The following is a 57,671-nucleotide window of genomic DNA, read 5'->3' as shown; positions in this document are numbered from 1 at the left end:
TTCGGAAGAATTAAACGATGAATATTTTCATTCCGAATAATATTTGCAATATTTTCAGATATTGTGGCATTTTGATCGGCTTGTAACGCTTCAAGCTCTGCGGCTACACCAATTTTTTTCGCCTTTTCGATCATTTCTTCAAAAAGCAATTTATTTTCAACAAGTAATACCATAAAATCAGCCCTTTCAACATGGATTTAAATGATTATTTAACGGTTACAGCTTCTTCATTCTTAAGTGCTAAAAAGTCAATGACAAGCTGATTAACCAGTTCAGGCTGATCTGTTTGACATTGATGCCCGCAGTTGTCAATGTACTCAAACTTGATGTTTGGTAGTAATTTTTCCAGTTTGTAAGCGATTTCGATTGACGCCACAGCATCATGTTTTCCCCAAATAAATTTGCCAGGAACTTTTAATTTTGGTAGGGAATCTTTAATACAGAATCGATCCCATAATTTTGTGTTCGAATTCATTTTTGCTAAATAATCATCGAATGCTTTGTTTGCTTCTCTTACACCTGGCCGATTTGCAGCATGATGACGTAATTGAATTAATTCTTCTGGCACTATTGTATCTCCAACTGAATTTCGATTCATAAATTTACGAAGCGATTTTTCTGTGAAATCGTAGCCGATAACTTCTAAAAATGATCTTAATTTTCTTTCTGGTATTTCCTGCATTGCTTGATATATCGTGTTACTACCGATATAAACAACTTTTTCCACCTTTTCTGGATGGTCAATCGCATATTTAGCTGCTACATAAGCACCTTGTGAATTACCGACTAAGTACACTTGGTCTAGGCATAATGCTTCTATAAAATCATGTACATGATCCACTAAACTTTGGTGCCCATTAACTGGCCATGCATGAGGGCGTGTATCAGTTAAGCCCATTGATAATTGGTCAGGTGCAAATGCACGATATCCCGCTTCTGCTAAAGCGGGTAACATAAAGCGCCAACCAGCTGCTCCACCAGCACCTGGACCTGCACCATGTAATAAGATGACTGCCGGGCCTTCTGTGCCTGCCCATGAATAATGTGTACGAACTCCATTTGCTAACACCCAGCTATTATGAAAACCATCAAAAATTGTCATATGTTTAACCTCCTTGGTTTGTTTGTATTAGCTTTTCTGAGTTCAGTATAACTGTTTGAATTTTTAAATATCATAGTAGTTTTTATTGAAATAATATTATGAATCTATAAAATTTATTGAAAATTCGTATTCTATTGATTAATATTAGTATCAGAAATCGAAACCGGGGGATTGTTCATGAGTAATATTTCGTTTGATACAGGAGAGGCCAAAAATATCTTAATGTCGGCGAACGCCTTTCTGACACTAAAAAATAATTTGGTTAATAACATCGGGTCGTATAAAACAAAGGGTTTTCTGTTTCGATTCGGAAAAGAATTTGGCATGGAAGCAGCGAAGAACTATCTCCAAAATAAAACTAGGAAAAATAAAACAATTGGTGAAGGGCATGCCAGACTGGGGCACGTAAAAGATGTGGTATTCATGGGGGAAATTGTGAAACATCCAGATGGTACAATTGAATGTATCGACACATGGGGGAAATGGGTTGAGTCGTTCGAAGCGGAGCTACATGATCAAAATTATGGTCTTGCGACAGAATGTGTTTGTCACACATTATGTGGATTTGCCAGTGGCGCGTTATCCTATGAATTTGGGGAATCGATTATTGCTATAGAAACGCAATGTGTTGCGAAGGGGGATCCTTGCTGCGAATTTGAAATTCGTCTTGAAAAAGATTGGTTACCAGACCAGCAGGAGTTAATTAATTTGTATCAAAGTGATAATATTTTGTCGGAATTAGAAATGACGTATGATGCGTTGCTGCATCATAAACATATGCTTGAAAAAATATCGACCTTCCATAGTCAACTCACACAAAACGTGACCGAAAAACAATCGATGGATGAAATACTTCAAACTGCTTACGAACTACTCCATATCCCGATGCTGATAGAAGATATACATGGTCATCAGTTAAGTCAAATTGGACTAACTGAGCAGCAATTAGAAAGCATAAAAAAAGAACAAAAGAATTTAAACTATCTCGAAAAGAAGCATGATGTATCGTACTATGCAGGTCGTTCCCATTTTAAATTAGTAACACCTGTATTAATTAATAAAAAAAATTATGCAACATGCTCATTTTTCTACTTCTCACCTCAGAAAATAGAGGATAATGATTATTTATTTTTAGAAAGAATATCGAATGTGATGGCATTGTGCATTTTATACGAGGAGGCGCAATTTGAGGAACAGCAACGAATGAGAAGTTCCATTTTAGACCGGTTAATTCATAATCAAAACATTAAAGACATTGAATCATATTTCAAGTTTTTGCCGTTTAAATTTGAGCCTCCCTTTTCTACAGCTGTTATCCATATTCAAAAACTAAAGTCGAATAATGAAATCATTGATTTACATGATCAACTTATTCAAATGTCAAGATTGTTTAAAAAATGGGAGCTACCTAGTATTTTTGCTGTCGTTGGGGAAGAAATTGTCTTATTAAACGCACAATTTAAGGATAAACAAGCTTTCATGAAAAAATTCAATAAGATTTTTCAGGAGATAGCAAAGCAAAATGTCAACTATAATTATGTTTTAGGTATGAGTGGAGCCTTTACAGAATTTAAAGATTTCGAAAGATCCATAAAAGAGGCAAGGGTTGCTCAACGATTCCCAAATAAAAAGCTTATGACAGACTATGAAGATTTAGGTATGTTAGGGGATATCGTCACGAATATGAGTTTAGAGCAATTGTATGAAATGGCGAAAAAAACATTAAAAGACTTGTATAATTTCCATGATCCACGAAAAAGAGAATTGCTGCATACACTTTATGTGTATTTATTAAATGGACAGCGCTTAAAAGAAACAATGGAAGAGCTAACATTATCAATCGGTGGAATACAATATCGAATTAAACAAATTGAAGAGATGTTGCAGGTCACAGTTAAAAATGCTTCTACGACCGCCTATATATTATTAGTTATACAGGCACTTATTTTGTCAGGGGAATTACAATTTGATTAAGACAAGTAGTAGCTGATAATTTGACTTAATCAACTTAAATGTCTGATCAATAAAGAGCCGAGTATTCATAATTTATAAACGTTGTCATAAGCAATAAAAAAACTCATCGGAAATGGACATGGCCATCTTCGATGAGTTTTTATTTATATTTATTCAATAACCACAGGTGCTGTAATAGCTTCCACTTTTTTCGTGAAATCAGATTTGCGTTTGAGCGTCATTAGCAAGAAAATCGCACTGATGACATATAACGCAACAACGATCAATACGCCTGAGTTGAAACCAGAGCGAATATCGTCTCCTCCTAACATAATTAAATAACCTGTGATATATGGTCCGATAATTCCTGCCATACTCGAAATGGACAGTGAAATTCCTGAAACACTACCGATTAAGTTCTTCGGAACGATTAATGTTTTAACCGTCGTACCAAGTGGAAGTAGACATGTATTCATAATTAAGCCAATCGCAAGGAAAATAACTGCTAAAATTGGCGATTCAACGATCGTTGTCACACCATAAGCAATAGCACCTATAATCAATACCGTTGTTAACACTTTATCGTATGATTTAATAAGGCTTTTGTTTTTGCGGAATAAAATGTCCGTAAATTTTCCTACGAAGATGGCAAAAATTGTCCCTGCAATCCCCATGCCGGCAAACACGATACTCATTACTTGTGTGTCAAGTCCAACAATTTTTGTTAAATATGTTGGCGCCCATGTAATGACCCACGTATTGGCCCACATCGATACAAATCCTACGACCATTACTGAAAGTACGTAAGGATTCAACATAACTTTAATAATATCTTTGAATTGAGCTTCTTGTGTAGAGGGAAGCACTACAATCGTTTCTTGAATCGGCTCTTTCGGTTGACTTTTCATGAAGAGGAAGGCAACTGCCCAAATTAGACTGACTATACCCAATGTTGCAAATGTATGTTGCCACCCCACTGAGCCAATTAAAAATACTATAATCGGTGCAGCTAAATACGTCCCGACGGTTGTCCCAGACGTCATAATCGCATAAGCAGATCCACGCGTTTCACTTGTAAACCATTTTGCAACATGGGCCACACATAATCCATATGTACCACCTTCGAAGAAACCTAAAGTAACACGAATGATGATTAATCCAGCTAAGCTATCAATGAAATAGGCACTAGATAGAGAAACCGTCCAACCTAAAGCAATCAGTATCAGTAAATGCTTTGTATTGAAGCGATAAGTTAAAGTACCAAGTAGAATACTACCTATCGCATAAGCCGCAAAGAAACTACTACCGACCAAACCGAATTGTTCATAATTCATATTCAGCTCATTCATAATCGGTTCTGCAGCAAAGCCAAGCACTGATTTATCCGTGTAATTCATAATAGACAATAAGAAAAGCATTGCTAATACTGTCCACTTCATCATAACATCCCCCCTAAGATTAGATTAGTTTCTAGACCTCTACCACCCCCCAATCAAATAAGAAATTTATGCTAGCGCTTACAATTAATTCAAATCGAAACGCTCTCTCTTATGTGAACTTGATTTAAGTTTTTAGACATCTTGTCAGTTGTTAAGAAAAATAACAAAATATCAAGTGATTTTTCGGAATATTCCGATGAGACACATTCTATAAGATTGTAAATAGTTTTACAACTATAAATTTTCAAATTGATCATTACCCGGATACATTATAGCTAGAAAATATTCATATTCAAAATGATAGAAAAGAAGACAAACATTGCATGAGTATATATTGATAAATAACACTTGTCATTGATTTTTATTGTTTTTCTCCGGATTTTCAATAAAAGTAGCAATTATAATGTTTTTTTGATTATTTTATGATGGTAACATCCACTAACGATAAGGAGGAATTAGAATGGATGATCGTTTATTTCGAGATGCAATGGGGAAATTTGCTACAGGTATAACGGTGTTATTAACAGAAAATGATGGAGTGCCACATGGTATGACTGCAAATGGCTTCATGTCTGTATCTCTTGACCCGAAGTTAGTCGTCATTTCCATTGGTCATAAAGCGAAATTTTTAGAGAAAGTAAAACAATCGAAAAAATTCTCGGTCAATATTTTAAGTGAAGATCAAGAACATTATTCGCGTCATTTCGCGGGCCAACTGGGTGAGGATGTGCAATTTGCTCAATTAAGAGGCCTACCTGTATTAAAAGATACGATTGCACAAATAGCATGTGAAGTTGTATCAGAACATGTAGAAGGTGATCACACATTATTTATTGGCAAAATAATAGATTTACATTTAGAAGATAAAAACCCACTCCTATTTTTTGGTGGGAAATATCGACAATTAGCAGAATTAGCCATCGTTTAATCAAAGGAGAGGACCTATGAATATTCAGTTAGCAGGCGAGCTATTGCTTGAAGCAGAACGCTCAAAACAAACAATTTTACCATTCACATCGATAACGGAAAACATTTCTGATTCAGTTGCTTACGGTATTCAGCTTTATCAAATTCGAAAAAGAGTTGAAGCAGGGGCAACAGTAAAGGGACTCAAAATCGGTTTAACAAGTAAAGCCATGCAAGAAATGTTAAAAGTGTATAAACCAGATTACGGCTTTATTTTAGATGAAATGATCTATAAGGAACAACAAGGGATTTCGTTGGAATCGTTTATTCAGCCTAAGGTAGAATTTGAAATTGCCTTTGTGCTTGATAAACAATTAAAGGGGCCAAATGTAACTGTACAAGATGTTATCAATTCAACCGCATATGTTGTGCCTGCAGTTGAAATTATTGATAGCCGCATTGAAAACTGGAAAATTCAATATGCAGATACCGTTGCTGATAATGGCTCGTCAGCCGGTGCTATTTTAGGTGAAAAACGTACTCAATTAACTGACATTGAAGATATTACGAATATAGAGATGACCTTGTATAAAAACAGTGAGCTGTTAGATCGAGCTACGAGTGCAGCTGTATTAGGGAACCCATTAAATGCCGTAGTTTGGCTTGCGAATGAAGTAAGCCATTATGGGGTTACAATTGAACCAGGTATGTTTGTATTATCTGGTGCTTTATCGAAAGCAGTTGAGTTTAAAGCTGGCGATGCTTTTGAGGCGGATTTTGGTGTGCTTGGGAAAGTAATCGTTACCTTTACGGAGGAAGTGGTGAAGAAGTAAGAGGATAAAGAAGGGAGGAATCGCAGATGGAAGTGATTTATGTGAATGAAGTTAATTTACGCGATTTACAGGAAGAAGCAAGAGATGTTTCGATGGCTTTAGGGTACTTTGATGGAGTTCATCTTGGACATCAAAAAGTTGTGGAGACTGCAAAGCGGAAAGCAATGAAATATCAGCTTTCATTGGCGGTCCTTTCCTTTTTTCCACATCCGAAAAGTGTCCTAATTCCAGGCTTTGAGGTGAATTATTTAGAGCCAATCGAGCAAAAAATTGAAAAGCTTGAACAATTAGGTGTCGATGTATTTTATGTCGTTGAATTTACAAAGAAATTAGCAAAAGTTGAAGCGGCCGCATTTATGCAGAAGTATGTTATTGGGCTGGGCGCAAAGGAAATCATTTGCGGCTTTGACTATACATATGGTGCAAAAGCCAGTGGTAATGCCGAAACAATTCAACACCATGTGCCATCGCATATTGGTGTAACCATTGTTGATGAGCTAAAGTGGCATGGGCAAAAAATTAGTTCGACACTTATTCGAAAATATTTAAGTGAATGTCGATTGCAAGAAATTCCAAGTTTACTAGGAGACTACTATAAAACAAAGTATTGCTGTAAAAATGGCATTTTACCAAATTATTCACTCCCAAATATAGGGGAGTATAAAATATTAATCGAAAAAGATGATACTATCTCAGAGGCAATCGCAAAAGTGAAGTCGAAAAAGAAAATTCTTCTACAATATGAACCTCCTAGTTTTAATAGTGTCCTGACGATTAAATGGTTGGAAAAAATAGAAAGCGAACAATATTGAGTCATAATAGAAAATACAACAAGAAAAAGAGGTGAAATTACCTCTTTTTTTTTATCTCAAAAACTATGGTTTTGAGATATAGAAAGTTCTATCAAAACATCTCCATAAATCGCTGGGCAACTTTCGATAGAGGGCGCTTTTGGTCCCAAATGAGAGAGGTTTTATTATACAGAGGACAATCCTCAATTTCGACAATTTTAATATCGTTTGACTGGTGAATGGAAAGCGTTGATTTTGGCAGAACAGCCGCTCCCATCCCGGCTGCGACAAAGGATAATATTATAGCAGCGTCATGACATTCGCTGACGATGTTCAATTTGATCCCTTGTTTTAAACAGGTATCATGGAAGGCGCTATATGTCCCATACTTGTTTTCTCGTACGACCATGACGAGTGGAATGTCTTCAAGATCTTTCATAAGAATAGATGTTCTAGATGATTCCCACTCCCATTTACTTGGAACGAATAATACATAAGGCTCTATTTGTAAAGTCCTTGAGCCATAATCTAAATGTAGGTCTGAAACAAAACGAACTACTGCTAGTTCTACTAGCCTCTCTTCTACCAACTTAACGACTTGATAGGGATGGCCGTCCAGTACACGAAACGTAACGAGTGGATATTTACTGCGGAAAGTTTGAATTCTTTCCGGCAAATATGTCACGGCGCATGTCTTCGCAGTACCGATCGAGAGCTGTCCCCGTAATCCATCTCCCGTTTCTTTCACTTCGATTAAAGTGTCATCGATTTGATGAAGGATACTAACCGCACGTTGGTAGAGTAACAATCCAGCCTCCGTTAACTCGACGCTTCTACTGTTCCGGAAAAACAAAGCGGTCCCTACTTGTTCCTCGATTATCTTTAACTGTTGGCTTAAGGGTGGTTGAGCCATATTCAATTTTTTTGCCGCACGTGTAATTTGACCTTCATTTGCTACTGTCACAAAGTAACGTAGTTGGCGTATATCCATTTGGTAACCACCTATCCATATTTTAATCGTATAGCAAATCTACTAAATAGATATTTGAAGTATAGTATAACGGATGCTACTATAAACGTAAAGATATAGAATTTTTCGAATAATCAAAAACGGAAGGTGTTTCCTAACAACAATGGTTGGAGATATTCCAGCAAAAGACCGTGCGCATGGTTGCAAATGCAAGAATTATGAGTTAAGGAAACAATGCCCCATTCAATCCTAAGTGTAAAGAATACGGTTGGTGGAAGCATCAGAGAGAGTAAGGAAAGGGAGTGCATTGGTGCTAGTATATTTGAATTTTGCAGCTGTTCTAGCGGTGACAGGATATGCGTTGTATTTATTTTTCCAAATCGTATACAGTCGGTATTTGTTTGTGAAGCTCGGTAAGAAACCTACTTTTGAACTGAACCTCAAAGAACGATTGAATAGCGTGTTAGTCAATGGGTTTGGTCAAAGGAAATTGTTTAAAGACAAGAAAAGCGGTTTGATGCATTTTATCTTGTTCTATGGTTTTTTCATCATCCAAATAGGGCTCATTGAAATCATTATCAAGGGATTTATCATAGGGTTCGAATTCCCTTTCGGTGCCGCGCACAAATATTTCAGTCTCATGCAGGAGTGGACAACCTTCCTCATGCTCTGCGGTGTGGCATATGCTTTTTACCGTCGTTATATAGAAAAATTAAAGCGCTTGCAAATCAGGAGAGATGTCAAAGCGGCTGTGGTCATCATTGCTCTAACCACGTTGACTGTGTCCATCCTGCTGACGCTGGGGTTTGAAACCGTGATGCTCGGGCATGAACCGGATTTCGTCTATGCCCCATTTTCCGGAGTGGTTGCGACAGTGTTCTCTGGGATGGGCACGACGGCAGGAACAGTATTCTTCTACGTATTTTGGTGGGTGCACTTGCTGACAGTGTTGTCCTTCATGGTGTTTGTCCCGCAGTCGAAGCAGGCGCATGAGCTATTCGCGTTGTTCAACTTGTTTTTCAAGAAAGTCGGGCCTGTTGGAAAATTGAGGAAGATCGATTTTGAGGATGAAGAGGCTGAGGAATTCGGCGTTGGAAAAATCGAGAATTTTACCCAACAGCAGCTAATCGATCTGTACGCCTGCGCAGAATGCGGACGATGTACAAATATGTGTCCTGCTTCCGGCACAGGTAAGACCCTTTCACCAATGGAACTCATTTTGAAAATGCGAAACCACCTGACGGAAAAGGGAGCTTCAATCACATCGCGTACACCTTGGGTGCCGGCCTTTGCTTTTAAGGATGCGAAAGCCAATCAATTTGCTCTACTAGCGAGAATGGATGTAAATTCCGAGGTGGCGGCTACTGTAGAAATGCCAAACCTGATTGGGGATGTCATCACGGAAGAAGAATTGTGGGCCTGTACGACATGCCGCAATTGTGAAGATCAATGTCCGGTGATGAATGAGCATGTGGATAAAATTATAGATATGCGAAGATTTTTGGTCATGACACAAGGGGAGATGCCGACTGAGGCTTCACGCTACTTCAATAATATCGAGAGGCAAGGAAATCCTTGGGGCACGAACCGCAATCAACGCATCAAATGGCGGGAAGGTATGGAGGATATCATCAAAACCGTTGATGAGACTAGTGAATTCGATGTTTTATTCTGGGTTGGTTCGATGGGCTCGTTCGACATCCGCAGCCAAAGGATTGCCCGATCCTTTGCCCGTTTGATGCACAAAGCCGGTGTGAAATTTGCGATTCTCGGCAATGAAGAGAAGAACTCCGGGGACACGTCACGCCGGATGGGGAATGAGTACTTATTCCAGGACTTATGCACTCAAAATATTGAGACGTTCCAGACGTACGGTGTTCGCAAAATTGTGACGACCGATCCTCATGCATTTAACACCTTTAAAAATGAGTACCCGGAATTTGGGCTGGAAGCGGAAGTTGTCCACCATACCCAACTTCTGGCTGATTTATTGAAGGAAGGCAAACTCAAGCCAACTAAGAGGGTTGAAGAGAAAGTGGTCTATCATGATTCTTGTTACATCGGACGCTACAATGATATCTATGGTTCGCCAAGGGATATCCTGCGTGCGATTCCGGGAATGGAGCTGCTCGAAATGGAGCGAAATCGGGAAAATGCACTCTGCTGCGGTGCTGGCGGAGGCAGGATGTGGATGGAAGAGCGCGAAGGGGCGAGGGTGAATATAGCCCGGACAGAAATGGCGCTTCAAGTGAATCCGACGGTCATCGGCAGCAATTGCCCTTATTGTTTAACGATGCTTTCCGATGGCACAAAGGCCAAGGAAGTTGAAGAACGGGTGCAGACGCTTGATATTGCTGAAATCTTAGAAAAATCAGTTGAATTATAAAAAAAGGAGACGAATTCATGAACGATGAACACAAAATCGATCGTTACGCTGCTGCGGACGCTTTGATGGAAGCGCTGCAAGAAGTCGGAATTTCCTACCTATTTTGCAATCTAGGCAGTGATCATCCTTCGATGATTGAGGCCTTAGCGAAGGCCAAGGTGGAAGGGAAGGAACTTCCTAAGGCCATCATTTGTCCGCATGAGAGTGTGGCTTTATCCGCAGCTCAAGGGTATACGATGCTGTCTGGCCAAGCTCAAGGCGTGATTATTCATACGGATGTGGGAACGCAAAATCTGGGAGGAGCTGTTCATAATGCATTCCGGGCTCGTGTTCCGGTGTTCATTTTCGCTGGAGAAACACCGTTCACCATGGACGGAGAGCTTCCAGGCAGCCGCAATTCTTATGTTAATTACCTGCAAAATGTATACGATCAGCGTGGAATCCTCAGGTCCTATGTCAAATGGGAATCAGATATCAGAACGGGAAAGAACGTTAAACAGCTCATTTACAGGGCGATGCAGATGGCCCAAAGCGATCCGGCCGGACCCGTTTATTTGACCGGAGCGAGAGAAGTTCTAGAGGAAAATGTGGAAAAGCTGCCGGATTCTTGGGGAGAATGGGCGCCAATCGAACCATCCTCCATCCCTAACTGGGGTCTAGACGAAATTGTAAGGGCTTTATTAGAAGCCCGAAACCCACTGGTGATTACTTCCTATTTAGGCAGAATGACAAAAGCGGTCCCGCAATTGGTTGAGTTTTGCGAAAAACTAGCGATACCTGTGGTGGAGCAAATTCCTACTTACGTAAATTTCCCGAGGGACCATTCTCTGCATCTGGGGTACGATCCGAACCCATTTATACCTGGAGCGGACGTCATTATCGCCATTGATACAGATGTCCCTTGGGTCACTACACAAGTTCAGCCAAAGAATGATTGCAAAGTCTACTATATTGATTTAGATCCAATCAAGGAAGAAATCCCACTATGGCACATTCCCGCGATGAAAAATTATCGAGCGGATGCTTATGCCTCCTTACTTCAATTAAATGACGCTTTAGCCAAGAGCGATATTAATGAGGAGCAAGTACAAGAACGGTATCTCCGTTTAGCGAAGCACCATGTTAAGCAACGTGAAGCCTGGAAGCAGGAAGCCCAGGTAAATGGAAATACGATTTCGCCAGAATGGCTAACGGCTTGTTTAAGGAAAGTGGTGGACGATGAGACCATCATATTAGATGAGACGATTACGAATACCATGACGGTAGCCAAACATTTGCCGCGCTCCAAAGAGGGCACCATGTTTACAAGCGGCGGTACATCCTTGGGATGGAATGGCGGAGCAGCCATTGGAATGAAGCTTGCAGATCCAACGAAAACGGTAGTGACCTTAACCGGTGACGGTTCATATTTATTCAGCGTTCCGTCATCCGTTCATTGGATGTCACGCAGATATCAAGCTCCATTCTTAACCGTCATTTACAACAATGAAGGTTGGAATGCAACGAAGCTGAATCTATTAAAGCGGTATCCGGAAGGTATGGCCAAACAAACGGACAGTTACTGGGTGAATTTTGATCAATCTGCCGATCTTGCAAAAATAGCTGAAGCGGCAGGTGGGGCATACGCCAGGATGGTGACAGATCCAAGGGAGTTACCTGAAATATTACAGCAGGCCATGAATGAAGTGAAAAACGGGAAATCAGCTGTGGTGGATGTCCGCCTGGCCAAAATATCGAATCAGAAAGATTATTAATCTACGTTTTTCTGAGAGTTTGATTTCATTGGGAGGTGATGAACGGTTAAATAAGTGTGTTTTTTAAACTGTGAAAGCTGTGAAATTTTTTAAGTAGGGGGAAGGTTGAAGAATGAAAAAATTCGTTATGCTTTTTTTGTCAGCTTTACTTATTGTACTGGCAGGTTGTTCTGACTCTTCAAAATCAACGGGTTCGAATGCAGCTACGGCAGCCAATAATGAAAAACAGACCAAAATCGAGTATCCTAAAAGACCGATTGAAGTACTCGTGCCATTTGCTGCGGGCGGCTCTACAGACATTGGTGCCCGAATCCTGGAAAAATACCTACCAAAATATTTGCCAGATGCCCAGCTAGTGATTGTGAATAAACCAGGTGGCAGCGGCTCAATTGCGATCACGGATTTGTTTAACGCCAAGCCTGATGGATACACCCTTGCAATGTCTACACACCGTGCTATTTCCATGCAGCCTTTGTATGGGAATGTGAAATACTCATATGACAGTTTTCAACCCATCGCAAAAGTATTCGGCAACCAGCAAATCATGATTGTGAAAGCAGATGCTCCTTGGAAAACGTTTGAAGAATGGCTTGATTATGTGAAGAAGAATCCTGGTAAATTTTCATATGGTGTAGCTGGGGGGATTGGATCAGGGGCTCATCTACCAATGGCAGAATTGGAAAAGATGGCAGACCTTGAAGCAAAGGCGGTGTCATTTGAAGGCACGCCTCCAGCAATCACAGCAGTTCTAGGCGGTCATGTTCAAGGGGCTATGGTACAGCCGAGCGATGCCAAGGCGCTTATTGAATCTGGAGAGCTCCGTGCAATATTTAATGCCGCAAGTGTACCTGTTCCATATTTTCCAGATATTCCTTTGTTGAAAGATAAAGGCTTCGATATTGCGATCGATAGCAATACCTCGCTTTTCGCACCGAAGGGTGTGCCAAAGGAAATCGTTAAGATGCTAGAAGAAGCGGTTAAGAAAACAATGGAAGACCCTGATGTGTTAAAAGAATTCGAGAAGGCCTCTTTACAGACTCAATATGGTAGTCCTGAGGTTGTCCAAAAAGAGGTAGATGGAGAGAATGTAAGATTTGGCAAAATGTTAAAAGAACTCGGTCTAATCAAATAAAACTGCGTTATTGAAGCATCAGTGGGTTTTCAGGTTGATTCCTGAATGCCCACCATTTTCAATTTGTTCATGGAAGGGGATAAAATTCAATCATGAGTAATTACAGGTCAGGAATATGGGCTGGTGCAGTCATTTTCCTTCTAGCTCTTTTCTTGTTTGTACTGTCCTTGCAGTATTCCTATTCTAGTGCTCTTGGACCGGGACCGGGCTTCTTTCCTACTTGGTTAAGCGGTATCCTGATGCTCCTCGCGATTTGGTATATTTATGACAGCGTGAAAGGGAAAAATGCAAGCAGTGAATCGTGGCCAACTGGACGTTCTCTAAAACATATTTTGTTTATCATTATCAGTTTGGTCCTTTTCGTAATACTCTTTTCATTATTCGGATTCCTACTTGCGGGTGTTATTTTTTTGGCCATGTTGTTCTATAAAGAGTATAAATGGTACACCACCTTATTGATGTCTGTCGGAATAACAGTATTCATTTACTGGATGTTTAATACCATCTTAAAGGTGTACTTACCTTTAGGCGGGATACTATTTTAGGGGGACAGTTAAATGGATTCATTGTTATTGCTTTTGCATGGATTTGAAACGGCTATGAGCTGGTCAAATCTTCTTTACTGCCTAATTGGTGTAATGCTTGGGATGGTCATCGGTGTACTCCCTGGTCTTGGTCCGGTATCTGGAACTACTTTACTTATTCCTCTTACTTTCGGGATGGAACCAGTCTCTGCTATTATTATGCTTTCCGGAATCTTTTATGGTTCGATGTATGGAGGAACGATTACCTCTGTATTAGTGAACGTGCCAGGTGAGGCGGCATCGGTCATTACATGTATCGACGGGTATGAGATGACAAAGAAGGGGCGTGCGGGTGTAGCTCTTGGAGTGTCTGCAATTGGTTCGTTTATCGGCGGGATTGTTGCTGTAACAGCACTTACATTTGTGGGTCCTGCTCTGTCTAAATTTGCGTTGAAGTTTGGTCCTCCGGAGTTCTTTGCAATTATGCTGCTTGGCATGCTGATGATTGTGGCATTGATGGGGAAGTCTTTGGTCAGGGGATTAATTGCTGCATTCCTCGGTTTATTGCTGGCCATGGTAGGACAAGACATGGTCACTGGAGAATTCCGTTTCACATTTGGCTCCATAGAGTTGATGGATGGAATTGATTTTGCAGTCATGGCCATGGGTCTGTTTGGAATTTCCGAAATTTTGCTGAATGCAGAAAACCCAGCAAAAGTTACCAAACCAGAAAAGGTCAAAGGTCTTCTTCCTAGGCGGGATGAATGGGGAGCAACTCTAAAATCTATCGGAAGGGGAACTGGCATAGGAATGCTTCTCGGAGTCATTCCAGGTGCAAATTCCATTATCGCGTCAACCTTTTCCTACATTGTAGAAAAAAAGGCAGCGAAGGATCCATCTCGCTTTGGAAAGGGAGCAATCGAGGGGGTAGCCGGCCCTGAAACGGCGAATAACGCTCACAGCGGTGCGGCTTTAATTCCATTATTTTCACTAGGGCTGCCAAGCTCGCCGACCATGGCGGTTATTTTAGGAGCATTCATTATGCACGGATTAACGCCAGGGCCAGCCCTGTTTACGAAAAATCCGGACTTTGTTTGGGGTCTGATTGCCAGTATGTTTATTGGGAATGTTTTATTACTAATCATGAACATGCCATTAGTAGGTATGTGGGCCAAAATTGCGATGATACCGTATAAATTATTGTTTCCGATTATCCTGATGGTCATCTTGGTTGGGACCTACAGTCTAAATGGCAGCCTTTGGGATGTTGGGATGATGCTGATTTTTGGGGTTATTGGTTATATCATGAAAAAATTGGATATCCCGATGTCCGCGATGATTGTAACTTTTATATTGGGATCACAATTGGAGACATCCATGCTGCAATCCTTATCTATTTCAACTGAAGGTTTTCTTATCTTTTTTACGCAGCCAATTTCAGCCGTTATCATGGGCATTGCCCTCATTATATTTGCCATTAGCGTCTATAGCGGAGTAAAAAATAAGCGTGGGAATCTGGCAGACGATGTTGAAATGTAATATTGGAGCGAATGAAATTGAAATGGACATAGCGAGGTGAATCACATGAAGGTGAACTTGTTTATCAACAATGAAGATGTGACAACAGAGCATTATGATGAAGTGAGGAATCCAGGCAGATTAAGTGAAGTAGTTGGCTATATCGCCAGAGGAGATGCAAGCCATATTGATGGAGCTGTGCAGTCTGCGCATCGAGCCTTCCATTCCTGGAGCCAAACTTCACTTGAAGAAAGAATGTCAATCTTATTGAAATCTGCTGAAGAAATTGAGAGAAATGCGTCTTTCATCGCCTGTGTGACGGCTAAAGAAAACGGCATTCTGCTTGGCAGAACGGTTGATGAGGTCAAATTAGGCTTGATGGATATGAGAAATATGATAGAATTGGCGCCTTCTGCCTTTCAAAATCGGATTATAGAGGATGAAAGCGGTTGGGTCAGCGTAGTGAAGAGGCCGATTGGGGTGATTGCTTGTATCGTTCCTTGGAACGCCCCTATCATTCTGACCTTACAAAAAATAACGCCCATCCTTCTTGCGGGCAATACAATTGTAGTAAAACCGTCTCCAACTGCTTCAATGGGCGTAGTAACGTTATTAAGAACTATGGCAGAATTTTTCCCTCCAGGTGTGATTAATTTTGTTCTTGGCGGAGGCGATGTAGGAAGTGCTTTAACCTCGCATCCGCTTGTTCGTAAAATTTCATTTACTGGCGGAGGTAATACTGCAGTGGCGATCATGAAATCGGCAGCTGAAACACTCAAAGGGGTTCACTTTGAGTTAGGGGGGAACGATCCAGCGATTGTACTAGACGACGCCGATCTGAATGAAGTCGCTCCTAAAATTGTCGAAGGAGCATTCCGAAGAACGGGGCAATTCTGCTTTGCGATTAAGCGAGTTTACGTCCCTTATAGTATGTATGAAGAGTTCTATGAAAAAGTTTGTGAATTAGCAGACTCCTATCAAATTGGGTATCAATTGAATGAAGAGACCACAATGGGTCCTATTAACAACCAACTTCAATATCAAAGGATAAGTGAACTGATCGAAAGACTTGAACATAGCGGGGCAAATTTAGTCAAGTTAGGAAAGCAACTGGAACCTGAAAATTGGGATAATGGATACTATCTTCAGCCAGTTATCGTACGGGATGTCGATCCTACCGCTGAGATTGTGACCTGTGAACAATTTGGTCCAGTGCTCCCACTGATTCCATATCATACGGAAGAAGAGGTTATTCATATGGCCAACAATTCAGAATTCGGTTTGGGTTCTTCCGTATGGTCTTCTGATTTTGAACGTGCATTAGATGTTGCGAACCAAATAGAAGCGGGAATGACATTCATTAATGGTCATGGACAAACACCATTAGGTTCAAAATACATCCCGTTTGGTGGAATCAAGCAAAGTGGTATTGGTAGAGAAAAGTCCATCGAGGTTTTTGATGAATTTATTGAATATCATGGGATTAATTTCCATAAAAAAATTAATGTTTGCTAGTTTAAAAAAAGCTCTCCAGATTTGGGGAGTCCTTTTTTATTTACCATTCTTTTTGGCTTTATACCTCTATCTTGGCGGTGAATCTATTGAATTATTACATTATTATTCTGATGAATACGATCCTTATCACGACGATTACGGGAATCAAGCCTGTTGTTTCTTTATACGCCTACTCCTTAGGTCTTTCACCTCAAGAAATCAGCATGATTATTGCTAGTTCTGCTATCTGTCCGGCCCTTTTGGCCTTGCATATTGGCAAATGGGTTGATCATATAGGAACACGTCCCATGGTAATCATCGGGAATGTCATGTATTTGATTTCCTTATTGTTGACTGTCATGTTCCCATCCTTTTTCATTTTTTTAATTCAGCTAGCTATGGTTGGTATTGCTTCTACCTGCCTGATGCTCGCCTTGCAGAAGAGAATTGGCAGCTTAGGAGGTGACATCGATCGGACGGTGGCCAACTATAGTCTGTTTGGCTCAGTTGGCGCAATGATTGGCCCAGTTATTAGTTCCTTTTTGTATGATCACTACGGGTACCATATTTGTATCTTTTTTAATATGTTGCTCATTGCCATCGCATTGAGCAGCGAGATGGGTATGAGGAATTTAGATGGAGAGAACATTCAAAAAACGGATGAGAAACAACAAGCAAATTTGCAGGGAAGAGAATCGATTTGGGCCCTCATGCGAAACCGTGACATGCGGAATGCGATTCTTATAGGAGGGTTGATCTTTTCCTATAGAGAGCTGTTTAGCGTGTACTTTCCTTTGCTTGCCGACAATATGGGCATCACCCCAACCTTGACAGGACTTCTCCTCTCATTCCTCGGTCTGGCCATGCTCGTTATTCGATTTACCCAAACGTCTCTCGTTGGCTCTTTTGGGCGTATGAGAATACTTACGTGGTCTCTTTTCGTTACTGGTGTCATTTATCTAGTTACTCCGTTTTCCCCTTGGATCGTGGTACTGTTTGTGTGGGTTGGTATTTTAGGAGCTGGTCTTGGCCTTGCTCAGCCGCTTAGCACTGCAGCTCTTTTGGAGGAATCCTCATCCGAACGCCGTGGAGAAGTATTAGGAGTCCAGATGATGATTAATCGCGTTTCCCAATTTGCCATTCCGGTCATCTTTGGCGGAATAGGCGGTTTGATTGGGGTTTCAGCTATATTTTGGGGCAGCGGTCTCGTTCTTATGGCCTTTGGATATGTAACACGCCCCTTACCTGTTTATGGTGAAAAGACGAAGAATCAGCGAAAGCATTTGTAGTTTATTTATCTTCGAAAGAATTTCTTTGTTCCCATATTTATATCATATGGGAAGTCTATTTAATAGATATTAGTAATATGTTAAATCTTATGTTAAATTTTAAATATACAGATTATTCAAAAATAATTTTTGAAACGAAAAATGATAATTTTACTTTCAGGAGGTTTACATGAAAATTTTGGTATTGCTCAAGCAAACATTTGACACAGAAGAGAAAATTGTACTTAAGAATGGGAAAGTAAGCGAGGAAGGAGTCAAATTCGTCATTAATCCTTACGATGAGTACGCTGTCGAAGAGGCGGTGGCGATTAAGGAAAAACACGGTGGAGAAGTAACGGTTGTGACGGTTGGCCCGCCACGTGCTGAGGCTGCACTCCGTACGGCTTTGGCAATGGGAGCTGATAAGGCGATCATCGTGGATGATGAATCTGTTTTCGGTGATGAATATATGATTTCCAAAGTATTAGCTATTGTTGCGAAAAGAGATAGTTATGATTTGATTTTAGGCGGATATATGGCGGTTGATGACGGAGCAGCTCAGGTGGGACCACGCTTAGCGGAAGAGTTAGGAATCGTTCATATCTCTACAATTACGAATCTTGAAGTCGAAGACGGTAAAGTAAGAGTGGAAAAAGACGTTGAAGGAGATACCGAAATCATTGAAGCGGCTACACCTGTACTGCTCACTGCACAACAGGGTTTAAATGAACCACGTTATCCCTCACTTCCAGGAATCATGAAGGCAAAGAAAAAACCGATTGAACGGATTATAGCTGCTGACCTAGGTCTGAATATTGAGGAGATCCTTTCGAAAACAGAAGTATCAGAACAATATTTGCCGCTCGAAAAAACAGCTGGAAAAATTCTTCAAGGGGATTTGCCCGAACAGGTCTCTGAGCTCGTAGAATCGCTGCGCTTTGAAGCGAAGGTAGTGCAATAATCTCATTAGATATTAAACATTTTGGAATCTTAAACATTTAAGGAGGAAAGGCATCAATGAGTAAAGATGTGTTAATTGTTGCTGAAAAACGCAATGGTAATTTGAGAAATGTTTCTTTTGAAGCGCTTGCTGCTGCCAAAAAAATAGCTGACGGGGGAAAAGTCACGGCGGTATTGTTTGGGCAAGGGGATAACGGAGATGCGGAGCAGCTGGCGCAATATGGTGCGGATCAAGTCTACTTGGTTACCAACGAGGAATTGAATGATTTTTCAATTGATGCTTATGCGCAAGCGTTCACAGAAGTATTTAATATCGTAAAGCCTGACGCCGTTTTACTCGGTCACACTGCTATGGGGCGTGATTTGGCACCACGGGTAGCAGCTCGTCTGGGATTTGGATTAGTATCTGATTGTACCGAGGTTGAAGTTCAAGGGGATGAAGTGGTCTTTGTTCGCCCGATTTACGCAGGGAAAGCGTTTCAAAAGAAGAAAATCACTAATGGAATTCATTTTGCCACCATTCGTTCTAATAATATCGACAAAGGCGTACCGGATGTGGGGCGTACGGCAGAAACAATCGAACATAAAGCATCCATTACCGATATTCGCACAGTCATTAAAGATGTCGTAAGAAAGACAGCAGGCACCATTGATTTGACAGAGGCTAAAATTATTGTTTCGGGTGGCCGAGGAGTGAAAAGTGCAGAAGGATTCAACCCAATTCATGAATTAGCAAAAGCACTGGGAGCGGCTGTTGGTGCATCCCGTGCAGCTTGTGATGCAGGATACTGTGATTACTCAATGCAAGTAGGTCAAACCGGCAAAGTGGTAACACCGGATTTATATATTGCATGCGGCATTTCAGGTGCGGTTCAGCATTTGGCTGGGATGTCTAATTCCAAAATTATCGTAGCGATCAATAAGGATCCGGAAGCGCCAATTTTCAAAGTGGCTGATTATGGCATTGTAGGGGACCTATTTGAAGTGGTTCCAATGTTGACTGAAGAGTTCCAAAAAGTTCCAGTATAAAGAAAAGAGAGAGGGGAAACGAACATGGCTAATATTCTTTCGGGTCTTACAGTCATTGATGTAACGCAAAACGTTGCGGGCCCGTTTTGTTCACAAATGTTAGGCGATTTAGGAGCGACGGTCATCAAGATTGAACGTCCGGGACATGGAGATGATACAAGGCATTGGCATCCGCCATTATGGGGAGGGGAATCTTCCACCTTCCTGGCGTTAAATCGTAATAAGAAAAGCCTTTGTGTCGATCTAAATCATCCAGATGGGCAGAAAATTGTCCATCAATTATGCGAGACTGCAGACATCTTTATCCATAGCCTGAAGCCTGGAAGCGAAGAATCTCGCGGACTCGGCTATGAGCAATTATCCGAAATCAATCCTTCATTAATATATGCGGCGATTAGTGCGTTCGGAGATAAGGGGAAAATGAAAAACAAGCCGGGCTATGACCCACTTATTCAGGCTTACAGCGGCATTATGAGTTTGACAGGAAATGAGGGTGACGACCCAGCCCGCGTCGGCGTATCCATTGTGGATATGGCAACAGGCATGTGGTCTTTGATTGGTATACTAAGTGCCCTTCACCAACGCAACCAAACCGGCAAAGGCTGCAAAGTAGCAAACAGTCTGTTAGAAACGGGAATTGCATGGGTTACATTACAGCTTTCTACGTACATGGCATCCGGAAATCTTCCGAAGAAGATGGGAACGGGAATGGCGACGACAGCACCTTATGAAGCTTTTAAAACCAAAGGGGACCAATGGGCGATTATCGCTGCGGGAAACAATCGACTGTTTAAAAATTTATGTGCGGCGCTTGAAATGCCAGGGCTAGTCGAGGATCCTCGATTTGAATCCAATTCGACCAGGGTCCAAAACCGTAAAGAGCTTCATCGAATTATAGAAGAAGTCACCTTAGGATATGAAGTGGACGACCTCGTAAACTTAATGGCGGAATACAATGTACCAAGTTGTCCAATCAATACATTGGATCGGGTGCTCCGCGATGAACAAGTGAATGCGCTTGCAATGATTAAACCAGTTGAAGATTTTAGGGTTTCTGATTTCCGAATGGTCGATCTTCCATTCCGAATCAATGAAGAACGAGGCAATCTTCAATCATTACCTCCACTGCTAGGGGAGCATACGGATGAAATTCTTAACTCATTAAATTATTCAAAAGAAATATTGGAGCAGCTCAAGAGTAAGAGCATTGTTGGTTAGGAGGTAGACCATGACATTACCCCAACACGTTGAATTATATGAGGTAGGGCCAAGGGAAGGCTTTCAATCAGAAGCAAGCAAGATTCCCACAGAGGATAAGATTGCCTTCGTTAACTCATTGAGCCAGACTGGACTCAAAAACATTGAGGTTACATCTTTTGTCAGTCCGAAGTGGGTACCGCAGATGGCAGATGCGGAAATGGTGTTAGCAAAGATTGAGAGAATGCAAGGAGTGGCTTATCGAGCAGCATATCTGAATTTGAAAGGGTTGGAGCGAGCGCTAGCCAATAAAGTTACATTGGACGGAAGTCTTGTTCTATCTGCAAGTGATGCCTTTTCGAGGCGGAATATGAATAAATCGACCAGTGAAATGCTGAAAGCGTTGCCAGAATGGATTGAGGCCTATCAGGCAGCAGGAATTCCTGTGAAACAAATGGGATTTATGGCATCCTTTGGCTGCAACTTTGAAGGCTACATATATTTGGATCAATTGCTGAACATCATGGGCAAGGTCATTTCCTTGGCAGAAAGCTATGGAGAACGGATTCAGAAAGTCAAATTAGCTGATACGATGGGGTGGGCCAACCCGGAACAGATTAAGCGAACGGTTCGTGCCATTCAGGATAAATGGCCGGAAATTAATATACATTTGCATCTGCATGATACACGCGGACAGGGTCTCGCTAACGTATACGCTGCGCTACAGGAAGGCCTGTGGGAATTCGATACAGCGGTTGCAGGACTCGGAGGATGTCCATTTGCTGCAGTGAAAGGGGCACCAGGAAACATTTCTACAGAGGATGTCGCATTTCTGTGCGAAGAAATGGGCATTGATACCGGACTTAACCTGGAAGCTTTAGTCGAATGTTCCAAGATGGCTGAACAAATTGTAGGGCGGGAGCTCCCTGGGCATTTGTCCAAGGGCGGGGTTCTTTCAGGAATTAGACCACAAACCTGGATGCAGGTACAAGGATCATAAATTAATAGAAAAAAATAATCATAGAACATGGAGGAATTAAAGATGGATTTTGAATTTTCTGACCTACAAAATGATATTCGCGCCGGTGTGAGAGAGGTTTGTTCCCGGTTTGATTTAGATTATTGGAGACAATCCCATGAGGATCATACCTATCCGACAGAATTTGTAAAAGCAATGAGTAATGCAGGCTGGTTAGGCGCATTGATACCGGAAGAGTATGGTGGCTCAGGGTTAGGTTTTACAGAGGGAGCCATTATCTTAGAAGAAGTCAACCGATCTGGCGGAAACTCTAACCAGGTTCACGCTCAAATGTATACGATGGGTGCACTTCTTAGACACGGCAGTGAGGAACAAAAGCGCAAATACTTGCCGCAAATTGCAAACGGTTCCTTAAGACTGCAAACCTTTGCTGTAACAGAGCCGGATGCTGGTACGGACACAACTAAAATTAAAACATTTGCTGAGAAAAAGGGAGACCGTTACATTATTAACGGCCAAAAAATCTTCATTTCCCGCTTCAATAACACAGATTTGATGCTGCTTCTTGCTCGTACAACACCGCTTGACAAAGTAGAAAAGAGAACACATGGCATCAGCTTGTTCCTGATTGACACCCGTGAAGTTGGAAACGGCATTGAATCAACGAAAATTTCTACGATGCTAGGCGGAGACACGAATCAATTGTTCTTCAACGACCTTGAAGTACCTGAGGAATGCTTAATTGGTGAAGAAGGAAGAGGACTTTACTGCGTGATGGATGGAATGGTCGCAGAAAGGATTCTTGTATCTGGTTCCGCGCTTGGTAATGGTAAGTGGTTTATTGACCAGGCTGTCAAGTATGCGAACGAGCGTGTTGTATTTAACCGTCCAATCGGGCAAAACCAAGGCATCCAATTCCCGATTGCGCAGGCGTATATGGAGCTTCAAGCTGCGGAGGCGCTTATGTATAAAGCAGCAACTAAATTCGATAACAATCTTCAGGCTGGTGCAGAAGCAAATATGGCGAAGTACCTGTGCTCTGAGGCTGCTTATCATGCGGCTGAAGCGTGTATGCAAACGCATGGCGGCTATGCTGCAGCAAACGAGTACCACATCAACCGCAAGTGGATGCAAGCAAGAATGATGAAGATTGCTCCAATCTCTTCGAATCTGATTTTAAGCTATGTAGGTCAGCACGTATTGAAAATGCCAAGATCATATTAAGTAGAAGTCAGGAAAGGAGGGCAAATGCTGTGAGTATAGTGCAAGAATCCTATGAAATGTTGAAGGTTGAATATAAGGGTGAAAATAACGAAATTCTGGTTGTCACGCTAAATAGACCTGAAGTAATGAATGCGATGAATACGAAAATGCTCGAGGAAAGGCTAAGACTTTTCCGCGAACAGGCGTATAACGAAGATTTAAGATGCGTTGTTATTACCGGAGCAGGAGAGAGAGCGTTCAGCACCGGAGGCGATTTAAAGGAACGCAACGGAATGAGCGACGGCACGTGGAAACGACAGCATCATATCATTGAAGACTTGGTTCTGTTGACTCGGGATTTCCCGGTACCTGTCATAGCCGCAGTGGAAGGCTATGCGCTTGCCGGAGGATGTGAATTGGCACTTTCGACTGATTTTATCATTGCTTCGGAAACAGCTGTTTTCGGCTTGTCGGAAGCATTAAGAGGAATTTTACCTGGTGGCGGAGGGCTGCAAAATCTGGCTCGAGCCATTGGGGTACGCCGTGCCAAGGAGCTTATCTATACAGGACGAAAAATTGATGCAGCATTAGCATACGAATGGGGTATGGTCAACCGAGTCGTTTCCAAAGGAAAAGCGCTGGAAACTGCACTGGAATTGGCCGGAATGATAGCAAACACCGCCCCAATGGCAGTAAGAGCGGCAAAAGTCTCGATTAACCAAGGATCTGAAACAGACTACCATACTGCCTACGCTCTGGATATTGCAGCATACAACCAGTTGGTGACATCGGAAGACCGGTTAGAGGGAGTGGCAGCATTTAATGAAAAACGTAGACCAAGATGGAAAAATCAATAATTTCATGACAAGGCTCGCTACCTTTATTACGGAAACATCCTATCATCAGCTTCCAGAAGAAATGGTGGATTTAGCAAAGAGGGCAATTATTGATACGATAGGAGTAGCTTTAGCAGGATGGAATGAACCTGCCGTAGAAAGGGCTAAAAAGGTATATGTCCCGCAGGAGAGCGGGCAGAGCGGTGTCTCCTCTCTTTGGGGGGAGCCTGTGAAGGTTGATTGTGATAAAGCGGCCATCATTAATGGGACAGCCTCCCATGTGTTGGATTATGACGATGCCTCGGTTGGTGTCGTCATCCATCCCAGCGCTCCGATTCTGTCTGCGATAACGCCTCTTGCTGAGAAGCTTAAGAGCTCGGGTAAGGAGGTCATTACGGCCTATAGCATCGGCACGGAAGTCATGATCCGCATTGGGCAGATCATGGGGATACGGCATTACAATCTCGGCTGGCATGCCACCGATACGTTGGGTACGATTGGAGCGGCTGCTGCTTCCTCCTATCTGCTTCATCTCAATGCGGAGCAATGCTCCCATGCCATTGCTATCGCTGCATCGATGACAGGTGGGCTACAGAAGAATTTTGGTTCCATGACCAAGTCGCTGCACGTTGGATTGTCGGCATCACACGGCATTCAGGCGGTAATGCTTGCTGAACAGGGCTTTACTGGGAATCATGATATTTTTGGAAAACGCGGCTTTTTCATGGCCTTTAGCGGCGGGGCCGATGAAGTGGAGCTACTGAACGCGATGAACTCCATCAGATTCGGCGAGCCTTACGATATGTTAGAGGGATTATCCGTCAAGAAGTTCCCTTGCTGCTTTGGTACACACCGCTTTATCCAAGGTGCGCTTGATCTCAAAGAGGAACATCAGTTGAGCTTAGATGCTGTACAGGCAATTGTGCTTCGGGCACAGCCGAGAAGTCTCTTGCCTTTGGTACACTCACGTCCTGTGACAGGATTACAGGGAAAGTTTAGTGCCGAATATACCGTACTTGCAGCGATAGCCGATGGACATGTTAGGTTGAGCAGTTTTGAGGATGAGCAAGTGCAGCGTATCGACATTCAGAATTTGCTACCTACGGTCAAGGTGTTAGATCTGCAGGAATTGGAGGAAGACAAGCGACTCAATCGAAGATTGCCAGTAGAAATAGAAATTAAGACAAAGAATGGTCAAATGTATGAAAAAACGCTTCAACACGCACCTGGTTCCAAAGAATATCCACTAAGCGAAAAAGAGCACCGAGAGAAGTGGATCAGTTGTTTGAGTCATTATGCCCAGTCCTTTCTTGATCATGGCAGCATGGAGCCAATCGCCCATGAACTATATGATCAGGGTTTACGAATCGACACATTCACATGCTTCAGTGATTGGATAAACGAGATACACAACCAATTGAATGATTATAAACAAAAACAAATGATTTGATTTCAATGTAGGAATCAAATGGAAGGAGTATATTAATGAAAATTGCATTGTTCAACGAAAATCGCGTTGGTGTTGTCGATGGCAGCAGTGTGATCGATATTACTGAATTAACATCTTGGAACAACGAGGAACCGCAAGCCTCCCTAGTCAAGCTGATGGGAGAATTCGAAGCTTTGAAACCAAAAATTGAAACTGGCCTAGGGTCTTGTCCTATTAATCAAGTATCGGACGTGTCGCTTCGTGCCCCTGTCCCAAATCCGAGTAAAATAGTAGCAGCTCCTATCAATTATATCCTGCACAAACAAGAGATGAACACCGCTTCAACGGTGGACGGTCTCGGATTTTTCCTCAAATCGCCTTCTTCGATTATTGGACCTGATGAAACGGTGCTGCTGCCGTTCAGAGACCGAAGAGTGGATCATGAAGCGGAAATTGCTTTCGTAGTCGGTAAGGAGGCAAAGGATGTAAAGGCGGAGGATGCGTCTAAGTACATCTTCGGATACCTTGCTTTAATGGACATTACGGTCCGCGGTAAGGAAGATCGGCCATGGCGTAAATCCTTTGATACCTTTACTCCAATCGGTCCATGGATTGTGACGGGTGATGAAGTGGAAAACCCGAATCAGCTGCAAATGAATCTGTGGGTTAATGATGAAATCAGACAATCAGCCAACACGAGTGATCTTATATACGATTGCTATAGATTTTTTGAGGCAGCTTCCAGTGTAATGACTCTTCTTCCTGGGGATATTGTCACGACAGGTACTCCGGAGGGAGTGGCTCCGATTACGAAAGGTGATACTGTTCGCATTCACATCGAAAGAATCGGTGAATTTTCTGTACAAGTGGACTATAAGCCCGGAATTTAATCTTTATATTTGTATACAGACAGCTAGGAGAATTCATATGGTTTATACAGAACTAGATAAATTAGAACACAGGATCAAGAAACTGAGAAATGAAATGATCCAGTCTGCGGCAGCAACTGGTATAAATAGTCATAGGACAATTTACTATAGTCAGAAATTAGATAAACTCATCATGATTTATCAAAATGAAACGAGAGAAATGGCGTTTAATAGAAATGGAATTATTTGAATATTAGCACTTTATTTTTTTATCCTTATTTTTACATCTACTTTTTGTTTAAATTAATACGATATGATTCGAGTATGAGACTACTTAATGACTTTATTGTTACTGTACGATATTACGAAAGAGGGGAAGTAATATGTCGGAACATAAATTAAAACAACAATGGACAACAGAATTGTTGGATTTCCACCAGGAGCTTAATGATAAGAATATGGGCCCTTTATGGGCTTCCGTATTCAGCTCACATCAGCCAAAGCCGCGAGCGGTTCCATATTTGTGGAAAAAGAAGCAAATCCTCGAAGCTCTAGATAAAGCCAAGGAGCTACTCGAGGTAGGGACGGGATCCATTGATCGGCGAGCCGTGTATTTAATCAATCCGGGTATGAAGCATTTGGAGCCACACGGATGGGGCGGGGCAACGCAAACGCTTTATGCTGCCGTTCAAGCGCTTAATCCAGGGGAAATCGCTCCATCTCACAGGCATATGACTTCAGCACTGCGGTTTATTATGGAAGGCCAGGGTGCATCCGGCATTGTGAACGGTGTAAAATATCATTTCGAACCGGGGGACTACGTGATTACGCCGGAGTGGTGCTGGCACGACCATTTAAATGAAGGAAACGAAACGGTACTGTGGATGGACTGTTTAGATATCCCATTCACTTCGGCACTGACAAGTTCATTCTTCGAACTGTATCCGCAGGAACAGCAGCCGGTTGAGTTTCCTGATGATTACGGCACAAAGCGTTATGCGGGTGGGATGGTAAGGCCGATTTCGGATCGCAAGCCATCACCTGCACCGCTCGGTCGATATACATGGGATTTAACGAAACAAGCATTGGATGGACAGAGTGAATTACCTCCAGATCCATGCGACGGATTCGCCGTGGAATATATCAATCCATCCACCGGCAAGGACGCAAATGGAAGAGTCGGCGCCAGAATGCAGAAGCTGCCGATTCAATATAGGGGAAAAGCGCATCGCCATATGCACAGCTCGGTATATCATGTGCACAAGGGAAGCGGGTATACGGTGATGAACGGTGTTCGTTTTGACTGGGAAGCAGGCGACTTCTTCGCACTGCCGGCCTGGACATGGCATGAGCATGTGAATACATCTGAAACAGAAGAGGCATTTTTGTTTTCTACGAACGATCTGCCAATTTTGGAGCCTTTTGGCTTTGAACGAGAAGAAGCTTATCCAGAAAATGGCGGTTACCAGGAGATTCTATCAGTTTTTGAGCCTGAACTCTCAGATGTAATAGCAATAGATTAGTAGAAATAATCTAATTTAATATATGGGGTGATTATGGTGGGAGAAGTTAAAGAGGTTATCGTTGTAGGTGGTGGAATAGGGGGTTTAGCTGCTGCTTACGGAATTGCTAAATTAGGAAAAAAAGTAACACTGCTCGAGCAGGCGCCACAGTTTGGTGAGGTTGGCGCCGGATTGCAGGTAGGTCCGAACGGCCTACGGGCGCTTGATGCTTTGGGAGTACTGGATGAAGTCTATAAACTGGCGGTGTTTCCTCGCCGTCATGTGTTCATGGACGCGTTAAGCGGCAAGGAGCTGTCGGCCGTTCAATTTGGAGATTCATTCCGTGAGCGTTTCGGATATCCGTACATTGTTATCCATCGTTCTGATTTGCATAGTGTTTTGCTGAAGGCTTGTCAATCTTTAGATAATGTTTCATTTTTTACCAATCATAAATTGGAATCCGTTGAAGAATTCGCTGATTATGTAGAATTACGTTGTGAAAACGGAGCGGTACTGCAAGCGGAAACAGTCATCGGTGCGGATGGTATCCGTTCGATGGCACGTAAACTAGTAAGTCAGGCAGATCCAGTTATCTCTCAGTATGTGGCATATCGCTTTACTGTTCCGATGTCGGAAATGACGATTGATATCGATTGGGACGAGAAATTAACGTGGATTGGACCTGGCATTCACTTGGTACAGTATCCGGTGCGTCATAAGAGTGTTATAAACCAAGTAGCGGTATTCAAAAGCTACAAATTTAATGAGAACTCCGATGATTGGGGGACTGTGGAGGAACTCCATCAGATGTTTAGCGATAGTTGTTCGACCATTAATGAATCACTGAAGTTTGCAGAACGCGGTTTGGTCACAAAGCTGTTTGATATCGAACCACTGGAAAAATGGTCAACCAATCGCGTAACGCTGCTAGGAGATAGCGCTCATGCGATGCTGCAATATCTTGCACAAGGGGCTTGTCAAGCGCTTGAAGATGCAGTTTGTTTAACAGAAAAAATGCGTGCGAACGGTTCAAATATAGCGAAAGCATTGGACGAATACCAACAAGAACGCATTCCAAGAACGGCACAGGTGCAGCGTGGAGCACGGACTTGGGGAGAAATCAAGCATGCAGAAGATTCGGTTACAAGACTTCTGCGTAATACAATCATGCTGAACCGTTCAGCAGACGATTACAACTATTTAGATTGGCTATACAAAGAGAGAGTGCTTACCACTGTTTAAAAATAAATTGGTAGGTTCTAACTCAAGTATTTCAAAGGCTATATTCCTTTATGCATTTGGATATAGCCTTTACGTATACCTTTTTTGAAGAGAAATCATTTGATTTTATATAAATTCAAGGGCGTGATCATACATGAAATTCAATAAATCGAAAGGTCCCTTAGAGGGTATCCGTATTCTCGATTTGTCAACCGTTATTGCGGCTCCCTATGGTGCTACACTTCTTGGTGATTTTGGTGCAGAAGTCATTAAAATAGAAATGCCCGATGTCGGTGACCCACTGCGTAATCTAGGACCCTATTATAAAGGAGAAGGATTAAGATGGCCTGGTATGGCTCGTAATAAGAAATCAATTACGTTGGATTTGCACCAGGAAGAGGGCAAGGAAATACTAAGAAAACTGGTTAGCAAATCTGATATGGTCATTGAAAACTTCAGAACCGGAACATTGGAAAAATGGGGGATTGGCTATGAGGATCTGAGAAAAATCAATCCTGATTTAGTTATGATCAGGGTAACAGGTTATGGACAGACCGGCCCTTATTCACACAAAGCAGGTTTCGGCACACCAGCCACAGCCTTCAGTGGTTTTACGTATTTGCATGGATACCCTGATCGCCCGCCGATCAGCCCTTCTTTTTCCTTAACTGATTATGTTACGGGGATTTATGTTGCTTTTGCTGCGGTTACAGCCTTGTATCACAGGGATTGTCAGGAGCAAGGGTCAGGTCAATATGTAGATGTCAGCTTATATGAATCGATGTTCAGAATGATGGAATTTTTGGTGACGGACTATGATCAGACTGGAACCATTAAAGAGAGATCACCGGGATTGAGTGGTCATTCAGCACCTGCAGGGAATTTTCTGACCAAGGATGGACAGTGGGTGATTTTGGTTACGAGCTCCGACAAGACCTTTGAGCGTTTGGCAAAAGCCATGAAACGGGAAGATATGCTGACGGATGAACGCTATCATACCAACTCGGTCCGTTTGACGCGATTTGATGAAGTCAATGGGATTGTCTCCGATTGGGTGAAATCGAAAACAAAGGATGAACTGCAGCATCTCCTAGACGAATGCGGCGTACCGATGAGTCAAATCTACAGCATCAAGGATATTTTTGAAAATCCTCAGTATCAGGCGAGAGAAAATATTGTTGAAGTCGACCATCCGCGTCTGGGTAAAGTCAAGATCCCAGGCGTTGTTCCAAAATTTTCTGAAACACCGGGTTCCATCAGGCAAATTGCTCCGGATTTAGGCGAGCATAATGATGAAATTCTAACAAAACTCTTGGAGTTGGACGAAGGAACCATTGCTAGTTTAAAAGAGAAAAAAGTGATATAAAGGAGTGTTCGAACTTGGCGAGTAATAGAGAGATTATAATTACTGAGGTTTGTCCAAGGGACGGGTTTCAAAGCGTCAGTGAATGGATTCCAACGGAAGAAAAAGTCAGAATTATTAATCAACTGATTGATTGCAGCCACAAACAGATTGAGGTTACTTCTTTTGTTCATCCCAAAGCGATTCCGCAATTGAAAGATGCGGATGAAGTGTTGAAAAGAATCAAACGCTCGGAACATGTGAAGCTGAGGGCGCTGGTTCCAAATACCCGCGGTTTGGAAAGAGCCATTGAAGCTGGCGTAGACAAGGTGAAGCTGATGCTGTCTGCTTCCGATTCCCATAGCATAAGCAATGCAAACTGCAAGACGCTAGAGGCTTTTCAGAAGTTTGAACCGCTAGTTGATCTAGCAGAAAAAAACGGCATGAAGGTATCGGGGTCGATCTCTGTTGCGTTTGGATGCCCCTATGAAGGTGAAATTCCAGTTGAACGTCTTGTGATGATATGTGATTGGTATCGTACCTTAGGAATTAAGGAAGTTTCACTTGCGGATACAACGGGTATGGCAAATCCATTGCGAATTAAAAACAATGTTCGTGAATTAATAAGGAGATTTCCGGACTTCACTTTTTCCCTTCATCTTCATAATACAAGAGGCATGGCATTTGCCAATGCCGTGGCCGGATGGGAGGAAGGCATTGTTCATTTTGACAGCTCCACTGGCGGATTGGGAGGCTGTCCTTATGCACCCGGAGCGAGCGGCAATATAGCTTCTGAGGATTTGATTCACGGATTTGAGGAAATGGGAATTCATACCGGTGTTTCATTAAATAGCGTACTGGAGGCGGCAAAGGATATTCAGCAGAGTCTTCCGCAATATGTAGACAGCTTTGTTTTGAAAGCAGGCAAATGTTCGGACTTATCTGCAAGTCCAAAGGCTCAGCAAAAAGTGAAGTTATAGTTAGGGAGAAATGGGGGATTACGAGTGTATCAGCAAATGTTAAGTACTGCCAATGGATCGATTACCATTAACAGTCTGCAGTCGTTGGGACAAAGTGGTATTGTGAATGTGGATGACTTGCCATATACGACGATGATTCTGCTTGAATCGCTCATGCGAAATCAAAGCAGACTCGGGCTTACAGAACTGGATTTGATCCGAGTGGCTTCAAGAAGCTCCGATGAATCGGTTGAAATTCCGCTTGTGCCCACACGAGTTATTATGCAAGATGCATCGGGTGTTCCGGCTTTAGTCGACTTGGTGTCGCTTCGTCAACGACTGATGGAGGAAGGAATCGATCCAAGTCACGTTAATCCCGTCATTCCCGTTGATTTGGTTATCGATCATTCGGTTCAAGTTGATTACTATGGATCGGCATCTGCTTTTTCAAACAATCTTCATATAGAATATGAACGAAATCAGGAAAGATACAGGTTTTTAAAATGGGCGCAGCAATCCTTCGAAGACTTTCGCGTTATCCCCCCGGCTAATGGCATCATCCATCAAGTTAATTTGGAATGCTTGACCAAAGTCGTACAATTAACGAATCAAAATGATGAGAGCATCGCTTATCCTGAAATGGTAATAGGTACGGATTCCCATACCACAATGGTGAATGCGTTAGGAGTGCTGGGGTGGGGGGTTGGAGGAATCGAAGCGGAGGCAGCCATGCTAGGTATCCCAGTTAGTATGTCAGTACCTGATGTGGTAGGGGTAGAAATTACTGGGCAGCTGAACGAGGGAGTTACGGCGACAGATATTGCCTTAACGATAACGGAGCTCCTAAGAAAGCACAATGTCGTGGGTAAATTTGTCGAATTTTTTGGTCCCAGCTTGAAGAGGCTCTCCCTCCCCGATCGGGCGACCATTTCCAATATGGCGCCAGAATATGGGGCAACTTGCGGCTTCTTTCCGGTTGATGAAGAGACGTTAAAATTTTTACGTATGACGGGCAAACAAGATGAGGAAGTAGATCTTGTGGAGCGATATTGTAAAGAACAAGGATTATTTCATATACCCGATTCCAGTGGAAATGGGAAAGCTTATTCTGATTTCATAAGGTTTGATATACAGACGGTGGAAGCAAGTGTTTCGGGTCCAAGTCGACCGCAAGACAGAATGCCGATTTCTGCGGTAAGACAATCGTTTCCCAAGTCCCTTTCACGTAGGTCTAACGGGATGAATACCCGGAGGACGCAATTGAAGGATGGCTCTATCGTGATTGCTGCCATAACAAGCTGTACGAATACATCAAACCCCTTCAATATGATAGGGGCAGGGCTTTTGGCAAAGAAGGCGGTGGAGTACGGCTTAACCGTACCTAATACCATTCAGACTTCTTTGGCACCTGGATCAAAGGCGGTTACGGCATATTTGCAAAAAGCAGGATTACTTCCATATTTGGAAAAGCTGGGATTTTATCATACTGGTTACGGATGTGCAGTATGCGTTGGCAACAGTGGCAAACTGGCTGAAGAAGTAGAAAATGCGATTCAGGAGCAGGGTTTGACGGTTGCTGCTGTATTAAGTGGAAACCGTAATTTTGAAGGACGCATTCACGCCTTAGTAAAAGCAAACTATTTGGTCTCTCCTCCTTTAGTTATCGCCTTTGCTATCGCAGGCACCATGGATATTGATTTGGCGAGAGAACCATTGGGCAGATCTGCATTGGGAAAAGAGGTTTATTTGAAGGATATTTGGCCGAGTTCCGGGGAAATTGCCAGCCTAGTGGATTCTACAATTTCATCCGATTTATATCGAGAAGCCTATGAAAATGTATTTGTAGGGGACGAGAAATGGCAGGGTCTAGAATATGATGATCATCCGATTTTTAGGTGGGATGACCAGTCCACCTACTTTAAAGCATCCCCTTTCTTCAAAGCGGAGATAAAAGAATACCAGCCAGGAGATATTCACCAAGCGAGAGTCCTGTTAATGCTCGGTGATTCCGTTACAACAGACCATATTTCTCCGGTCGGCCACATTCCTTATGAGAGTACTGCCGGACAATACCTTGTTGAGCAAGAAGTCGAACCCGCCAACTTCAATTCTTACGGTTCGCGCCGAGGAAATCATGAGGTACTTGTCAGGGGGACTTTTGCCCATCCAAGGCTAAAGAATAAATTACTAGAAAAAACAGGAGGTTCAACCCTCTATGTACCGAGCGGGGAAGAAATGGATGTCTATTCCGCATCCATGATCTACCAAGAGGAAAATACGCCTTTGATCATTTTAGCCGGCAAAGACTATGGAATGGGAAGTGCAAGGGATTGGGCCGCTAAGGGTACCTACCTACTTGGCGTCAAAGTAGTCATCGCGGAAAGTTTTGAACGAATTCACCGCAGTAACTTGGCTATGATGGGGATTGTGCCGCTTCAATTCATGCCTGGAGAAAATTATGAATCGATGAATCTGAATGGTCTAGAGACGTATTCCATTATAGGTTTGAACGAGCCGCTCAGTCCGTTCCAAAGGGTGAGGGTTGAGGCCATTAAACCGGATGGCTCAAGGACCCTGTTCCAGACAGTATTGCGTTTGGATACCCGCATGGAGATTGAGCTTTATTCGAAAAAGGGTGTTTTTCAAAGTATCCTAGACCAATGGGTAGAGAGATAAGTAGTTTAGCGCGGCGTAAAATCCAAAATCAAACACTGCACCTAACCTTCAAAACTTACTCTACAGACAGCCAAAAATAAATATCCAATATTAATAAGCTCCCCAATTAAAATGGAGAGCTTACTTCGTTTTCTTTACTTATTTGTCTGGATGATTGTTTATTAGCTATTATGAGTTTGCTTACACAAAGCATTAGTTCAAACATATAAAGATAGCTTTATTAAAGCCATAATAGTCTTAGTATTTAATAGTATACCATTTATATATCCGTTGGTTTGCACGTTTGCTCAGACTTAATTTTGATTGAGTGTTAAAAGTTGCAATTGGAGCAAATCCAAATAGGGACATTTGTAGTGGAAGTGGAAAGTTCCTGATTTTTTATTTATCAGGAAAATCTAATGATAAAAATCCTTTTTTCCTATAAGAATTTCCAGTATGATGAAAATAAGTTTAATGCCCATAAAATCAATTAAGGTCAGATAGGTGATTGTGATTGAAACATAATGTAACAGTATATGATATTGCAAAAGAGGCGGAAGTATCGGTATCGACGGTTTCTCGCGTTTTGAATGGGACAGCACCTGTTAAAGAAAGTACACGAGAAAAAATCATGGCTCTGATTAATAAATACCAATTTCAGCCCAATGCGTTAGCCCGAAGCCTTACAAAAAAGGAAACAAAAATGATTGGTGTTATTCTCCCTGATATTACCAACCCCTTTTTCCCCGAAGTTTTTTGGGGGGTGGAAAATGAGGCGAATAGTAAAGGATACACATTTTTCTTATGTAACACTTCTGGACAACCTGAATTAGAATCTCAAAGTCTAACTATTCTTAGAGAAAAACAAGTTGATGGTATTATTTTTATGGGTGGACGAATCAACCTGTCCCATTGCTCACAAGAACTGGCAAAAGAAGTGGAAGATATCGCCAAAAAAATTCCAATCGTACTGGTCAATGGAAATCTTCCTGATAGCTCCTTACACCGAGTAATCATAAATGAGGGCAAAGGTGCCGAAATGCTGACGCAGCATTTAATTGATTTAGGTCATAATGAAATAGCGTTTTTTGGTGGATATGATTATGTGTCAACCACTACACACAAGGTCAAAACGTTTAAAAAAACGATGAAAGCCAATGGATTTAAAGTACCAAATGAATGGGTTTTATATGGAGATTTTTCTATGGATGCGGGAAAAAAGATGATGGCTGAAATTTTAAAAAGAGAGAATAGACCAACTGCCATATTTTGTGTAAATGATGTAACGGCCGTTGGTGCCGTCAAAGTAGCAGTAGAGGCTGGTTTAAGAATTCCTGAAGATATGGCTATCGTTGGCTTTGATGATACGATTCTTGCCAGTACAGTCATTCCCGAACTAACGACGGTCTCACAAAAGAGCTTAGAACTTGGAAAAAACGCGGTGAATATCCTGCATAAACTAATCAATAATGAAAAAGTAAAAAAGGTAACCGTGATCGAACCTGAACTTGTAATTAGGGATAGTACTATACCAAAGTCGCTAAAAAAAACCAAGTTGGATAAATGATATTGACACATCAAAAATCAGCATGTACTATTTACTTATCATTTATTTGAAAATTATGTATATTTAAAAAGCGTGCTTGATTTTTTTTGTTCATTAATGAAACCGATTTCATGAAATGGGTTTCATAAATAAAAGAACTCTAACTTGAAAGGGGTGATTATTCTATAAAGTTGGTCCTAAGAAATTGAAAACTGGATAAAACATTCCAATGTTGTGGTCCTCTTAGAATATACATCTATGAAACTATCGGTCTATCGAGGTTTATTGAGAATTGTAAGGAGGGGTACTGTTGTTAAAGATAAACAAAATAATTTTAACTCTTTTGGCTTTGATCCTCATAGTTTTACCCGCGTTTTCTACTAGTAGTCCTGTTTTTGCGGAGACTGTGAATACGGATTCGGACATTCTGTATTTTGTAAATGCAGGTGATGGTACACCTAACACCGTTGAAGGAACTGACAAAATGGGTCTATATTCTAGTAAAACGGAGCAGATGTACGGTAAAGATGAAGTTACAGGGAAAAAGTGGGGATTGGTAACCACTACTAGTGGTACTAGTGGTTCTAGCAGCAGTGATAAATTAGGATCACTTCGATATTATAATGGTCCGCAAGTCCGTGATAAGGCATTAGTTTATAAATTCGAATTACCGAATGGTGACTATGACCTTACTCTAGGATTCAAAAATCCATGGAGTGGGCGAAGTGTCAATATTATCAGTGAGGGCCAAAATCTATCAAATGGCGATTATGATATTGGAAGCTATTCCACGGTAAAAGAGGTCGAATATCAACAAATAACTGTTAACGAGGGAGAATTAGAAGTTAAGATCCAAGGACCTTCAACAGGAAGCTTATCAAACTATAATGATCCACTTGTTAATTACATTATCGTCAAGAAGTACCAAGCGGTTCCTCTTTTTGATTTGGAAGCAAAATTAGCCTCTGCAAAAGAAGAAGCGCAAAAAACAGAAACTTACACTAAATATAGTTTAGTGGAGCTTAATAAAGCTATTGAACAGGCAGATAATTTGGTTGAAAATATCAATGAAAATGGGTTAGATATTAACACGAAAACAGTTCAGGCACAAATACGGGCAAGTTTGAAGAACTTAGATACAGCATTAGCAGGACTTATCGTATTCGCTCCAAACGATTCTTTTCGACCTGGACAGGTTTGGACAGATACATATGGTGCTCCAATCCAAGCACATGGCGGCGGTATCATGTATGACGAGGAAACGAAGAAATATTATTGGTACGGTGAAGATAAAACCAACGGATACCTTCCAGCTAGAGGTGTTAGGGTTTATTCATCAACAGATCTTTATAACTGGAAAGATGAAGGTCTCGCTCTAACAGCCATTGAATCGATGGACCAATTTGAAACAGATCCACTTATCTCCAAACTTTATGAAGACAGAGAAGATAAAGCCGACATAAAAAATGATATAGGTACAGACAGGATTATTGAAAGACCAAAAGTAATCTATAATGAGAAAACAAAGAAATATGTGATGTGGATGCATACCGATGGTCCTTCTGCTACGTCAAATGCAAATTATGCTAAGGCGGAAGCAGGCTATGCATTAAGTGATTCTCCTACCGGGCCTTTCGTCTATCAAGAAAGTAACCGTATGGACCGAGTTCCTGAAGGTGCGGAATATAATGGACAGCCAGACCAGCCTGGTATGGCACGTGATATGAACTTGTTCAAGGATGACGACGGGACAGCCTACTTAATCTATTCAAGTGAAGAAAACATGACAATTTATATTTCGAAATTGAATGATTCATATACGGATATTGTAGGCTGGCATAAGGACGGCAAGGTAGAACGCGATACCGCATACAAATCTGTCTATGGTGAGGATTATGTAAGAGTATTTCCGGGTGCACAGCGTGAGGCTCCTGCGATGTTCAAATATAATGGAAAGTACTATTTAATAACTTCAGGTGCGACAGGATGGGCGCCGAATTCAGCAAGATATACGGTTGCTGATGACATATTCGGAGAATGGAAACCTATGCGCGATCCTGCAATCGGTGAGAAAGCTTCCACAACATTTGATTCACAAAGCACCAATGTTATTACAATTGATGCTAAAAAAGGAAAATTTATATTTATGGGTGACAGATGGAAGGAAAGCGATTTAAAGGATTCTCGATATATTTGGCTCCCAATCGAATTTGGCCAAGGTGATGAAATTAGTTTGCAATGGCTTGACGAATGGAAACTGGATACTCTAGACAGAATGGGGAAAGTCACAGTTAATACGGAGCTGCCAGCCAAAGTATCTGTTGATCAAGTACCTAATTTACCGAAAAAGATTAATGTGACCAATTCAGAAGGGATCCAAATGGACACGCCAGTAACATGGGACGTCAATGTGGAAGCATTCTCGAAGCCTGGAACTGTTGTGGTTGAAGGGACTCTCTCTGAATTAGCTAATAAAGTGATTAGAACAAAGATATTAGTTTTGCCGGACCATGTAAGATATTTTGTTCATGGCGGCGGGGCGAAAACGAATGATTATGAAACATGGTCGTCTTATATGCAAGGTACACTCCTTAATAAAGATGTCATCGATCAAAAGTATGACCCAGCAAATGGACAAACATGGGGATATATCGGGGATCGTACAAAACCGTCGGGCAGTAACAGTGGTGATTTATTTTCTTCATTACGTTACCTTTTAAGTAATTCCGGTGATGATCTCTCTTATAAGTTTGACTTAAAAAATGGTAAATACACTGTATATACCGGACTCTACGATCCGTGGTACAGTTCAACTAAGGGAAGCAGAAAAGCAGACATATTAATTAACGGTGAGACCAAAACAAAGGGCTATGTATTTACGAGTTCTTACGATGTCAAAGGCTATAAACATGTGAACGTAACGGATGGGAAACTTGACCTCACTGTTCGCAGGGTAGCTGGTTCACCTGATCCTCAAATCAGCTGGATTATGATTGTGGAAGAAGATACAACATCTCCTGTAATCACAGTAACTGGTAATAAGGAAAGTTATACTGTTGATTCAAATATATCTATCACTTGCAGTGCAACTGATGATTTGGCTGGAATTGCTTCTGTCGAATGCCCGTCTATAGAAGGGCCGGCATATGAATATAGTATAGGAGTAAATAAATTCACAGCCAAAGCTATTGATCATGCAGGTAATGCAACAGAAATAGAATTTCAATTTACGGTAACTGTGGACTTTGATAGTTTAAGCCGATTAACCGAATCTTTTGTAACGCGGACGGGGGTTGCTCATTCGCTGACTACCAAACTTAATGGAGCAAAAGAAGCAGCAGCGAAAGGTAATCAGACTGCCGCAGAAGGTAAACTTAGAGCGTATGTTAATGAGTTATCTGCTCAAAGTGATAAGTCACTTACGAAAGAAAAGGCAAATCTATTAATTTCTTTGTCGGGAAATTTGTGAAATGAAGTAAATGTTACTTGAACATAAAAAGTGTCAGGCACTATCAAATCTAGATGGCTGCCTGACACTTTTTAGTTGTGAGTTTTTAAACACAAACCCTGCTAACTTTGCATGGACGTGTTATTAAATATGCTGCTTTATTTCCTAACCTTCGGTAAATAGGCAGCCCAGTAACCCTATCGCCACTAATAGGAACGCTTATGAATGAATTAATTCTGGATAATGAAACATCCATACTAATTGATCGATATTCCATTAGCAGGTTTGAATTGGCTATTTAGATAAATTAGTGTCATTATGGATTTTGTTATATATTTTAAAATTTATCACACGGTACGGGAGCGATTTGTATGCCACATTTAATCCTTAGAGGAGTTTCAGTTGATCAGGTAAAAACGATTAGTACTTCATTAGTACAAGAATTGGCAGATTTATGTGCATGTGGAACGGACAATTTCACCTTAGAAATAGTCCAAGCAACTTATGTATTTGATGGAAATGAAGTGCTTGGATACCCATTAATTGAAGTAAAATGGTTCCAACGCGGTCAGGAAATTCAAGACCAGTTTGCCAACCTTGTAACAAAACATATTCAAGCACTCGGAATCCCAGAGGTAGAAGTCGCTTTCAGTACATTCCTGGAGTCCGCTTATTATCTGAACGGAAAGAGTTTTGCCTCTTCGTGAGGCTAAAGTTTTATCACAAAATAAATTAACATAATATTATTATGTTAACTGATTTATATTTGTTGATGTTGGTATATTTTTTAGAAAATTTCAATTAGTGCCTGCCCTCCAAGCTTAACTTTGTAGTGTGCTAGGGGACAGGCACTAATTCAGAGGGCAAGGCACTCGGGCTTTAGTCTATCAAATACATACCTTCCAGTTAGGAATCTACCTACCCATTAACGACTTTTCCACCATTTACGTGCAGAATTTGTCCAGAAACATAGGATGAATCTGCATTTGATGCAAGGTATACATATGCAGGTGCAACTTCTTCCGGCTGTCCTGGGCGCTTCATCGGTGTATCCTGTCCAAATTGACTTACTTCTTCTGCCGTAAAAGTAGAAGGGATAAGTGGTGTCCAAATAGGTCCTGGAGCGACTCCATTTACTCTGATACCTTTTTCGGCCAGTTGAGAGGCAAGAGACCGTGTAAATGTTGTAATCGCACCTTTTGTAGAAGAATAATCAAGCAGCTTTGGATGTCCCTGATAGGCAGTGATAGACGTGGTATTAATAATCGCACTTCCTCGCTTTAGATGAGGCAATGCAGCACGTGTTAAATGAAACATAGACAGGATATTTGTCCGGAATGTCTTTTCCAGCTGTTCTGTTTCTATGTCCATAATGCTTTCTTGGGGATGCTGTTCAGCCGCATTATTCACTAGGATATCAATTCCGCCTAGTTCATCCACTGTTTGCTGTACAGCTTCTTTGCAGAATGATTCATCCCCGATGTCTCCAGCAATTAATAGGCATCTTCCACCTTCCTCCTCAACCAGCTGTTTGGTTTCTTCGGCATCATTGCTTTCGTTTAAATATATAATCGCAACATTTGCGCCTTCCTTCGCGTAAGCTATAGATACAGAACGCCCAATTCCACTGTCACCACCGGTAATAATGGCATTCTGTCCTTGCAGCTTGTTACTTTCTTTGTAGTTCGTATTTTCCGTATCTGGAAGTGGCCTCATATCCTTTTCAATTCCCGGTTGCTGGTTTTGTTCTTGTGAGGGTAATTTGCTTGGGTACTGTCCATTGTTCATTTGATATTACCTCCTATAAAATTGGGATAATAATTCAGTACCCATTCAACAAAAAGGATAAACTATAAATCTGCAAACTATGTTGTAAATGAAAAAAATGTAGAAAATTCAAATAAAATGGAAAACGAAAAAAGTTAAAAAGCTCGAGTGAACGGGAATGATAAAAGTAGTAAAAAAATTAAATGCATCTCAGATGAATATTGTTACAAAATAAGTTGTTTAAAAACTTCTTGAAACCGAACAATACTCTAATGGGGGAATGAAAAATGAAAATCCATAAACCTGAATGGCTTTCATTAAGTAAAGAAATAAAAGTGAAACTTATTCGTTTAGCGATATTGGAAAACCAGAGTAGATACTCATCACGGTAATTAGCAAAAGTAAAATAGGAGACGTTCTTTAGCAAGCCAGTAATGGATATTAATAGGGGCTATAGTGGAATTTTTATTTTTGAGTTATTTTTTGTTGACATTATAAACTGTAAATAATAAAATTACATTAATCTTCTTGAGGAGGAAGCATTCAAGTGAATAGTGATTTTACGATAGCCGTCCATAGTTTAGTCTATCTAGCATATTTACCAGATCATATGGCTAGCAGTGAGTCAATCGCTACTAATGTTTGTACAAATGCGGCACGGATTCGCAAGATCATGAGCTGTTTGCGCAATCATGGATTTGTTAGGACAAAAGAAGGTATTGGTGGAGGCTATATTCTCGACTGTAATTCTCAAGAGGTATCATTGGCAGATATTTATCGGACCGTTTCACGCGGAAGCCTAAAACCAAACTGGTGCACAGGTGATCCTGAGCAAAAATGTGTGATATCGTCAAATACCCAGGTGGTTATGGATCAGATTTTCAATGATGCTGAATTGTATTTTGAAAAATATTTAGAGAATATTACCCTTAGTACTGTTTTAGAAAAAATTAAACATTGTCCATGATTTAGTTTTTTCTTTTATACTTACTGTATATTATTTTATTACAGTATAATGCGATGGTGGTAATAAACTTTTTTTAAAAACTAAACTGTAACTTTTTTTATAACATTTAAGGGGTGTAGATGAAAATGGCCAACAATTATCAATTTGAAAATGGGGATTGGATACAGGGTATGTCCAGAGATGGAGAACTGATTCATGGGTATGTTGAAACCGTAGACACTCACAAAGGAATGTTACAAGTAAATGTGGTTGATAGTGACAATGAGAAAGCGATTGGAAAATCGATTTGGATCGTAAATAAACGGGCTGAAAAGCTACCCGAGACAACTGGTAGAAATGAAAGTGAGCTTTTAGCTTTAATAGATTTGGCTTTACTATTTAAAGATGAGCAGTGGTTTAAGGAATTATCGGCGAAATTAGTATCTATTAAAAAAAATCATGAAGTGCCTATCAAAAAATCTGAATTTCTAATCACTGGAAACAGAATGAGGAATTTTGATATAAAAATGTAATTTTCATATATTTGTCAGAGTGAACAAATAAGTTTTTTAAAAATAAAAAAATTAAAATGGAGGAAAAATAATGGCAATTTCACACGTAACAGATCAAACTTTTGCTGCAGAAATGAAAGAGGGATTGGTGTTAGTGGATTTTTGGGCTCCATGGTGCGGGCCTTGTAAAATGATTGCACCGGTGTTGGAGGAAATCGATTTTGAAATTGGTGATAAAGTTGGGATTCTCAAACTTAATGTGGATGAGAACCCAGAAACAACAAAATCATTTGGTGTAATGAGCATTCCAACGTTGATTCTTTTCAAAGACGGTGTTGAAGTAGATAAGGTGATCGGCTTCCAACCAAAAGAAGCATTAACAGAATTAATTTTAAAACACTCTTAATTTAAATAGATTTTATCAACACGCTAAACTATAAGGTGAAGTTATAGAGAGGGTAACGTAATTTTTTGCCTATATAACATAAAGGAACACACAGGAGGAGTAAAGACATGAAGAATGTAAAATATGCACCATTATTTGAGTCATTTACGATAGGAAAGGGGATTCACTTAAAAAACCGAATTGTCATGGCACCGATGACCAATTTCTCATCAAATCCTGACGACACTGTCTCAGATGCGGAGGTCAAGTATTATCAACGACGTGCAAAAGGAGTGGGAATGGTCATTACAGCATGTACCTATGTGACCAGGAATGGTAAAGGATTTCATGGTGAATTTGGTGGAGACCGAGATGAAATGATACCAAGTTTGGGACGTCTAGCATCGGCCATTAAAGAGCAGGGGGCCAAAGCAATTTTACAAATCTTCCATGGCGGCCGCCAGGTCCCACCTGAATTAGTGAATGGTGACGTGGTAAGTGCTAGTGCAGTTCCATCAGAAGGTGAAGGAAAACCCGTTCCCCGCGCATTGACTGAAACAGAGGTCGAATCTATTATTCGCGATTTTGGAGAAACCACTCGACGAGCCATTGAAGCAGGGTATGACGGAGTTGAATTACATGGTGCAAATGGATACCTGATTCAGCAATTCTTTTCTCCTCATTCTAATCGTCGGGATGACCGATGGGGTGGCACTCTTGAAAAACGACTATCATTTCCTTTGGCGGTTGTGGATGAAGTAAAGAGAGTTGTTGCTGATTATGCGAAGGAGCCTTTCATGGTTGGCTATCGTTTTTCCCCTGAGGAATCTGAAACACCTGGAATCACAATGGCGGACACACTAGCACTAATAGATGCACTTGCAGAAAAAGACCTTGATTATCTTCATGTTTCATTGTTGGATTTCAGGTCAACACCTAGACGAGGAGTGGAAGATACACGTTCACGAGTTGAAATCATTCAAGACCGTATCGGTGACAGAGTTCCAGTAATCGGTGTCGGTTCCATTTATACAGCGGATGATGCCTTAAACGCATTGGAAACGGGAGTCCCATTAATTGCATTGGGACGTGAACTGATTATTGATCCTGAGTGGGTGCAAAAAGTGGAACAAGGTAGAGAATCTGAAATTGTCACCAAAATAAACAAGAATCATCAGCACGAGCTGGAAGTACCAGATCCTTTGTGGCAGGCAATTATTCATTCGCCAGGATGGTTTCCGGGAGTAGAATAGATTAGTTAAATACTTTAACAAGAAGGAAACTCCCACCGATCCAAGAAGGGAGTTTCCTTTTTGTTTTGATTTAAAATCACTAAAAAAGGAATCCCTTGAATACAACGATATGAAGCCATGAGTTCTTGATCTCAGTGGCTTTTCACATTGTCTTGTAATATAAAATTCATAGTGGTGGTCAAAAATGGGGGGCCGAACAGGCAGGCTGTGTTGATGGGGGAAAATTGATTTCTCCTTTTTAGTTTTCTCCTATTTAAACTCTATCCTCCTAATAGTAACAGGGGTGTCTTTGTATGCCTGTAAGATACCGTGCTCCTCTATTTGGTCTTTTCTTACAGCCCGATAAGGCAGTTTTACTTCACATTCACTTTTTAAAGGGGAGAAGGAGAGCGAAACCGTTTCTTGGTTTTTCCAATGAGCAACGATGGGTTTGTCCGTAACAAAAGGAAATAACTGTGGAAATCCATTTCGGAAAAAGGGATGTATCCTATTATTATTTCCAGGTTCATTTAAACAAATATACAGGGATAGATAATCGCAAAATTTTAACAGATCTAAGTGGTACATTAAAGTTTCATTCTTTTTCTCGTCTCCCACTATGTGCATTTCCTTTAAAAGTTGCTCCTGTCTTTGCTTTTCTTCATTCCAAAATTCCCTGACTGTCGGTTCTGTAGCATCCTGAATGAATGATGAATAGTGTAAACTGCATAACAGTCCAGCATACTTGCTCATTTTTTCAACTTCATTCAACCCTTTTTTATAAAAAGATATTTTCAGAGTTATCGGGTAGTCGATAAAAGAGTACGGCTTTTCCGTTTTATCATTCCAAACAGGAGACTTGTCCAGGTCTATCCAGCCTCTGTCATGTTCTTGGATGGCCAGTTGCACTTCTTGGGTTCGTGTAAGATCAAAAAAATAATCATCTTTACAGTTTCGGGCGATTTCCCCTGCAATTTTGGCGTGATCATTCTGAGTTACCATAAAATAGCTTTGTTCCCTATCCATAATAATCATTTTCGATAATCCTTTCTTTGCAAAACTTCACCAGTTTGTATTTCTCTTGTTTTATATTTACCACTTTTCCGGCAAATTTAATAAATTGATCTTAGTATTGACTGATATTAGCCCGACAAAATATATAGTGTACCAACCGCAAAACAAACAGCCATCGCAAGTTTGATGGCAGTTTGTTTTGATTCTTTTTTACATTAAAATGGCTTGATTTGACTGCTAATCTCCCAAAAAGCATTTTTGTGTTGTGTACTTCATTCACTTGTTGGTTTTTGTTGATGATATGGAAGGGTTTTCTCTACTTCTGCTACTTGTTTATAGATTCCTTCCATATCCTTTAGATTTTTCTTATAATCATATGTCTTAAGTTTTTTGTTTTCTACAATCAATTTCCCATTAACGATTACATCTCTTACATTTTGTGGTCCTGCTGCATATGTTAACGTTGCGTAAGGATCATAGGTTGGAAATGTGTTAGGCGCATGGATATCAACAATAATAATATCCGCGTATTTCCCGACCTCTAGTGAGCCGATTTTTTTATCCAATCCAAGTGCTTTGGCTCCGCCGATTGTGGCAAGTTCGACCACCTTACTTGGTGGCATTACACTTTGATCTTTGTTTACCAATTTGTGGACTCTTGCAGCATATCCCGCTGTTCCGAATACATCCATGGTGTTTGAGCTCATAGGCCCATCTGTACCCAATCCCATTTTAATCCCTGCTTTATCAATCTTAATCGCAGGTGCAACACCAGTTGCTCCTTTTGTATTCGCTATTGGATTATGAGCAATTGTAGCGCCTCTTTGTTTAATGATGTTTATGTCCTCATCATCAATATGGATGGCATGTGCAAGCATTGTATTCTCATCTAAAATTCCTAAAGAATCCAGGTATTTGATAACGGTAGGAAACTTCTTACCAAATTTGGTTTCTACTCTTTGGGCTTCATCAGCAAATTCTGCAGCATGCATCGCAAAGGGTACCTGATATTTATTGGCTAAATCCTTCGATGCCTTAATCATCTCAGGGCTAACTGTGTATGGAGCATGTGCCACCACCGAAGGAGTAATTAGTTCATGATTCTTATATTGTTTAATAAAGTTCTCTGCATATTTTAGCCCGCCATATGGTTCCGGAGCATCGACAGTTGGAAAACTAATAACTGTTTCTCCTAGAACTCCTCTAATGCCAATCTTTTCTGTCGCCTTTGCTACTTCATCTTCATGGTAATACATATCTGCATAGGTCGTAACTCCTCCCATTGCCATTTCTATGACGCCATGAATAGATGCTTTATAAATAAGGTCTCTTGAAAGTAGTTTTCCTTCTAATGGAAAAAACACATCAAACAATCGATTACCTACTCCCTCTTCACCAATACTTCTAAACGCAACCATTGGAACATGATTATGAGTATTGATCATTCCCGGCATCACGATATTACCATTGGCATTTATGACTTTCCCTGCTTTATATTGTTTTTCTAACTTTTCATCGCCAATTGCGATGATTTTTTTATCCTTAATGACTACTGTTCCTTTGGCAAAGCGGTCCTTTTTCGTATTCATTGTTAAAATAAGCCCATTCTTAATCACAAGATCGGCCTTTTGATTATTCCCTGGAATTCTCGCTGCTTCCACACTCATCGCTTTCGTATTAGGATAAATGGATCCTATTAAAATAGATGCTGTAACCAAAACGACCACCGACAACTTAAATAGTATTCTGAGTCTCATATCTTTCCTCCTTTAAATGTACCATAATACCCACGGACTTTAATAAATTACCCATTATCAACCAAAATAATTATAGACGCCTGATTTAGTTGTAAAGAACTTTGTCATTAAACATACACAGAGCCAAGTGCCTGTCGTTTATTTAAGTGGGCTTACAGATAAAGAGACCATATAAAAATATTTAAAATAGTTTGAATTGTTAGTCATTTTTGATTATGATTAAATCAAAAATGACTAGGTGATGAAAATGTATAAAAGCATGGATAATTCGATCCTTTTAAACCATATTTTAGAACATTCTTTCGATGAAATCTTTATTGCGGATGTAACGGGAATGGTTTTATATGCCAGTCAATCTACTGAAACTGTCTTTGGTATTCCTTGTGAGCAAATCGTAAATAATAATATTTTTGAACTTGAACAACAAGGGCTGTTTTCTCCCTCTGTCATTGCAAGCGTGCTAAGAACTAACAAGGAAGTAACGCTTATTCAAGAAACAAATCATAGTAGAAAACTAATTATCTCCGGATATCCGGTTTATGATCAATCTGGAATATTAATAGGTGCAACGAGTTTTTCAAGGGATATAACCGAATTTGAGTCCTTAAGAAAAGAAAATGAGCAGGTAGCTAAAGCATTACTAAAATTTCAAGAAGAAAATGAAAAATTACGAAAACAGGCGACTCAACAATTCCTTATTAGTAATGGAAAAATGGAAAAAGTATTTGAAGTTGTGTCAAAGGTAGCCGATATAAACATTACTGTATTACTCGAGGGTGAGTCGGGCGTTGGTAAAAACCATATTGCTTATAAAATTCATCAAATGTCATCAAGAAAGGCTGAACCTTTCATTGAAGTAAACTGTGGTGCAATCCCTGAATCTTTATTTGAATCAGAGCTTTTCGGGTATGAGGACGGAGCTTTTACCGGGTCTAAAAAAGGAGGTAAAAAGGGGTATTTTGAAGCAGCAGGAAATGGAACTCTTTTTCTAGATGAAATTGGTGAACTGCCATTGAATCTTCAAGTAAAACTATTATCGGTTTTGCAAAATCAAACCTTAATGAGAATTGGCGGAACAAAAAAAATTGAGGTGAATTGCAGAATCATTTGTGCTACTAATCAGAACTTAGAAAAGATGATCAAAGAAAGGAAATTTAGAGAAGATCTTTATTACCGAATCAATGTCGTAAAAGTAGAGATTCCACCGCTAAGGGAACGGAAGGAAGAAATCATTCCACTAATTTACGAGATTACTAAACAATTGAATCGTAAATATCAATTGAATACATACTTTACCCCAACAATGGCTGCTTGGCTAAGCCAACAAAATTGGCCGGGAAATGTCAGAGAATTACGAAATTATATTGAAAAGAAGATGATCACATCTAGTGGGAGCGTAATAGACCTTGATTGGCGTGAAGAGGAAACAAAAAGGGATTCCTACACCCAATCTACGAACGAAATTCCGTTAAATGATTATATAGAAACACTAGAAAAGGAGTATATTGTGCGAATGTATCAGAAATATCCCAGTAGCATTAAACTTGCAGAAATATTAGGAATCAGCCAATCTACTGCAAATCGGAAAATACTAAAATATGTGGAGCAAAGGTAGTCGTTTTTGACTATAACGTTCTCTTAAACGCTGTCTTTAGTAGTTGGCATGTAAATTGCATTCTTTAATGTTAGAAAACTAAAGGAGGCTATTTTATGTCAAATCAAGATGAAAAGCAATTTTTGAATTTACCTTTTACTGGAATCTGCACTTTTGGAAAATATCCTGTTTGTTCAGATATGAATCAACTAGATGCGGATGTAGCTGTTATTGGGGTTCCAAATGATATGGGTACTCAATGGAAATCTGGAGCAAGAATGGGTCCAAGGGGGATTCGCGAAGGATCTACACTTTACAGTTTTGGATTAAATGGTGCTTATGATATTGAAAAAGATATTACATATTTGGGGCCAAGATGGAAAGTAGTCGATTGCGGCGATGTGGACATGGTTCACGGAGATATGATGCAATGTCATGAAAATACAGAAGAAGCGATTATAAAGATTGTTTCAAAAGGAGCCATGCCGGTTGTATTAGGCGGAGATCATTCTATTACCATTCCAGTCGGAAAAGCATTAGAAGAGTTAGGACCTTTTCATGTCATTCAAATCGATGCACATTTGGATTGGGCGGATCATCGTTCCGGGCAAAGGTATGGGCATGGAAGCTGTATCCGTCGTTTATCTGAAATGGATCATGTTCAGAAAATTTTCCAATTTGGAATTCGAGGAATTTCCAGCAGTTTGAAGGAAGATGTGGATGCAGCACGAGAATATGGAAGTGTTATCTTATCACCGCGCCAAATTAGGAAAATGGGAATTGAAAGTGTGATAGAACTACTTCCGGAAGGAGAAAAATACTATATTACTCTAGATATTGATGGTTTGGATCCTTCCGTAGCACCTGGAACAGGTACCCCTTCACCAGGAGGATTTAATTACGATGAAGTAAATGAATTACTGGAAGGAATAGCTAAAAGAGGAAAAGTAATTGGCTTTGATTTGGTCGAAGTAGCACCGCCATATGACCCAGCTGGAATGACCGGTCAAGTTGGTGCACGACTTGCATTGGATTTACTTAGCTTCGTTTTAAAGGAAAAAGAGAACATTGATGATCGTAAGTTGAATATGGAAGAAGTTCACTCCTAAGATAAGTCACCAAAATAATATATTTCAGGGGGCAGATCTATGAAAATTGAGACAAGAAGTATTGAGTACATTCCAGCCAATGAACGTCATGGAAAACCAAGAGGATTGTTTTCAGTTTGGTTTGCTGCAAATATGCACATTACCACACTTGTGACAGGATCATTATGTGTCACTTTTGGCTTAAATCTTTTTTGGAGTGTTGTAGCTATTATCCTTGGTAATTTAATAGGAGCCATTTTTATGGCTTCACATTCTGCTCAAGGACCTAAACTCGGTATCCCCCAAATGATTCAAAGCCGTGCACAATTCGGAGTTATTGGTGCCGTGATTCCCTTAATTCTAGTTATTTTCATGTACTTGGGGTTTTTTGCAAGCAGTGGTTTGTTAGGGGCACAAGTATTGAGCAGTGCCTTAGACCTTAATTTAACTTTAAGTATCATTGTCCTTAATATCATCACCTTTATCGTGACAATAATTGGACATGATCTTATTCATAAAATGCAAAAGTATTTGACATGGGTGTTCTTTCTTGTTTTCATAGCTGCTACGTTTATTGTCTTCCAATTACCCGTTCCACCAGGAAGCTGGTCTCCAGCTGAGTTCAATCTACCCGTCTTTATGTTAAGTGTTAGTGTGGTAGCAACTTGGCAGATCTCTTATGCACCATATGTTGCTGACTATTCAAGATATTTGCCAATTGATACCAATTACTCAAAAACCTATTGGTATACGTATGCCGGGACGGTTTTAGGCACTGTTTGGATGATGGTTTTAGGAGTCTTATTGACTACTGCCATTCCGAATTTCCTAAGTAATGCCGGCACGAATCTCGCTAATCAGTTTGGAAGTTTTTCGTTTCTTTTAATCGCAGTTATCATCCTAGGTCAGTTCTCTATCAATGTTTTTAATTTATATGGCGCCTTTATGTCAACCATATCTACTGTTGAGCCTTTTTCAAAAATAAAAGTAACCCCAAAAGTAAGGATGTCTTTTATCTTAGGAATTGGAACAGTTGGAACTTTTCTGGCTATTTTGGGTCAGGGAAATTTCTTGTCCAATTTTGTCAACTTTATCTTATTTATTAGTTACTTTTTAATTCCATGGACAGCCATTAACCTCATTGATTTTTACGTCCTGCGTCACGGGGAGTATAGTATTAAAGATATTTTTGATTTAAATGGAAAGTACGGAAAAGTAAATAAAATCACTGCTGTATCGTTTCTCATTTCTATTATTGCCGAAGTGCCATTTATGAACACCTCATTCTATGTAGGAGCTGGTGCGAAAGCAATGGGGGGCGCCGATATAGCCTGGATATTAGGATTGGTAGTTCCATCCGTACTCTATTATGTAATGATGAAAAGAAAATTGAGGGATGCGGACCAGGTATCAATCCCGTATGAAGAAAGTAAAATTAGTTTAGTAAGGAAGTAGAAAATAGATTTATTTTAAAGGGATAGGGAGGAGGAATACGTGTCCTTTCCTTTCCTTTTTTTCACTAGAGTTCAGAATTACCGAAATGACCTTAATTAAATTCTTTGGATCTGCACCCCAAAAAAAGGGGAAATCTTTTTTGGAATATATTTTTTATAAGAAAAGAGGGAATTACTTTGAGTAAGAAATTTGAAATTCCTAACCCCAATTCGATGCCCAGATTTTCGGGAATCCGCAGTTTTATGAGATTACCTTACCAGCAGGAAATAGATCAAAAAGATTTTGTCATACTGGGTGCTCCGTTTGATACTTCGGCGAGCTATCGTTCTGGAGCGCGTTTTGGCCCTGAGGCCATTCGCCGTAGTTCTGTCCTTCTGAGGCCTGCTAATGTTTACCATCAAATTCGTCCGTTTGATTTTTTGGAAGGTGTAGACGGTGGGGATGTAATGGTTATTCCCGGGAACACATTGCAAAGCCATCTATACATTACTGAACATGTGAAAGTATGGGCAAAAAAAGGGGCCGTTCCCATAGTACTTGGAGGCGATCACTCCATTTCATTGCCTGAATTACGGGCCCTTGCCAGTGTACACGGCCCATTATCACTTATCCATTTTGATGCTCACGGAGATACATGGGATGAATATTGGGGTGAAAAGTATACACATGGTACTCCATTTCGCCGTGCCTTGGAAGAAGGTATCATAAATCCATCCCGTTCGATTCAGTTAGGGATGCGCGGTACTGTCTATGATCCAAATGATATCAATGAGGCACGAGAACTGGGTTTTGAAGTCATAACCTCAGATGAAATGCGGATTATCGGGTTAAGCGAAACGATTAGTCGCGTTCGTGAAAGAGTTGGAAACGATAAGGTTTTTCTCACGTTTGATATTGATTTTCTCGACCCAGTATATGCACCTGGAACTGGCACTCCAGAAATTGCAGGGTTCACGAGTGCTGAGGCACAGCACATGCTCCGCCAGCTCACCGGATTAAACTTTATCGGTTTTGACTTGGTAGAAGTGCTTCCGGCTCTAGATCCTTCCGAAGTGACGGCATTAACTGCAGCAAGCATAGTCTTTGAATTTTTAAGTTTATTAGCTGTGGCAAAACGAGATTCACATAATTGATTATTTTTAGCAAATGTAAGGATCAGCGAGGATATTGCTTGTATAGAAAAATGAGCAAAACTAACATCACTATGTCTAAACGAGCACCAAAAGCGAATGGTAGTAGTCCAGTGTGCAGTAGGGGAATCTTTGTTAAAAGAAGGGCTGCGATAATAATACCAATTAAAGGTACCACTGCATTTTTAACAGCTTTATTAACCAATAATAGAATTCCGCAAACCATTTCAATTAAAATAACAAGCTTTAACATCATGTGGGGATAGGGCAGTCCTAATCCTAGAAAATGATTCGCTAATTCAGTACCCATTAATTTCATCAGTGCTGAGGTAATAAAAACATAGGCAACAGTCATTCTAATCAGTTTATTTGTAGAAAAAATAAAAATCCCCCCTTGGTATATCTCTATGCAAGAAGAGGGACAGACCATTACAAAAAACTAACATTAAGGTCAATCGGGAGCGCTTCCCAAGTGAACTAAAGCTTTGGGAAGCAGTAAGGGACATGGGGGTCATTCCATGTCCCTTATTTTTACCATCTACTCTATAAAACTAAATGAATTTTTGAAGAGTTGATCAAGTTCTGCCCTATTCAAAGCAAAAAGCAATTGCACCAATAATGATTAATAAAATAAACAACACTATTATAATGAGAAAATTTTCACACCCACGAAAATTAACACAGTGTCCTTGAACAGGAGTCGCATAGCCATAAGACATCGGAGGCTGGGGAATAACATAAGAGGTATCACTAATTGTTGGGATTGCGTTAGAATACATTTAAACACTTCCTTTCGATTGTAAGGAGAGTAATTAGGCATTTACCCTATATCATATACATTGAGATGAAATTGGAGCCCGTATTAAAAAAATTTTGATATTGCCACCGTTAAAATTATCCTATGATATTAATTTTATAAAAAATAATCTATATTCCAATAACTTCTCCTTTTTTATGTTTATCATATGTGTTATATTAACTAGGTGAATTCTATCAATTCTGCAAATGGGAATAATCTGACAAATAAGGAGAGGTTGAAATGAAGAAGTTTGGTTTATTTAGTTTGTTTTTAATCCTTACCATCTTTATCGCAGCGTGTGGAAGCAGTGACACAAAAAGCGGGAAAGAGGAAGCAGGTAAGGTGTATAAAGTTGGTGTAGATACGACGTATCCTCCATTTGAATTTAAAGAAGGAAACGAATATAAGGGTATCGATATTGAATTAATCAATGCAATAGCAAAAAATCAGGGCTTCAAAATTGAACTTTCTCCAATGGATTTTGGTGGAATCATTCCAGCTATGCAAGCTAATCAGCTAGATGTGGCTATTGCAGGTATGAGTATAACAGAAGAAAGAAAAAAAATAGTAGATTTCTCATCACCATATTTTGATGCAGGGTTAACATTAATCGTGAAAGATGATAATTCAACTATTAAATCAATCAATGACCTTAAAGGCAAAAAAGTTGCTGTTAAAAAAGGTACATCTGGTGCAAAATATGCACAAGACAATGCTGCAAAATTAGGAATTACCGTTGTTCAATTTAATGATAGTCCCGCTATGTTCCAAGAGGTATCTAACGGAAATGCGGATGCACTTATTGAAGATTATCCTGTAATTTCATATGCAATTGCCCAAAAAGACCTTGGCTTAAAAATCGTGGGTGATCGTTTGAACGGAGATCAATATGGAATTGCTGTTCTAAAAGGAAAAAACACGGATCTTTTGAAAAAAATCAACGATGGTCTTGCTGAGTTAAAGAAAGACGGAACCTATGATAAAATTATTAAAACGTATCTAGGTGAATAATAAATACGTGAAGATAAGGCGCGCTTAATGCGCGCCTTCTTGTTGAAAGGGGATGAACAGGATGGATATTATTTCTGCGGCTATACCCATGTTATTAAAAGGACTTCAAGTGACCCTATATATATTTGTGATAGCTATTATTCTAGGTTTTTTAATTGGTTTACTTGTCGCTTTATTGAGATTGGCACCGAATAGGATTTTAAATTGGATTGCAAAGGTTTATGTGGATGCAATTCGAGGTACGCCATTTATTGTACAATTGTTTTTTATCTATTTCGGCGTGAATTCTTTACAATTAATCTCCTTAAATAGCACAACCGCTGGGATCGTCACTGTTGCCATTAATGCCGGGGCTTACTTTGCTGAGATTATCAGAGCGGGGATTCAATCGATTGATAAGGGGCAAACAGAAGCAGCAAGATCAATTGGTTTTACAGGGGCACAAACGATGCGATATGTGGTCCTCCCACAAGCATTTAGGAGAATGCTTCCTACTATTACGAACCAGTCCATTATTAGTTTAAAAGATACTTCTCTTTTATCCGTTATAGGGATAGCTGACTTAACACAGCAAGGGCAAATTCAAGCTTCGGCTACGTTCGAAGCATTCAAGATTTGGCTGGCTGTAGGTGTCATTTACTTTATCATTATTTATTTATTAACTATCTTAGCTAATTTCATCGAAAGGAGGATTCAGGTTCGATGAGCATAATTAAGGTTAAAAATCTGCAAAAATCATTTGGTAAGGTAGAGGTTTTAAAGGATATTAATGCAGAGGTAAAAGAAAAAGAGGTAGTTTGTGTCATTGGCCCATCGGGTTCGGGAAAAAGTACGTTCCTTCGCTGCTTAAATCGCCTCGAGGAAATTTCAGGTGGGGAAGTAGTTATTAACGGACAGGATATCACAGACAACAAGATTAATATCAACAAGGTTAGACAAGAAGTGGGAATGGTTTTCCAGCAATTTAATCTCTTCCCTCATAAAACCGTTTTAGAAAACATTACGATGGGACCAATTAAAATTCGCGCTACCGAGAAATCAGCGGCGGATAAATTAGCACTTGAGCTACTCGATAAAGTAGGGTTAAGAGAAAAAGCTAATAGTTATCCAGGCGAGCTATCCGGGGGACAAAAACAACGGGTTGCCATCGCAAGAGCGCTGGCTATGAATCCTAAAATCATGCTTTTTGATGAGCCGACATCTGCACTTGACCCTGAAATGGTCGGAGATGTATTAGAAGTAATGAAACAGCTGGCTAAAGAAGGAATGACCATGGTGGTTGTTACCCATGAAATGGGCTTTGCTCGTGAAGTGGGGGATCGGGTCATATTCATGGACGGCGGCTATATTGTGGAAGAAAATGAACCAAATGAATTATTCAGTAACCCACAGCATGAACGTACCAAGGCGTTCTTAAGTAAAGTGCTATAAACAATTATTTACCTGCTATTAAGTAGTAAAAAATACGAGCCATCAAGTACTAGTTATTTTAAATCTAGTATTTGATGGCTTTTTTGATGTGAATTCTGGCTACAACCATTCTAATGGCATAAAAAAACGCTTGGAATGGACCAAGCGTTTCCACAACCGATTAACGGAAGTCTGCTTTAAATTCACCAGTAATTTTTTGGCGGCCGTTGTTTTCTTCTAAGAATTGCTCTTGTTCTAAATCGAAACGGTTCATAATTGGTAAATCGTTTACGGAGAAGAGGTAAGAGTCTTCTGATGCAAAGTGTTCATACCAAGCCCAGTTTGGAACAACGAAGTAATCACCTTTTTTCCAATCGAATCGAATGCCATTAATGACTGTGTGACCGGATCCTTGATGTACTTGGTAAACCGTTGAGTGAGTGTGGCGTAATGCCCTTGTTTGGAATCCGTGTGGTAAATGCTGCATTCTTGTGCCAAGTGTCGGGTTAGCCGATTGACCTGTAGATGGGTTAATGTATTCGACTGCATATCCATGGTGTGGATTTGGATCGAATTCCATCAAGCCTTTAATTCCTTCTACCGTGCGATCCCATTTATAATTAGCAAGCGGAGCCACTGTGAATTTATCATCACCGACAGGACGAACCATGCCGCCACGATAACGTCTCTCTGTAAAGTTATCCGGAATATCTGGCTGCTGCAATCCATCCTCATAAGGTTCAAAGAATGTACCGCCAATTGCGTAAAGAGTAGGAATATCTAACGCATCCATCCAATACATAGGCTCTGTGCCTAAATGGGCATGGCCATGCCATAAGCCCTTTGGTGTAATTAAAAAGTCGCCTTCTTCCATGAAAATACGCTCACCCTGCACGATCGTATAGGCACCTGAACCTTCAGAAATGAAGCGTAATGCACTTTGTGAGTGACGGTGAGAAGGTGCTTTTTCACCAGGCAATAACATCTGAACGGCTGCATAAATGGTTTGCGTCGTAGATCCCCAGCCCCAAGGTTTACGATAAGTTAAGCCGGGATTTTGAAAATAAATCGCACGACGTTCACCACCACGTTCTGGTGTGAAGATTTGAGCTGCTTCGGCCATTTTCTTTTTGATTAATTCATCGCTCCAGAGATAAGCTTGTGCTTGAGGAGTAGGTGTTTTGTGCATAATTGCAGGAATTGCTTCCCAAAGAGGCCCTAAATTGTATTGTTGAATATCTTTTGTGTAATCGGTTACAATCGAGCTTTTCATAAACTCTTGAACTTCTGGATTTACTTCAGCCATTTTCATATTCTCCTTTACGAATCAAATTATAGAGAGAAAGGAGAGCAGCGTATTTGCTGCTCGACCCCGTGCATCTCCTCATTAAACTGTCGCTGGCACTTCGGTTGTTTTAACTTTATTTTCAAGGACACCAATCTGGTCGATTTCAATACGAACGACGTCTCCATCTTTTAAGAATTGCTGAGGTTTCATGGCAACTCCTACGCCCCCTGGAGTTCCTGTTAAGACAACATCTCCTGGCTCTAACGTCATTAAGTTTGATAAGAATGATACTAATTTTTGAACAGAGAATACTAGATTCGCAGTATTCGTTTTTTGGCGTACTTCACCATTTACTTTTAGAACAACATCTAAACCAGATGGATTTTGTAATTCATCAGAAGTGACTAAATATGGTCCCATTGGTGCACTGCCATCTACTGTTTTTCCTTGTAACCATTGAATGGTGCGGCGCTGAATATCACGATAGGTTACGTCATTTGTAATGGTATAACCTGCTACATAATCTAATGCATCTTCTTCTGTCACATTACGAGCTTGTTTGCCGACAACGAAAGTAAACTCTGCTTCATAGTCAAGTTGATCAGAAATTGGATAGTGTGGAATATCGTCCTCTGGCCCTAGAATGGTATTTGCAAATTTTGCGAAAATAACTGGGTTTGATGGGATTTCACGTCCCATTTCTAAAATGTGTTCGCGGTAGTTGTGACCCACACAAATAATTTTGCCTGGGCGAACGACAGGTGCCTCTACTTTCACTTCATCGAGATAATAAATCACTTTTTTATCAAAGGTTTCAGGATTCGCTAAGATGAAATCGATTGCATTTTGCGCTAGTTGTAGTGATTCTTTACCACCTTGGTATAACTCATCTGTATTATCTGGCACATATGCTTTAGCGATTGCTTCGTATCTGTATTTTCCTTCTGATTTTAACTGTGCTTGGTAGGCATAGTTTAAGTCGATTACTTGATGGTCAACGATTGCCCCTGCACGTGTATGCCCAGCGACAGTAAAATT

Annotated in this window: 50 protein-coding genes (2 of these 50 cut by a window edge); 39 read left to right on the top strand and 11 right to left on the bottom strand. The window is 40.6% G+C overall.

Annotated elements, in window-relative coordinates; all coding sequences use genetic code 11:
• Positions 1–173, bottom strand: partial view of an acyl-CoA dehydrogenase family protein gene (locus tag BR30_RS0126580; protein ID WP_026567678.1) — the 5' portion only. 997 nt of this gene lie to the left of the window's left edge; the window shows 173 of its 1,170 coding nt (coding positions 1–173); it begins with the start codon at positions 171–173; the stop codon falls past the left edge of the window.
• A gap of 32 nt (positions 174–205) precedes the next feature.
• Positions 206–1,102: an alpha/beta fold hydrolase gene (locus BR30_RS0126575; protein WP_026567677.1), complete on the bottom strand. Its 897-nt coding sequence runs from the start codon at positions 1,100–1,102 to the stop codon at positions 206–208.
• A 177-nt stretch (positions 1,103–1,279) separates the two neighbouring features.
• Between BR30_RS0126575 and BR30_RS0126570 the strand changes: the two genes are divergently transcribed.
• Complete coding sequence (locus tag BR30_RS0126570) at positions 1,280–3,076, top strand: V4R domain-containing protein (protein WP_026567676.1); 1,797 nt, start codon at positions 1,280–1,282, stop codon at positions 3,074–3,076.
• Positions 3,077–3,225: 149 nt separating this feature from the next.
• On the opposite strand, the gene BR30_RS0126565 is transcribed toward BR30_RS0126570, so the two are convergent.
• On the bottom strand, positions 3,226–4,497 hold the full coding sequence (locus BR30_RS0126565) for an MFS transporter (protein ID WP_081825588.1): 1,272 nt from the start codon (positions 4,495–4,497) through the stop codon (positions 3,226–3,228).
• 457 nt (positions 4,498–4,954) lie between these two features.
• Here BR30_RS0126565 and BR30_RS0126560 point away from each other — a divergent pair, with 457 nt between their 5' ends.
• From BR30_RS0126560 to BR30_RS34635, 3 genes are read left to right on the top strand one after another with little or no spacing between them, the layout of a single operon-like run.
• Positions 4,955–5,422: a flavin reductase family protein gene (locus BR30_RS0126560; RefSeq protein ID WP_026567674.1), complete on the top strand. Its 468-nt coding sequence runs from the start codon at positions 4,955–4,957 to the stop codon at positions 5,420–5,422.
• Positions 5,423–5,438: 16 nt separating this feature from the next.
• Positions 5,439–6,233, top strand: a complete 795-nt coding sequence (locus BR30_RS0126555) for a 2-keto-4-pentenoate hydratase (protein WP_026567673.1) — start codon at positions 5,439–5,441, stop codon at positions 6,231–6,233.
• A 26-nt stretch (positions 6,234–6,259) separates the two neighbouring features.
• Positions 6,260–7,045, top strand: coding sequence for an FAD synthetase family protein (locus BR30_RS34635; protein WP_051633791.1), 786 nt, complete (start codon positions 6,260–6,262; stop codon positions 7,043–7,045).
• Between the two features lie 91 nt (positions 7,046–7,136).
• Here the strand turns inward: BR30_RS34635 and BR30_RS0126545 are convergent, their stop codons facing one another.
• Positions 7,137–8,015, bottom strand: a complete 879-nt coding sequence (locus BR30_RS0126545) for a LysR family transcriptional regulator (protein WP_026567672.1) — start codon at positions 8,013–8,015, stop codon at positions 7,137–7,139.
• 289 nt (positions 8,016–8,304) lie between these two features.
• On the opposite strand from BR30_RS0126545, the gene BR30_RS34630 reads away from it, so the two are divergent.
• The 24 genes from BR30_RS34630 to BR30_RS0126415 all read left to right on the top strand — a co-directional run bounded on the left by BR30_RS34630 (position 8,305) and on the right by BR30_RS0126415 (position 39,952).
• Positions 8,305–10,380: a (Fe-S)-binding protein gene (locus tag BR30_RS34630; protein ID WP_035446148.1), complete on the top strand. Its 2,076-nt coding sequence runs from the start codon at positions 8,305–8,307 to the stop codon at positions 10,378–10,380.
• A 17-nt stretch (positions 10,381–10,397) separates the two neighbouring features.
• A complete protein-coding gene (locus tag BR30_RS0126525) occupies positions 10,398–12,134 on the top strand; it encodes a thiamine pyrophosphate-requiring protein (RefSeq protein WP_051633790.1) in 1,737 nt (578 codons plus the stop codon).
• 112 nt (positions 12,135–12,246) lie between these two features.
• Complete coding sequence (locus tag BR30_RS0126520; protein WP_026567669.1) at positions 12,247–13,266, top strand: tripartite tricarboxylate transporter substrate binding protein; 1,020 nt, start codon at positions 12,247–12,249, stop codon at positions 13,264–13,266.
• Between the two features lie 92 nt (positions 13,267–13,358).
• Positions 13,359–13,811: a tripartite tricarboxylate transporter TctB family protein gene (locus tag BR30_RS0126515; RefSeq protein ID WP_026567668.1), complete on the top strand. Its 453-nt coding sequence runs from the start codon at positions 13,359–13,361 to the stop codon at positions 13,809–13,811.
• 12 nt (positions 13,812–13,823) lie between these two features.
• The gene (locus BR30_RS0126510) at positions 13,824–15,329 is read left to right on the top strand and encodes a tripartite tricarboxylate transporter permease (RefSeq protein WP_026567667.1); all 1,506 of its coding nucleotides are present in this window, start codon (positions 13,824–13,826) and stop codon (positions 15,327–15,329) included.
• A 45-nt stretch (positions 15,330–15,374) separates the two neighbouring features.
• The gene (locus BR30_RS0126505; RefSeq protein WP_035446146.1) at positions 15,375–16,823 is read left to right on the top strand and encodes an aldehyde dehydrogenase family protein; all 1,449 of its coding nucleotides are present in this window, start codon (positions 15,375–15,377) and stop codon (positions 16,821–16,823) included.
• A gap of 110 nt (positions 16,824–16,933) precedes the next feature.
• Positions 16,934–18,091 carry an MFS transporter gene (locus BR30_RS0126500; RefSeq protein WP_231507817.1) on the top strand — a complete coding sequence of 386 codons (1,158 nt, stop codon included), beginning with the start codon at positions 16,934–16,936 and terminating at the stop codon, positions 18,089–18,091.
• A 169-nt stretch (positions 18,092–18,260) separates the two neighbouring features.
• The gene (locus BR30_RS0126495; protein ID WP_026567664.1) at positions 18,261–19,031 is read left to right on the top strand and encodes an electron transfer flavoprotein subunit beta/FixA family protein; all 771 of its coding nucleotides are present in this window, start codon (positions 18,261–18,263) and stop codon (positions 19,029–19,031) included.
• Positions 19,032–19,087: 56 nt separating this feature from the next.
• Positions 19,088–20,059, top strand: coding sequence for an electron transfer flavoprotein subunit alpha/FixB family protein (locus tag BR30_RS0126490; RefSeq protein WP_026567663.1), 972 nt, complete (start codon positions 19,088–19,090; stop codon positions 20,057–20,059).
• Between the two features lie 24 nt (positions 20,060–20,083).
• Positions 20,084–21,277 (top strand): CaiB/BaiF CoA transferase family protein, encoded by a 1,194-nt coding sequence (locus BR30_RS0126485; RefSeq protein ID WP_026567662.1) that lies wholly within the window; start codon positions 20,084–20,086, stop codon positions 21,275–21,277.
• A gap of 10 nt (positions 21,278–21,287) precedes the next feature.
• The gene (locus BR30_RS0126480; protein ID WP_026567661.1) at positions 21,288–22,256 is read left to right on the top strand and encodes a hydroxymethylglutaryl-CoA lyase; all 969 of its coding nucleotides are present in this window, start codon (positions 21,288–21,290) and stop codon (positions 22,254–22,256) included.
• Between the two features lie 42 nt (positions 22,257–22,298).
• The gene (locus BR30_RS0126475) at positions 22,299–23,459 is read left to right on the top strand and encodes an acyl-CoA dehydrogenase family protein (RefSeq protein ID WP_026567660.1); all 1,161 of its coding nucleotides are present in this window, start codon (positions 22,299–22,301) and stop codon (positions 23,457–23,459) included.
• A gap of 29 nt (positions 23,460–23,488) precedes the next feature.
• Positions 23,489–24,295, top strand: a complete 807-nt coding sequence (locus tag BR30_RS0126470) for an enoyl-CoA hydratase/isomerase family protein (protein WP_231507816.1) — start codon at positions 23,489–23,491, stop codon at positions 24,293–24,295.
• On the top strand, positions 24,261–25,724 hold the full coding sequence (locus BR30_RS0126465) for an MmgE/PrpD family protein (protein WP_026567658.1): 1,464 nt from the start codon (positions 24,261–24,263) through the stop codon (positions 25,722–25,724). Before BR30_RS0126470 ends, BR30_RS0126465 begins: the two co-directional genes overlap by 35 nt.
• Positions 25,725–25,759: 35 nt before the next feature.
• Positions 25,760–26,593, top strand: coding sequence for a fumarylacetoacetate hydrolase family protein (locus tag BR30_RS0126460; RefSeq protein WP_026567657.1), 834 nt, complete (start codon positions 25,760–25,762; stop codon positions 26,591–26,593).
• 37 nt (positions 26,594–26,630) lie between these two features.
• Positions 26,631–26,822, top strand: a complete 192-nt coding sequence (locus BR30_RS34625) for an aspartyl-phosphate phosphatase Spo0E family protein (protein WP_035446142.1) — start codon at positions 26,631–26,633, stop codon at positions 26,820–26,822.
• Between the two features lie 133 nt (positions 26,823–26,955).
• Positions 26,956–28,095 carry a cupin domain-containing protein gene (locus BR30_RS0126450; RefSeq protein ID WP_026567656.1) on the top strand — a complete coding sequence of 380 codons (1,140 nt, stop codon included), beginning with the start codon at positions 26,956–26,958 and terminating at the stop codon, positions 28,093–28,095.
• Between the two features lie 33 nt (positions 28,096–28,128).
• Positions 28,129–29,316: an FAD-dependent monooxygenase gene (locus tag BR30_RS0126445; protein ID WP_026567655.1), complete on the top strand. Its 1,188-nt coding sequence runs from the start codon at positions 28,129–28,131 to the stop codon at positions 29,314–29,316.
• 133 nt (positions 29,317–29,449) lie between these two features.
• Positions 29,450–30,661: a CaiB/BaiF CoA transferase family protein gene (locus tag BR30_RS0126440; RefSeq protein ID WP_026567654.1), complete on the top strand. Its 1,212-nt coding sequence runs from the start codon at positions 29,450–29,452 to the stop codon at positions 30,659–30,661.
• 14 nt (positions 30,662–30,675) lie between these two features.
• A complete protein-coding gene (locus BR30_RS0126435; protein WP_026567653.1) occupies positions 30,676–31,617 on the top strand; it encodes a hydroxymethylglutaryl-CoA lyase in 942 nt (313 codons plus the stop codon).
• Positions 31,618–31,641: 24 nt separating this feature from the next.
• Positions 31,642–34,272 carry an aconitate hydratase AcnA gene (gene acnA, locus BR30_RS0126430; RefSeq protein WP_026567652.1) on the top strand — a complete coding sequence of 877 codons (2,631 nt, stop codon included), beginning with the start codon at positions 31,642–31,644 and terminating at the stop codon, positions 34,270–34,272.
• Positions 34,273–34,765: 493 nt separating this feature from the next.
• The gene (locus tag BR30_RS0126425) at positions 34,766–35,818 is read left to right on the top strand and encodes a LacI family DNA-binding transcriptional regulator (protein WP_026567651.1); all 1,053 of its coding nucleotides are present in this window, start codon (positions 34,766–34,768) and stop codon (positions 35,816–35,818) included.
• Positions 35,819–36,107: 289 nt separating this feature from the next.
• Positions 36,108–39,266, top strand: coding sequence for a family 43 glycosylhydrolase (locus BR30_RS35445; protein WP_051633789.1), 3,159 nt, complete (start codon positions 36,108–36,110; stop codon positions 39,264–39,266).
• A 350-nt stretch (positions 39,267–39,616) separates the two neighbouring features.
• Positions 39,617–39,952 carry a DUF1904 family protein gene (locus BR30_RS0126415; RefSeq protein WP_026567650.1) on the top strand — a complete coding sequence of 112 codons (336 nt, stop codon included), beginning with the start codon at positions 39,617–39,619 and terminating at the stop codon, positions 39,950–39,952.
• 211 nt (positions 39,953–40,163) lie between these two features.
• On the opposite strand, the gene BR30_RS0126410 is transcribed toward BR30_RS0126415, so the two are convergent.
• Positions 40,164–41,033: an SDR family oxidoreductase gene (locus BR30_RS0126410; protein ID WP_026567649.1), complete on the bottom strand. Its 870-nt coding sequence runs from the start codon at positions 41,031–41,033 to the stop codon at positions 40,164–40,166.
• A 526-nt stretch (positions 41,034–41,559) separates the two neighbouring features.
• On the opposite strand from BR30_RS0126410, the gene BR30_RS0126405 reads away from it, so the two are divergent.
• From BR30_RS0126405 to BR30_RS0126390, 4 genes are all read left to right on the top strand, one after another.
• On the top strand, positions 41,560–41,979 hold the full coding sequence (locus BR30_RS0126405; protein ID WP_026567648.1) for an RrF2 family transcriptional regulator: 420 nt from the start codon (positions 41,560–41,562) through the stop codon (positions 41,977–41,979).
• A gap of 125 nt (positions 41,980–42,104) precedes the next feature.
• Positions 42,105–42,491: an IDEAL domain-containing protein gene (locus tag BR30_RS0126400; RefSeq protein ID WP_231507815.1), complete on the top strand. Its 387-nt coding sequence runs from the start codon at positions 42,105–42,107 to the stop codon at positions 42,489–42,491.
• 70 nt (positions 42,492–42,561) lie between these two features.
• Positions 42,562–42,876 carry a thioredoxin gene (gene trxA / locus BR30_RS0126395; RefSeq protein ID WP_026567646.1) on the top strand — a complete coding sequence of 105 codons (315 nt, stop codon included), beginning with the start codon at positions 42,562–42,564 and terminating at the stop codon, positions 42,874–42,876.
• A gap of 107 nt (positions 42,877–42,983) precedes the next feature.
• A complete protein-coding gene (locus BR30_RS0126390) occupies positions 42,984–44,108 on the top strand; it encodes an NADH-dependent flavin oxidoreductase (RefSeq protein WP_026567645.1) in 1,125 nt (374 codons plus the stop codon).
• Between the two features lie 249 nt (positions 44,109–44,357).
• On the opposite strand, the gene BR30_RS0126385 is transcribed toward BR30_RS0126390, so the two are convergent.
• Together BR30_RS0126385 and BR30_RS0126380 are read right to left on the bottom strand one after the other, a co-directional pair.
• Complete coding sequence (locus BR30_RS0126385) at positions 44,358–45,113, bottom strand: DUF3891 family protein (protein WP_231507814.1); 756 nt, start codon at positions 45,111–45,113, stop codon at positions 44,358–44,360.
• Positions 45,114–45,373: 260 nt separating this feature from the next.
• Positions 45,374–46,858 carry an amidohydrolase gene (locus BR30_RS0126380; RefSeq protein ID WP_197032410.1) on the bottom strand — a complete coding sequence of 495 codons (1,485 nt, stop codon included), beginning with the start codon at positions 46,856–46,858 and terminating at the stop codon, positions 45,374–45,376.
• Between the two features lie 247 nt (positions 46,859–47,105).
• On the opposite strand from BR30_RS0126380, the gene BR30_RS0126375 reads away from it, so the two are divergent.
• The 4 genes from BR30_RS0126375 (at position 47,106) to speB (BR30_RS0126360) (ending at position 52,128) form a co-directional block, all read left to right on the top strand.
• Positions 47,106–48,473 (top strand): sigma-54 interaction domain-containing protein, encoded by a 1,368-nt coding sequence (locus BR30_RS0126375; RefSeq protein WP_026567642.1) that lies wholly within the window; start codon positions 47,106–47,108, stop codon positions 48,471–48,473.
• Between the two features lie 95 nt (positions 48,474–48,568).
• A complete protein-coding gene (gene speB, locus BR30_RS0126370; protein WP_026567641.1) occupies positions 48,569–49,561 on the top strand; it encodes an agmatinase in 993 nt (330 codons plus the stop codon).
• Positions 49,562–49,600: 39 nt separating this feature from the next.
• Positions 49,601–50,995 (top strand): purine-cytosine permease family protein, encoded by a 1,395-nt coding sequence (locus BR30_RS0126365; protein WP_026567640.1) that lies wholly within the window; start codon positions 49,601–49,603, stop codon positions 50,993–50,995.
• A gap of 212 nt (positions 50,996–51,207) precedes the next feature.
• Positions 51,208–52,128: an agmatinase gene (speB, locus tag BR30_RS0126360; RefSeq protein ID WP_035446228.1), complete on the top strand. Its 921-nt coding sequence runs from the start codon at positions 51,208–51,210 to the stop codon at positions 52,126–52,128.
• 22 nt (positions 52,129–52,150) lie between these two features.
• Here the strand turns inward: speB (BR30_RS0126360) and BR30_RS0126355 are convergent, their stop codons facing one another.
• Both BR30_RS0126355 and BR30_RS34615 read right to left on the bottom strand, forming a co-directional pair.
• Entirely contained in the window at positions 52,151–52,480 is a 330-nt protein-coding gene (locus tag BR30_RS0126355) for a DoxX family protein (protein WP_035446139.1), read from the bottom strand.
• 232 nt (positions 52,481–52,712) lie between these two features.
• Entirely contained in the window at positions 52,713–52,844 is a 132-nt protein-coding gene (locus BR30_RS34615) for a YjcZ family sporulation protein (protein ID WP_155928860.1), read from the bottom strand.
• 320 nt (positions 52,845–53,164) lie between these two features.
• Here BR30_RS34615 and BR30_RS0126345 point away from each other — a divergent pair, with 320 nt between their 5' ends.
• The 3 genes from BR30_RS0126345 to BR30_RS0126335 all read left to right on the top strand — a co-directional run bounded on the left by BR30_RS0126345 (position 53,165) and on the right by BR30_RS0126335 (position 55,366).
• Positions 53,165–53,935, top strand: a complete 771-nt coding sequence (locus tag BR30_RS0126345; protein WP_026567637.1) for a transporter substrate-binding domain-containing protein — start codon at positions 53,165–53,167, stop codon at positions 53,933–53,935.
• 61 nt (positions 53,936–53,996) lie between these two features.
• Positions 53,997–54,641, top strand: coding sequence for an amino acid ABC transporter permease (locus BR30_RS0126340; RefSeq protein WP_026567636.1), 645 nt, complete (start codon positions 53,997–53,999; stop codon positions 54,639–54,641).
• Entirely contained in the window at positions 54,638–55,366 is a 729-nt protein-coding gene (locus BR30_RS0126335) for an amino acid ABC transporter ATP-binding protein (protein ID WP_026567635.1), read from the top strand. The genes BR30_RS0126340 and BR30_RS0126335 overlap by 4 nt, the downstream gene beginning before the upstream one ends.
• A gap of 160 nt (positions 55,367–55,526) precedes the next feature.
• Here the strand turns inward: BR30_RS0126335 and BR30_RS0126330 are convergent, their stop codons facing one another.
• Together BR30_RS0126330 and BR30_RS0126325 are read right to left on the bottom strand one after the other, a co-directional pair.
• Complete coding sequence (locus BR30_RS0126330; RefSeq protein ID WP_026567634.1) at positions 55,527–56,651, bottom strand: cupin domain-containing protein; 1,125 nt, start codon at positions 56,649–56,651, stop codon at positions 55,527–55,529.
• A gap of 81 nt (positions 56,652–56,732) precedes the next feature.
• Positions 56,733–57,671, bottom strand: the 3' portion of a protein-coding gene (locus BR30_RS0126325; protein ID WP_026567633.1) for a fumarylacetoacetate hydrolase family protein. 12 nt of this gene lie beyond the right edge of the window; 939 of the gene's 951 nt are visible here — the last part of the coding sequence; the start codon falls outside the window, past its right edge — the gene reads right to left on this strand; it ends in the stop codon at positions 56,733–56,735.

The organism is Bacillus sp. UNC41MFS5, from assembly GCF_000686805.1.
Note: the sequence above shows the minus strand (reverse complement) of the source record. Positions and strands in the feature narration are given on the sequence as shown.

What these genes read in the sequence shown, in the direction of transcription:
- BR30_RS0126575 (WP_026567677.1), bottom strand. Translation starts at nt 1,102, where the DNA reads ATGACAATTTTTGATGGTTTTCATAATAGCTGGGTGTTAGCAAATGGA.
- BR30_RS0126570 (WP_026567676.1), top strand. Translation starts at nt 1,280, where the DNA reads ATGAGTAATATTTCGTTTGATACAGGAGAGGCCAAAAATATCTTAATG.
- BR30_RS0126565 (WP_081825588.1), bottom strand. Translation starts at nt 4,497, where the DNA reads ATGATGAAGTGGACAGTATTAGCAATGCTTTTCTTATTGTCTATTATG.
- BR30_RS0126560 (WP_026567674.1), top strand. Translation starts at nt 4,955, where the DNA reads ATGGATGATCGTTTATTTCGAGATGCAATGGGGAAATTTGCTACAGGT.
- BR30_RS0126555 (WP_026567673.1), top strand. Translation starts at nt 5,439, where the DNA reads ATGAATATTCAGTTAGCAGGCGAGCTATTGCTTGAAGCAGAACGCTCA.
- BR30_RS34635 (WP_051633791.1), top strand. Translation starts at nt 6,260, where the DNA reads ATGGAAGTGATTTATGTGAATGAAGTTAATTTACGCGATTTACAGGAA.
- BR30_RS0126545 (WP_026567672.1), bottom strand. Translation starts at nt 8,015, where the DNA reads ATGGATATACGCCAACTACGTTACTTTGTGACAGTAGCAAATGAAGGT.
- BR30_RS0126525 (WP_051633790.1), top strand. Translation starts at nt 10,398, where the DNA reads ATGAACGATGAACACAAAATCGATCGTTACGCTGCTGCGGACGCTTTG.
- BR30_RS0126520 (WP_026567669.1), top strand. Translation starts at nt 12,247, where the DNA reads ATGAAAAAATTCGTTATGCTTTTTTTGTCAGCTTTACTTATTGTACTG.
- BR30_RS0126515 (WP_026567668.1), top strand. Translation starts at nt 13,359, where the DNA reads ATGAGTAATTACAGGTCAGGAATATGGGCTGGTGCAGTCATTTTCCTT.
- BR30_RS0126510 (WP_026567667.1), top strand. Translation starts at nt 13,824, where the DNA reads ATGGATTCATTGTTATTGCTTTTGCATGGATTTGAAACGGCTATGAGC.
- BR30_RS0126505 (WP_035446146.1), top strand. Translation starts at nt 15,375, where the DNA reads ATGAAGGTGAACTTGTTTATCAACAATGAAGATGTGACAACAGAGCAT.
- BR30_RS0126500 (WP_231507817.1), top strand. Translation starts at nt 16,934, where the DNA reads ATGAATACGATCCTTATCACGACGATTACGGGAATCAAGCCTGTTGTT.
- BR30_RS0126495 (WP_026567664.1), top strand. Translation starts at nt 18,261, where the DNA reads ATGAAAATTTTGGTATTGCTCAAGCAAACATTTGACACAGAAGAGAAA.
- BR30_RS0126490 (WP_026567663.1), top strand. Translation starts at nt 19,088, where the DNA reads ATGAGTAAAGATGTGTTAATTGTTGCTGAAAAACGCAATGGTAATTTG.
- BR30_RS0126485 (WP_026567662.1), top strand. Translation starts at nt 20,084, where the DNA reads ATGGCTAATATTCTTTCGGGTCTTACAGTCATTGATGTAACGCAAAAC.
- BR30_RS0126480 (WP_026567661.1), top strand. Translation starts at nt 21,288, where the DNA reads ATGACATTACCCCAACACGTTGAATTATATGAGGTAGGGCCAAGGGAA.
- BR30_RS0126475 (WP_026567660.1), top strand. Translation starts at nt 22,299, where the DNA reads ATGGATTTTGAATTTTCTGACCTACAAAATGATATTCGCGCCGGTGTG.
- BR30_RS0126465 (WP_026567658.1), top strand. Translation starts at nt 24,261, where the DNA reads ATGAAAAACGTAGACCAAGATGGAAAAATCAATAATTTCATGACAAGG.
- BR30_RS0126460 (WP_026567657.1), top strand. Translation starts at nt 25,760, where the DNA reads ATGAAAATTGCATTGTTCAACGAAAATCGCGTTGGTGTTGTCGATGGC.
- BR30_RS34625 (WP_035446142.1), top strand. Translation starts at nt 26,631, where the DNA reads ATGGTTTATACAGAACTAGATAAATTAGAACACAGGATCAAGAAACTG.
- BR30_RS0126450 (WP_026567656.1), top strand. Translation starts at nt 26,956, where the DNA reads ATGTCGGAACATAAATTAAAACAACAATGGACAACAGAATTGTTGGAT.
- BR30_RS0126445 (WP_026567655.1), top strand. Translation starts at nt 28,129, where the DNA reads ATGGTGGGAGAAGTTAAAGAGGTTATCGTTGTAGGTGGTGGAATAGGG.
- BR30_RS0126440 (WP_026567654.1), top strand. Translation starts at nt 29,450, where the DNA reads ATGAAATTCAATAAATCGAAAGGTCCCTTAGAGGGTATCCGTATTCTC.
- BR30_RS0126415 (WP_026567650.1), top strand. Translation starts at nt 39,617, where the DNA reads ATGCCACATTTAATCCTTAGAGGAGTTTCAGTTGATCAGGTAAAAACG.
- BR30_RS0126410 (WP_026567649.1), bottom strand. Translation starts at nt 41,033, where the DNA reads ATGAACAATGGACAGTACCCAAGCAAATTACCCTCACAAGAACAAAAC.
- BR30_RS0126400 (WP_231507815.1), top strand. Translation starts at nt 42,105, where the DNA reads ATGGCCAACAATTATCAATTTGAAAATGGGGATTGGATACAGGGTATG.
- trxA (WP_026567646.1), top strand. Translation starts at nt 42,562, where the DNA reads ATGGCAATTTCACACGTAACAGATCAAACTTTTGCTGCAGAAATGAAA.
- BR30_RS0126390 (WP_026567645.1), top strand. Translation starts at nt 42,984, where the DNA reads ATGAAGAATGTAAAATATGCACCATTATTTGAGTCATTTACGATAGGA.
- BR30_RS0126385 (WP_231507814.1), bottom strand. Translation starts at nt 45,113, where the DNA reads ATGGATAGGGAACAAAGCTATTTTATGGTAACTCAGAATGATCACGCC.
- BR30_RS0126380 (WP_197032410.1), bottom strand. Translation starts at nt 46,858, where the DNA reads ATGAGACTCAGAATACTATTTAAGTTGTCGGTGGTCGTTTTGGTTACA.
- BR30_RS0126375 (WP_026567642.1), top strand. Translation starts at nt 47,106, where the DNA reads ATGTATAAAAGCATGGATAATTCGATCCTTTTAAACCATATTTTAGAA.
- speB (WP_026567641.1), top strand. Translation starts at nt 48,569, where the DNA reads ATGTCAAATCAAGATGAAAAGCAATTTTTGAATTTACCTTTTACTGGA.
- BR30_RS0126365 (WP_026567640.1), top strand. Translation starts at nt 49,601, where the DNA reads ATGAAAATTGAGACAAGAAGTATTGAGTACATTCCAGCCAATGAACGT.
- speB (WP_035446228.1), top strand. Translation starts at nt 51,208, where the DNA reads ATGCCCAGATTTTCGGGAATCCGCAGTTTTATGAGATTACCTTACCAG.
- BR30_RS0126355 (WP_035446139.1), bottom strand. Translation starts at nt 52,480, where the DNA reads ATGACTGTTGCCTATGTTTTTATTACCTCAGCACTGATGAAATTAATG.
- BR30_RS34615 (WP_155928860.1), bottom strand. Translation starts at nt 52,844, where the DNA reads ATGTCTTATGGCTATGCGACTCCTGTTCAAGGACACTGTGTTAATTTT.
- BR30_RS0126345 (WP_026567637.1), top strand. Translation starts at nt 53,165, where the DNA reads ATGAAGAAGTTTGGTTTATTTAGTTTGTTTTTAATCCTTACCATCTTT.
- BR30_RS0126340 (WP_026567636.1), top strand. Translation starts at nt 53,997, where the DNA reads ATGGATATTATTTCTGCGGCTATACCCATGTTATTAAAAGGACTTCAA.
- BR30_RS0126335 (WP_026567635.1), top strand. Translation starts at nt 54,638, where the DNA reads ATGAGCATAATTAAGGTTAAAAATCTGCAAAAATCATTTGGTAAGGTA.
- BR30_RS0126330 (WP_026567634.1), bottom strand. Translation starts at nt 56,651, where the DNA reads ATGGCTGAAGTAAATCCAGAAGTTCAAGAGTTTATGAAAAGCTCGATT.